General features: G+C 35.4%; 55 protein-coding genes (1 of these 55 running past the window's edge). 24 read left to right on the top strand and 31 right to left on the bottom strand.

The window, feature by feature from the left end; genetic code table 11:
• Window positions 1-468: the 5' portion of a CvfB family protein gene (locus NSS71_RS00275; RefSeq protein WP_047942505.1), read on the bottom strand. Its footprint begins 414 nt before the window's first position; only the first 468 of its 882 coding nucleotides appear in the window; it begins with the start codon at window positions 466-468; its stop codon lies off the left edge, out of view.
• A 199-nt stretch (window positions 469-667) separates the two neighbouring features.
• Between NSS71_RS00275 and NSS71_RS00270 the strand changes: the two genes are divergently transcribed.
• The 6 genes from NSS71_RS00270 to NSS71_RS00245 all read left to right on the top strand — a co-directional run bounded on the left by NSS71_RS00270 (window position 668) and on the right by NSS71_RS00245 (window position 6,119).
• Window positions 668-1,162, top strand: a complete 495-nt coding sequence (locus NSS71_RS00270; RefSeq protein ID WP_047943120.1) for a YajQ family cyclic di-GMP-binding protein — start codon at window positions 668-670, stop codon at window positions 1,160-1,162.
• Window positions 1,163-1,544: 382 nt separating this feature from the next.
• Window positions 1,545-2,420, top strand: a complete 876-nt coding sequence (locus tag NSS71_RS00265) for an SDR family oxidoreductase (protein WP_047943119.1) — start codon at window positions 1,545-1,547, stop codon at window positions 2,418-2,420.
• A gap of 144 nt (window positions 2,421-2,564) precedes the next feature.
• Entirely contained in the window at window positions 2,565-4,343 is a 1,779-nt protein-coding gene (locus NSS71_RS00260; protein ID WP_047943151.1) for an alpha-glycosidase, read from the top strand.
• A 137-nt stretch (window positions 4,344-4,480) separates the two neighbouring features.
• Window positions 4,481-5,386, top strand: a complete 906-nt coding sequence (locus NSS71_RS00255) for a DMT family transporter (RefSeq protein WP_047943118.1) — start codon at window positions 4,481-4,483, stop codon at window positions 5,384-5,386.
• A 255-nt stretch (window positions 5,387-5,641) separates the two neighbouring features.
• Window positions 5,642-5,812, top strand: coding sequence for a GerAB/ArcD/ProY family transporter (locus NSS71_RS00250; protein ID WP_172885224.1), 171 nt, complete (start codon window positions 5,642-5,644; stop codon window positions 5,810-5,812).
• A 121-nt stretch (window positions 5,813-5,933) separates the two neighbouring features.
• Window positions 5,934-6,119, top strand: a complete 186-nt coding sequence (locus NSS71_RS00245) for a GerAB/ArcD/ProY family transporter (protein ID WP_172885262.1) — start codon at window positions 5,934-5,936, stop codon at window positions 6,117-6,119.
• Window positions 6,120-6,305: 186 nt separating this feature from the next.
• Here the strand turns inward: NSS71_RS00245 and asnB are convergent, their stop codons facing one another.
• A complete protein-coding gene (gene asnB / locus NSS71_RS00240) occupies window positions 6,306-8,153 on the bottom strand; it encodes an asparagine synthase (glutamine-hydrolyzing) (RefSeq protein ID WP_095258816.1) in 1,848 nt (615 codons plus the stop codon).
• 64 nt (window positions 8,154-8,217) lie between these two features.
• Here asnB and NSS71_RS00235 point away from each other — a divergent pair, with 64 nt between their 5' ends.
• Together NSS71_RS00235 and NSS71_RS00230 are read left to right on the top strand one after the other, a co-directional pair.
• On the top strand, window positions 8,218-8,355 hold the full coding sequence (locus NSS71_RS00235; RefSeq protein ID WP_156485392.1) for a hypothetical protein: 138 nt from the start codon (window positions 8,218-8,220) through the stop codon (window positions 8,353-8,355).
• 38 nt (window positions 8,356-8,393) lie between these two features.
• On the top strand, window positions 8,394-8,957 hold the full coding sequence (locus NSS71_RS00230; RefSeq protein WP_047943116.1) for a DUF2777 domain-containing protein: 564 nt from the start codon (window positions 8,394-8,396) through the stop codon (window positions 8,955-8,957).
• A 79-nt stretch (window positions 8,958-9,036) separates the two neighbouring features.
• On the opposite strand, the gene NSS71_RS00225 is transcribed toward NSS71_RS00230, so the two are convergent.
• Together NSS71_RS00225 and NSS71_RS00220 are read right to left on the bottom strand one after the other, a co-directional pair.
• A complete protein-coding gene (locus tag NSS71_RS00225) occupies window positions 9,037-9,528 on the bottom strand; it encodes a GNAT family N-acetyltransferase (RefSeq protein ID WP_047943115.1) in 492 nt (163 codons plus the stop codon).
• A gap of 422 nt (window positions 9,529-9,950) precedes the next feature.
• Complete coding sequence (locus tag NSS71_RS00220) at window positions 9,951-11,915, bottom strand: beta-L-arabinofuranosidase domain-containing protein (protein ID WP_144545318.1); 1,965 nt, start codon at window positions 11,913-11,915, stop codon at window positions 9,951-9,953.
• A gap of 139 nt (window positions 11,916-12,054) precedes the next feature.
• Here NSS71_RS00220 and NSS71_RS00215 point away from each other — a divergent pair, with 139 nt between their 5' ends.
• On the top strand, window positions 12,055-12,918 hold the full coding sequence (locus NSS71_RS00215; protein ID WP_047943113.1) for an AraC family transcriptional regulator: 864 nt from the start codon (window positions 12,055-12,057) through the stop codon (window positions 12,916-12,918).
• A gap of 168 nt (window positions 12,919-13,086) precedes the next feature.
• Window positions 13,087-13,989 carry an ArsR/SmtB family transcription factor gene (locus NSS71_RS00210; RefSeq protein ID WP_047943112.1) on the top strand — a complete coding sequence of 301 codons (903 nt, stop codon included), beginning with the start codon at window positions 13,087-13,089 and terminating at the stop codon, window positions 13,987-13,989.
• A 116-nt stretch (window positions 13,990-14,105) separates the two neighbouring features.
• Here the strand turns inward: NSS71_RS00210 and NSS71_RS00205 are convergent, their stop codons facing one another.
• Window positions 14,106-15,104 carry a Gfo/Idh/MocA family protein gene (locus NSS71_RS00205; protein WP_095320247.1) on the bottom strand — a complete coding sequence of 333 codons (999 nt, stop codon included), beginning with the start codon at window positions 15,102-15,104 and terminating at the stop codon, window positions 14,106-14,108.
• 1 nt (window position 15,105) lies between these two features.
• Window positions 15,106-16,122, bottom strand: a complete 1,017-nt coding sequence (locus NSS71_RS00200; RefSeq protein WP_095320246.1) for a Gfo/Idh/MocA family oxidoreductase — start codon at window positions 16,120-16,122, stop codon at window positions 15,106-15,108.
• A gap of 166 nt (window positions 16,123-16,288) precedes the next feature.
• On the opposite strand from NSS71_RS00200, the gene NSS71_RS00195 reads away from it, so the two are divergent.
• Window positions 16,289-17,143, top strand: coding sequence for an SIS domain-containing protein (locus tag NSS71_RS00195; protein WP_144545322.1), 855 nt, complete (start codon window positions 16,289-16,291; stop codon window positions 17,141-17,143).
• 203 nt (window positions 17,144-17,346) lie between these two features.
• Here NSS71_RS00195 and NSS71_RS00190 read toward each other — a convergent pair whose 3' ends face one another.
• The 5 genes from NSS71_RS00190 to NSS71_RS00170 form a co-directional block, all read right to left on the bottom strand.
• Complete coding sequence (locus tag NSS71_RS00190; RefSeq protein ID WP_251688845.1) at window positions 17,347-18,108, bottom strand: class I SAM-dependent methyltransferase; 762 nt, start codon at window positions 18,106-18,108, stop codon at window positions 17,347-17,349.
• Between the two features lie 189 nt (window positions 18,109-18,297).
• On the bottom strand, window positions 18,298-18,426 hold the full coding sequence (locus NSS71_RS00185; RefSeq protein ID WP_268874800.1) for a hypothetical protein: 129 nt from the start codon (window positions 18,424-18,426) through the stop codon (window positions 18,298-18,300).
• A gap of 92 nt (window positions 18,427-18,518) precedes the next feature.
• Window positions 18,519-19,613: an ABC transporter permease gene (locus NSS71_RS00180; protein ID WP_095258811.1), complete on the bottom strand. Its 1,095-nt coding sequence runs from the start codon at window positions 19,611-19,613 to the stop codon at window positions 18,519-18,521.
• Window positions 19,610-20,866, bottom strand: coding sequence for an ABC transporter permease (locus NSS71_RS00175; protein ID WP_047943106.1), 1,257 nt, complete (start codon window positions 20,864-20,866; stop codon window positions 19,610-19,612). Before NSS71_RS00175 ends, NSS71_RS00180 begins: the two co-directional genes overlap by 4 nt.
• A gap of 11 nt (window positions 20,867-20,877) precedes the next feature.
• Window positions 20,878-21,810 carry an ABC transporter ATP-binding protein gene (locus NSS71_RS00170; protein WP_047943105.1) on the bottom strand — a complete coding sequence of 311 codons (933 nt, stop codon included), beginning with the start codon at window positions 21,808-21,810 and terminating at the stop codon, window positions 20,878-20,880.
• A gap of 198 nt (window positions 21,811-22,008) precedes the next feature.
• Here NSS71_RS00170 and NSS71_RS00165 point away from each other — a divergent pair, with 198 nt between their 5' ends.
• Together NSS71_RS00165 and NSS71_RS00160 are read left to right on the top strand one after the other, a co-directional pair.
• Window positions 22,009-23,337 carry a hemolysin family protein gene (locus tag NSS71_RS00165; RefSeq protein ID WP_341151172.1) on the top strand — a complete coding sequence of 443 codons (1,329 nt, stop codon included), beginning with the start codon at window positions 22,009-22,011 and terminating at the stop codon, window positions 23,335-23,337.
• A gap of 395 nt (window positions 23,338-23,732) precedes the next feature.
• Window positions 23,733-24,572, top strand: a complete 840-nt coding sequence (locus tag NSS71_RS00160) for a YitT family protein (protein ID WP_047943103.1) — start codon at window positions 23,733-23,735, stop codon at window positions 24,570-24,572.
• 148 nt (window positions 24,573-24,720) lie between these two features.
• On the opposite strand, the gene NSS71_RS00155 is transcribed toward NSS71_RS00160, so the two are convergent.
• The 4 genes from NSS71_RS00155 to NSS71_RS00140 form a co-directional block, all read right to left on the bottom strand.
• Entirely contained in the window at window positions 24,721-25,365 is a 645-nt protein-coding gene (locus tag NSS71_RS00155) for a response regulator transcription factor (RefSeq protein WP_047943102.1), read from the bottom strand.
• A 2-nt stretch (window positions 25,366-25,367) separates the two neighbouring features.
• Window positions 25,368-26,570, bottom strand: coding sequence for a sensor histidine kinase (locus NSS71_RS00150; RefSeq protein ID WP_082138365.1), 1,203 nt, complete (start codon window positions 26,568-26,570; stop codon window positions 25,368-25,370).
• Window positions 26,554-26,892: a DUF1516 family protein gene (locus tag NSS71_RS00145; protein ID WP_047943101.1), complete on the bottom strand. Its 339-nt coding sequence runs from the start codon at window positions 26,890-26,892 to the stop codon at window positions 26,554-26,556. The genes NSS71_RS00150 and NSS71_RS00145 overlap by 17 nt, the downstream gene beginning before the upstream one ends.
• Window positions 26,893-26,957: 65 nt before the next feature.
• On the bottom strand, window positions 26,958-27,863 hold the full coding sequence (locus tag NSS71_RS00140; RefSeq protein WP_144581041.1) for a fumarylacetoacetate hydrolase family protein: 906 nt from the start codon (window positions 27,861-27,863) through the stop codon (window positions 26,958-26,960).
• A 290-nt stretch (window positions 27,864-28,153) separates the two neighbouring features.
• Between NSS71_RS00140 and NSS71_RS00135 the strand changes: the two genes are divergently transcribed.
• From NSS71_RS00135 to NSS71_RS00105, 7 genes are all read left to right on the top strand, one after another.
• Entirely contained in the window at window positions 28,154-28,375 is a 222-nt protein-coding gene (locus NSS71_RS00135) for a spore germination protein (RefSeq protein ID WP_047943099.1), read from the top strand.
• 24 nt (window positions 28,376-28,399) lie between these two features.
• Complete coding sequence (locus NSS71_RS00130; RefSeq protein WP_047943098.1) at window positions 28,400-28,639, top strand: spore germination protein GerPB; 240 nt, start codon at window positions 28,400-28,402, stop codon at window positions 28,637-28,639.
• Window positions 28,640-28,675: 36 nt separating this feature from the next.
• On the top strand, window positions 28,676-29,311 hold the full coding sequence (gene gerPC, locus NSS71_RS00125; protein ID WP_341151171.1) for a spore germination protein GerPC: 636 nt from the start codon (window positions 28,676-28,678) through the stop codon (window positions 29,309-29,311).
• Window positions 29,308-29,487 carry a hypothetical protein gene (locus NSS71_RS00120; RefSeq protein WP_047943096.1) on the top strand — a complete coding sequence of 60 codons (180 nt, stop codon included), beginning with the start codon at window positions 29,308-29,310 and terminating at the stop codon, window positions 29,485-29,487. The genes gerPC and NSS71_RS00120 overlap by 4 nt, the downstream gene beginning before the upstream one ends.
• Window positions 29,488-29,489: 2 nt before the next feature.
• Window positions 29,490-30,002, top strand: a complete 513-nt coding sequence (locus tag NSS71_RS00115; protein ID WP_082138364.1) for a spore germination protein GerPE — start codon at window positions 29,490-29,492, stop codon at window positions 30,000-30,002.
• 82 nt (window positions 30,003-30,084) lie between these two features.
• Window positions 30,085-30,303, top strand: coding sequence for a spore germination protein (locus tag NSS71_RS00110; RefSeq protein WP_047943094.1), 219 nt, complete (start codon window positions 30,085-30,087; stop codon window positions 30,301-30,303).
• Between the two features lie 53 nt (window positions 30,304-30,356).
• Entirely contained in the window at window positions 30,357-30,575 is a 219-nt protein-coding gene (locus NSS71_RS00105; protein WP_047943093.1) for a spore germination protein, read from the top strand.
• Window positions 30,576-30,663: 88 nt separating this feature from the next.
• Here NSS71_RS00105 and addA read toward each other — a convergent pair whose 3' ends face one another.
• The 6 genes from addA to NSS71_RS00075 all read right to left on the bottom strand — a co-directional run bounded on the left by addA (window position 30,664) and on the right by NSS71_RS00075 (window position 42,818).
• The gene (addA, locus tag NSS71_RS00100) at window positions 30,664-34,404 is read right to left on the bottom strand and encodes a helicase-exonuclease AddAB subunit AddA (RefSeq protein WP_341151170.1); all 3,741 of its coding nucleotides are present in this window, start codon (window positions 34,402-34,404) and stop codon (window positions 30,664-30,666) included.
• Window positions 34,391-37,882, bottom strand: coding sequence for a helicase-exonuclease AddAB subunit AddB (addB, locus tag NSS71_RS00095; protein WP_336045114.1), 3,492 nt, complete (start codon window positions 37,880-37,882; stop codon window positions 34,391-34,393). The genes addA and addB overlap by 14 nt, the downstream gene beginning before the upstream one ends.
• Before the next feature lie 257 nt (window positions 37,883-38,139).
• Complete coding sequence (gene lepB / locus NSS71_RS00090) at window positions 38,140-38,694, bottom strand: signal peptidase I (RefSeq protein WP_061797496.1); 555 nt, start codon at window positions 38,692-38,694, stop codon at window positions 38,140-38,142.
• 37 nt (window positions 38,695-38,731) lie between these two features.
• A complete protein-coding gene (locus NSS71_RS00085; RefSeq protein WP_047943089.1) occupies window positions 38,732-39,352 on the bottom strand; it encodes a TVP38/TMEM64 family protein in 621 nt (206 codons plus the stop codon).
• A 216-nt stretch (window positions 39,353-39,568) separates the two neighbouring features.
• Entirely contained in the window at window positions 39,569-40,510 is a 942-nt protein-coding gene (locus NSS71_RS00080) for an LCP family protein (protein ID WP_047943088.1), read from the bottom strand.
• 322 nt (window positions 40,511-40,832) lie between these two features.
• A complete protein-coding gene (locus tag NSS71_RS00075; protein WP_095321627.1) occupies window positions 40,833-42,818 on the bottom strand; it encodes a S9 family peptidase in 1,986 nt (661 codons plus the stop codon).
• Between the two features lie 242 nt (window positions 42,819-43,060).
• Here NSS71_RS00075 and NSS71_RS00070 point away from each other — a divergent pair, with 242 nt between their 5' ends.
• Complete coding sequence (locus NSS71_RS00070) at window positions 43,061-43,426, top strand: hypothetical protein (RefSeq protein ID WP_095258798.1); 366 nt, start codon at window positions 43,061-43,063, stop codon at window positions 43,424-43,426.
• Window positions 43,427-43,446: 20 nt separating this feature from the next.
• Here NSS71_RS00070 and NSS71_RS00065 read toward each other — a convergent pair whose 3' ends face one another.
• On the bottom strand, window positions 43,447-44,028 hold the full coding sequence (locus tag NSS71_RS00065; protein WP_095258797.1) for a competence protein ComK: 582 nt from the start codon (window positions 44,026-44,028) through the stop codon (window positions 43,447-43,449).
• Window positions 44,029-44,216: 188 nt separating this feature from the next.
• Between NSS71_RS00065 and NSS71_RS00060 the strand changes: the two genes are divergently transcribed.
• Window positions 44,217-44,447: an IDEAL domain-containing protein gene (locus tag NSS71_RS00060; RefSeq protein ID WP_061797508.1), complete on the top strand. Its 231-nt coding sequence runs from the start codon at window positions 44,217-44,219 to the stop codon at window positions 44,445-44,447.
• Between the two features lie 95 nt (window positions 44,448-44,542).
• Here NSS71_RS00060 and NSS71_RS00055 read toward each other — a convergent pair whose 3' ends face one another.
• The 6 genes from NSS71_RS00055 to hemE all read right to left on the bottom strand — a co-directional run bounded on the left by NSS71_RS00055 (window position 44,543) and on the right by hemE (window position 52,558).
• Window positions 44,543-45,820, bottom strand: coding sequence for a M48 family metallopeptidase (locus NSS71_RS00055; protein ID WP_095258796.1), 1,278 nt, complete (start codon window positions 45,818-45,820; stop codon window positions 44,543-44,545).
• Window positions 45,821-46,042: 222 nt separating this feature from the next.
• Window positions 46,043-47,032, bottom strand: a complete 990-nt coding sequence (locus NSS71_RS00050; protein ID WP_047943079.1) for a lipoate--protein ligase — start codon at window positions 47,030-47,032, stop codon at window positions 46,043-46,045.
• Between the two features lie 256 nt (window positions 47,033-47,288).
• Complete coding sequence (locus NSS71_RS00045) at window positions 47,289-49,508, bottom strand: YhgE/Pip domain-containing protein (protein WP_047943078.1); 2,220 nt, start codon at window positions 49,506-49,508, stop codon at window positions 47,289-47,291.
• Between the two features lie 112 nt (window positions 49,509-49,620).
• Window positions 49,621-50,205, bottom strand: coding sequence for a TetR/AcrR family transcriptional regulator (locus tag NSS71_RS00040; protein WP_047943077.1), 585 nt, complete (start codon window positions 50,203-50,205; stop codon window positions 49,621-49,623).
• Window positions 50,206-50,484: 279 nt separating this feature from the next.
• Window positions 50,485-51,429 carry a ferrochelatase gene (gene hemH, locus NSS71_RS00035; protein WP_095321626.1) on the bottom strand — a complete coding sequence of 315 codons (945 nt, stop codon included), beginning with the start codon at window positions 51,427-51,429 and terminating at the stop codon, window positions 50,485-50,487.
• 67 nt (window positions 51,430-51,496) lie between these two features.
• A complete protein-coding gene (gene hemE, locus NSS71_RS00030) occupies window positions 51,497-52,558 on the bottom strand; it encodes a uroporphyrinogen decarboxylase (protein ID WP_095320239.1) in 1,062 nt (353 codons plus the stop codon).
• A gap of 547 nt (window positions 52,559-53,105) precedes the next feature.
• Here hemE and NSS71_RS00025 point away from each other — a divergent pair.
• The gene (locus NSS71_RS00025; protein WP_047943072.1) at window positions 53,106-53,630 is read left to right on the top strand and encodes a hypothetical protein; all 525 of its coding nucleotides are present in this window, start codon (window positions 53,106-53,108) and stop codon (window positions 53,628-53,630) included.
• A gap of 28 nt (window positions 53,631-53,658) precedes the next feature.
• On the opposite strand, the gene NSS71_RS00020 is transcribed toward NSS71_RS00025, so the two are convergent.
• From NSS71_RS00020 to liaF, 3 genes are read right to left on the bottom strand one after another with little or no spacing between them, the layout of a single operon-like run.
• Window positions 53,659-54,294 (bottom strand): response regulator, encoded by a 636-nt coding sequence (locus NSS71_RS00020; protein WP_095320237.1) that lies wholly within the window; start codon window positions 54,292-54,294, stop codon window positions 53,659-53,661.
• Window positions 54,287-55,318 (bottom strand): sensor histidine kinase, encoded by a 1,032-nt coding sequence (locus NSS71_RS00015; RefSeq protein WP_061797529.1) that lies wholly within the window; start codon window positions 55,316-55,318, stop codon window positions 54,287-54,289. The genes NSS71_RS00020 and NSS71_RS00015 overlap by 8 nt, the downstream gene beginning before the upstream one ends.
• Before the next feature lie 9 nt (window positions 55,319-55,327).
• Window positions 55,328-56,062, bottom strand: a complete 735-nt coding sequence (liaF, locus tag NSS71_RS00010; RefSeq protein WP_341151169.1) for a cell wall-active antibiotics response protein LiaF — start codon at window positions 56,060-56,062, stop codon at window positions 55,328-55,330.
• A 340-nt stretch (window positions 56,063-56,402) separates the two neighbouring features.
• Between liaF and NSS71_RS00005 the strand changes: the two genes are divergently transcribed.
• The coding region (locus tag NSS71_RS00005) for a hypothetical protein (protein WP_341151168.1) at window positions 56,403-57,671 on the top strand (1,269 nt) is incomplete at its 3' end.

The raw sequence follows: 57,671 nt of genomic DNA, 5'->3' as shown, positions 1-57,671 counted from the left end.
AAAATCTTCTCTTGTTGCTTTTGCTGCCATCTCTTCAATAACAGGATCTGTTGCTGGTTTTACATATAAATAGTTATTCTTATTTACCTTTAATGTTATATAAAGCATATCGCCCACTTCTGGCCATACCTCTTCATGTACTGGTAAATCATCTTCTCCTAACAGCATGTCCTTTTTCAACCCAATATCAAAGAAACAGCCAATTCCTTCTTTGCGGTCTGTTACTTTCACCCAGTCGTATTTACCAACCGCAATAGATGGAATAAAGGTACTTGAGCAAGCTCTTCCCTGTGAATCACTGTAAATAAAAACGCGGACTTCATCACCTTCTTCAAATTTCTGATCAGTTTCACTAAAGTGTAAAAGCACATCCTCGTCTTCCTCTTCAATTGTCAAAAAATACCCAAAAGATGCAATCCTAGCCACTGTTAATATTTCTACACGCCCCATATAATCTCTTAACGACATTTAGTTTCCTCCTTAAATTCTTGTCTATTTTCAACTTTACTCTATATTCTGCCATCCTAATTATTCCCTTATTAACGAATACTTCATGCCTAAAGTTGTTACAACTGCTTAATTTTACTATAATACAAGCATAAAAGAAATTGGATTTACTACAGATGCTTTTAATTCGTGTTAAATTCCAATTAATCAGGAGGTAAATATGGCAAAAGAAAGTTCATTTGACATTGTATCCAAGGTAGATTTTTCGGAGGTAACGAATGCTGTCCAGCTTGCAATGAAAGAGATTCAAAATCGCTATGATTTTAAAGGGAGCAAAAGTAATGTGACGCTGGACAAAGAAGAACTGGTTCTTGTTTCAGATGATGAATATAAATTAGAACAGCTAAAAGATGTCCTTATTAGCAAAATGTTTAAACGTGGTATTCCTATTAAAAACTTAGATTATGGCAAAATCGAAGGTGCTTCCGGCGGTACAGTTCGTCAAAGAGCGAAATTAGTGCAGGGAATTGATAGAGATAATGCCAAAATTATTAATACATTAATTAAAAACAGTGGCTTAAAAGTGAAAACTCAACAACAGGATGATCAAATTCGGGTTACTGCTAAAAGCCGTGATGATTTACAAAAAATTATTGCTGCTGTGAAAGATGAATCAAAAATTACGATTGATGTACAGTTTGTCAATTATCGTTAATTAGAAATAACAACGAACACCAAGCTGGTCAACGCCACTTTTCTTTCAGCACAAGATATTTATGGTGTTCATCATGTGTATGAACACCACTTTTCTTTCAAAACAAGGTATTTATGGTGTTCATCATGCGGATGAACACCACTTTTCTTTCAAAAAATGTATTTTTAACGTTCATCATGCGGATGAACACCACTTTTCTTTCAAAACAAGATAATTATGGTGTTCATTAAACAAAGGAACGCCACTTTAATCAAAAACTTTCATCATGCTTACCCCTTCTTTTCCACAACTCCATATCACTCAACCCTATTTTTACCATGTTTATTTAAAAGAATTTGGGAAAAATAAGTAAACATGTACAGAATTAGAAGGAGTGATTGAATTGACTAATAGTAATAAGGAACAATTACAACAAACATTTCCACCACAGCATCAAGATCAGCAGCCAGGCATTCAGACAGAGATGAATCCTATACCTAAAGATGTCGATCCCTCTTATAAAGGCTCTGAAAAATTAAAAGGAAAAACTGCTATCATCACTGGAGGCGATAGTGGAATCGGCCGTTCTGTTGCTATCTATTATGCAAAAGAAGGTGCTGATATCACTATCGTATACTTAGATGAGCATGACGATGCCCAAAAGACGAAAGAATTAGTTGAAGCTGAAGGAGTAAAGTGCTTACTGCTTGCTGGAGATATTGGTGATGAAGGCTTCTGTAAAGAGGTTGTAAAAAAGACCGTTTCAGAATTTGGCAAGGTTAATATTCTCGTAAATAATGCTGCAGAGCAACATCCACAATCAAGCATTCTAGATATCACGTCAGAACAATTAGAAAAAACTTTCCGCACCAATATTTTCTCAATGTTTCACTTAACAAAAGCCACTCTGCCCCACTTACAAAAAGGAGATGCGATTATTAATACAACGTCTATTACTGCGTATAAAGGTAATGAGACATTAATTGATTATTCTGCAACAAAAGGAGCTATTACGGCTTTCACTCGCTCCTTATCAGGCTCTCTTGCGGAACAAGGGATTCGAGTCAACGGGGTAGCACCAGGACCAATTTGGACTCCACTTATCCCATCTACTTTTGATAGTGAGCAAGTTGCTTCATTTGGAGGAAATACTCCTTTTAAACGCGCTGGCCAACCTTGTGAACTCGCCCCAGCGTATGTATATTTAGCCAGCAATGATTCTACCTATGTAACTGGACAGGTTATCCATGTCAACGGCGGTACGATTGTTAACGGCTAAATCTTTTCATATAAATTCACTCAGTTTTTGCGAGCGGTTCTTTCTATGCAGACAATTCTCTTCTCTTCTTTTAAAATCTAGCTAATCTGGCAACACTAGTAGCAAAAGAGATAGCAAGATTACAAAGGGAGTGTGAGAAAAGTGATTGATTTAGCCTCTATTTACCATCGCAGTGGAGATAATTACTGTTATTTACAAAATAAAGACGCTCTCCATATCCGGATCCGGACAAAAAAGGCAAATGTCACTGAAATAGAATTAATCTATGGAGATCAATACGAAATAGTCGACTATCAATGGGTATCCCAGCGGTTATCGATGGAAAAAAGCGGTTCTGATTCTCTATTTGATTATTGGCATTGCACGATAACAAATAAAAAAAGAGTTCGCTATGGCTTTATTCTCCGAGATTCGGAACAGCAAGTAACTTATACAGAAAAAGGATTCTTTCCATTTATTCCAGAAGATGCTGGCTTTTACTTTTGCTTGCCATATCTTCACCTGAAAGACGTTTTTACTCCACCATCTTGGGTATCACAAACGATTTGGTATCAAATTTTTCCAGAGCGTTTCCGCAATGGGGATAGCTCTTTAAATCCAGTGGATACTGCACAATGGGGACAAGAGGAACCTGGCTTATATAATTTCTTCGGCGGAGACCTTCAAGGCATTATGGACGCCCTAGACTATCTTACAGACCTTGGAATTACAGGGATTTATCTTACTCCTATTTTTCACGCTGAAAGCAATCATAAATACGATACGATTAACTATTTAGAAGTAGACCCGCAATTTGGCGATAGGGAGATGCTTAAGAACCTTGTGAAAGAATGTCATAATCGTGGAATTCGAGTGATGCTTGATGCCGTTTTTAATCATTGCGGCTATCATTTCCCGCCCTTTCAAGATGTGCTAAAGAATGAAGAGCGTTCACGCTATAAAGATTGGTTCCATATCCATAAATTTCCTTTGAAAGAGAATGACATGCTGCATTATGAAACATTCGGTTTCTATGAAGCTATGCCTAAATTTAATACAGCCAATCCAGAAGTAAAAGAATATCTACTTCATGTAGCGGAATATTGGATTACAGAATGTGATATTGATGGCTGGCGCTTAGATGTTGCCAATGAGATTGACCATGAATTTTGGCGTTCCTTCCGATCTGTTGTAAAATCATTAAAGCCTGACATTTTTATTCTCGGGGAAATTTGGCATGATTCCTTACCATGGTTAAGAGGAGATCAATTTGATTCGGTGATGAATTATCCATTACTAACAAAAGCATTGCAATTTTTTGCATATGATATGATTTCTCCTCAACAATTTATGGAAGAAATGACTACAACCTTACTGGCCTATCCAGATACAGTCAATAATGTATTGTTTAATATTATCGGCAGTCATGACACGCCGCGAATCCTTCATGAATGCAGTTACCGGAAAGAACGTGTGAAGCTTTTATTTACTTTTCTTTTCACCTACCCTGGCACCCCTTGTATATATTATGGAGATGAAATCGGCTTAGGTGGCGGCAGCGATCCTGGATGTCGAAAATGTATGCTTTGGAATACAGAAGTACATGATACGGAGCTAAAAGAATTTGTTAAGCGATTGATTCAAGTACGCAAACAAAGTTCCCTTCTTATCAATAATGGCACTTTTTATTTTTTATCCCAGTCTGATTCCTGTTTAGCCTATTATACAAAAGAAGAAGATGAAATTCTTTTAACCGTTATTAATAAGAGTGACAAGGAAGCACAATTTCTTCTACCTTTTCCATTACGCAGAAAAAAAATCTCTCTTTTATTAACAAAAGAAGAGTATGCTGCTGAATCAGATGATCTTGCCGTAATACTAGGACCATATGAATGTAGTATCCTTCGTTTCAATATGAATTATAAATATATCCATATAAGGTAATCTATCAGGTGAACATCGATTAAGATGATCACCTGATTCTTTTTTCCAAGAAATGAAAAATAATGATTGTTTCCTGCCTTTGAACGTACTATATTTACTATTATATCGAATTGTTACAATTGTCAGGGGGAAACAAAGTGAATCAGCAATCAACACCTAAATCCATTGGGATTCCACTCCTTATATCGATTATCGCTATCTCGTTTTCTGCGATTTTCGTAAAATGGTCGGAAGCACCTGCCACTATTTTAAGTATGTACAGAATGTGGCTTGCCTGTCTTATTATGATTCCTATGGTCTACATCCATCGAAATGATTTCAAAAAACTAACAAAAGGAGATTGGGCATTCTTATTTTTCTCAGGCTCTTTTTTGGCCTTACATTTTGCCCTATGGTTTAGTTCTCTTAAGTTTACTACTGTAGCCAGCTCTACGATTATATTGGCTTTACAGCCTATTGTTTCTCTCCTTGGCGGGTTTATTTTCTTTCGGGAAAGAACTACCTCTACAGCTATTATGACTATGGGGATTGCCATTATTGGGGCGATGATGATTGGCTGGGGAGATATTGGATTAGACAGCAATGCTATTATAGGGGATCTTCTTTCCTTCTTAAGTGTAATTGCTGTAGTCGGCTACTTATTAATCGGCCAAAATATTATCAAAAAAATGACCCACTGGATCTATACCTTTACTGTTTTCTTTTTTGCTGCCTGTTTGTTAACCGTTTATAATCTACTGGCTGGCGAAGCGTTAACTGGCTATTCTGGCAGAGAATGGGGCATCTTTGTTTTGCTTGCAATTGTTCCGACACTTGCACATGTCATTAATAATTGGTTACTTAATTATATTAATGCAACTACTATTTCCATGAGTATTCTCGGTGAGCCAGTCGGAGCTACGCTTTTAGCTGTTTTACTATTAAATGAGCAATTAATCCTCACACAACTTTTAGGTGGATTACTCGTTTTGTTCGGGGTGTTCTTTTTCCTCCTACAAAAGCAACCTAAATCTACCATTACACAAGAAAAACCAATTGGTTAGATGAGCAAGAAAACAGTAAGACTAAAACATAATCAAATATAATTTTTAAAAGGCGAGCTATTCAATATATTTAAGTGTAATAGTTAATAGTGTAAATCTTAGGCTGGAATATTATTCCGGTCTTTTTCATTCCAAACCCTACCAATCAATTCCTTAGAAATTGCAAAAATCTTTTCCTCTTCTGCATATTCCTAGTAAAACAGCAGACACTACTTTAAGCATCTATCAAATTTCCAATTAGAAGATTCCTTTTTCATGTTAAAAGAAAATCTATCTTTAAGTCAGTTATTTGCCACTATTATAGGCTTTAACTTAGGGACAACGCTTGTGGTGGTGCTTGGTATTACAGCAAAAGAGGATGCATGGATTACCATACTTCTATCTACCATAACCGGCTTAATTGTGTCTTCTTTTTTCTACATATAAATGAGCTAGTACCTTCTAAAAATTTGTTTGAAATTATTGAGTTTGGGTTCAATAGATTTATCGCAATCCCTATTACCCTTGTCTATTCCCTTTATTTTTTATCTAGCCGCAAGAACTTTCAATTGGAGAGTTTATTGAGAGAATTGATGCTCTAGCTGTTTTTATTATCATATTAGGAAAAGTTATCAAGGACTCTATCTTTATCTACTCCGGCTTAAAGGGATTAGAATATATTTTTAAACAGTCCTATCGCTTCTATGTTGTACCGATTATTTGTCTTATTTCGATGTTTTCTATTTTTCATTAGTATGGAAAAAAATGACCATGTTCGAGAAGGTGCAGTGGTGATTCCGTATCTCTTATATATGCCTCAACAATTTGCTTTCCCTTGCTTTTTATTATTTGTTCTATTAATCAAGAAGGTTAAATCACAAAAAAATCCCTAGATAGCGAGTCATTTCTGCCAGCTAGGGATTGTTTAATTATTCACTATTTATTCGACAATATTAATCTGATAGTCTTTAAACCAATGATGGATTTGTACTAAATGGGCAAGTAATTGTGGACCTGTCATCAATTGGCCAAACCATGGTTCTTTAAATGCAGAACCTTCTGTTTCAATAATTTTAGTGAGACGTTCCTTATCAAAGAACTCATATAAAACAGAACTTTTATCCGTTAAAGCGCTTTTCAGCATATTCGTTACTGTTTTTGTGTAAATAGGATTATGTGTTTTAGGATATGGACTTTTTTTGCGATAGAGCACTTCATCTGGGAGGATTCCTTCTAACGCTTTCCGTAATAACCCTTTCTCTCTTCCCATGTAATTCTTCATTTCCCATGGTACATTCCACACATATTCAACTAAGCGATGGTCAGCAAATGGGACACGTACCTCTAGGCTTGCTCCCATACTCATTCTATCTTTCCGCTCTAATAAAGTAGTCATAAACCATAATTGGTTGAGATAAAACAATTCTCGACGCTTAGCATCTTCTTTACTTTCTCCCGCTAACTTTGGTGTTTCTGCAATGGTTTGATTATATTTATCCATCATATAATCTTCTAATTGCAATTTATTACTCCATGAATCTTTCAATAAGTTTTGTCGTTCTTGAATCGATCTCATCCATGGGAAGCCTCCTCTTTGCAAATCAGCCTCTCTTCTAAACCATGGATAGCCTCCAAAAATTTCATCTGCACATTCCCCAGATAAACTAACGACAAAATCCTTCTTTATTTCTCGGCAAAACCATAAAAGGGAAGAATCTACATCCGCCATACCAGGCACATCTCTGACTGTTACTGCCTCATGTAAAAATTCAGCCAATGTTTCTTGGGTGATGATACAGTTATGGTGAATGGTTCCAAATGTATCTGTCATTTTTTTTATATAGACACCATCTGAATTTGGCTGAAATTCATTTGCTTTAAAGAACTTATCATTGCCTTCATAATCGATGGAATACGTATGAAGCGGTCCTTTCCCTGTTCTTTCATATTCCATGGAAGCAATTGCTGTAATAGCACTTGAATCGACTCCACCTGAAAGAAACGTGCTTAGTGGTACATCTGATACTAATTGTCTTGTCACAGCATCTTTAAAAAGAAATCGCACTTTTTCGACCGTTTCCTCAAAGCTATCCGTATGTTCTTCACTCTTCACATTCCAATAACGCCATACTTTAAGTCCATCCTGGGTAAACTTTAATGCATGCCCTGGCCGAAGCTCTTTAATCCCTTTGAAAATACCGCTTCCTGGTGTATGAGAGGGTCCAAGTGCAAACACCTCAGCTAACCCTTCTCTATCCAGCTCTGCTTTCACATTTGGATGGGCTAGCAATGCTTTCAATTCAGATCCAAAAATAAAACCAGTGCTAATTTCCATGTAAAATAATGGTTTCACTCCTAAACGATCTCTTCCAATAAATAAGGAGTTTCGTTTCTCATCCCAAACAGCAAAGGCAAATATCCCGTTTAAGTACTGCAGACAATCTTCTCCCCACTCAATATAGGAAGTAAGTAAAACTTCTGTATCAGAATGACCTTGAAATGAATATCCTTTTATTAGTAATTCTTTTCTTATGTCTTCGGTATTATACAACTCACCATTGTAGCAAATAGTGTAGTGAAATCCTTGTTTTTCTTTTGTCATTGGTTGAATACCATTTAGCGGATCTACTACCACTAAGCGTTTATGACCGAATCCTGCATGTAATGCAGTCCAAACATTAGTATCATCAGGGCCTCTTTTTGCCAATGTTTCAGCCATAGCCGATAAAATTTCCGATTCGTTTCTTAAATCTTTTTTGTAATCAACCCAACCTGTTATTCCACACATGATTATCATCCTTTCTTTCGTGGAACTTATGATTAGATACCAATCAATCAGTATGAGGTATTCTATGCACCAAATCAAAAATGGTTATTTGTCCATAACAGGTTTATCATTTGTTCCATTCAAAAAAGAGAAATTAATCGTTTTCAATGTTTTAATGAAGGAAAAAGAAGGATTAGTTATAAAATTTTGTTTATCTGTCTAAAAAGAATTTATGGGCGTGTAATCTTTGGGAGGTTTACAATGAACAATCAGCATAGATCAAAACTTATTGAATTTCAAACACGTGCCTTTACGAAAGGTACAGTCGAATATATAAATAATCAATGGATTTTTTTTGATGAAGAAACAGAAGAAGCAGCGATGCTGGATGAATATTTGCATCAAGAAATTGAGATTCGTACTTTCAATCGCTGGCGAAAAGGTATTCTCCTGGAGGATGGCAAAGTAAATGTTTCTGGTACCATTCATTTTCTAGAGCATGAAGACCCTATCCGCATAAGAAAACACCTTGTGTTTGCTTTAGAAGAATTATTAGACGACTTAAGCGACGATAGTTTTTATCAATTTATCACTACTTTAAATTCGATGAAGTTCTCCATATATGATTGTATATACTGTTATAATCATCTTACTTTTTTAAAGGAGGAAAAGCGAAAGAATGGGGTTAATATGATGATTTTTGATAATGAAGAAGGACTTTGTAGTGTTAATCATCATTTCTTTTATAATGAAAAAAGCACAGATCGCTTTGAATTCACCTTAAATACTGGGAAACGAATGATTGTGGAAAAATTAACTTCTTAAAAAGTGATATGGGTAGACTGTCGGCAGAATAAATGACTGCCGACAGTTTTTACTGTCTGATGAGCAAAAAGAAGTCTCCTTATTTCCACCCAAAAACAACTTCTGTTAATTTTTTGCCGCCAATTTCCGCTTCTTCTGTTCCGATTTTTTTCCCGCCAATGGCTTCATAAAACTTACAAGCTGGATTCTCTGATATAGCCAAAATAACCATCGGGAAAAGCCCGAGTTCTTTTAAATATTCCATTACTTTTTTTACTAACAAGCTTCCTATCCCTTGTCCTTGAAAGGCTTCCAAAAGGTAGATGGCGTATAACTCGCCAACATAACCTGGATATTGTCCACTTCTTTCTTTTCCGCCATTAGCGAAACCTATAATTTCTCCAGTTTCATTTTCAGCAACAAAGACACTTCCAGTCGGGATTGCTTTCTTCCATATCTCTTCTCTTTCCTCATAATTAAGCCTTTCTAAAAATAAATCTGGAACTATTCCTTTATAAGTAGTGCGCCAACTATCTACATGTACCTTTGCAATCCTTTTGGCATCCTCATCCTTCGCTTTTCTAATAATCATCTGTGCTCTCCTTTCTTCCTTCTATATGGAGGGATTTCTTCACTTCCCATTTCTCATGCCAAGTTACTTCAACTCCAATTGAACCTGTTTGTATCCACTCTATTGCCTTTAGTACAAGTGGAGAAGCATAATGAATGGATAAATCGTTTTATTAACACCATACACGCCAAACGGTCGATGAAACTTTCTCTCTTCTTCTTTCAATCCTATCCCCCCTATTCATTTGATTGCACTCTTTCTAAATATAATTAACTTGATTTTATCAGAATTCAAAAGCTTACTCCATTCTCTAAAATCAACTGCTATTGTTATAGTCATCATGTTTCCAAAACGAAGGTAGCCGTCTCCCATGTGTCCATTATTTCTTCAAAAAAGCAAAAAAAGCATAAGGAAGTCTATTCTATCCTTACGCTTTAAGCACTCTACTTATATAGCCATACAACCATCTCACATTCTCCTCTATTTCCCCAGGAATAATAAGGAATGAGTGTAAGTTCTTTTTTTTCTATATTCCCCTTGAAATTAAATTGGTATAATGTTTCCTGCCAACTTTTATCGACTAGTTCATGATCTGCTTCTACCATAAGTTGGGTAATTCCATTTAATATACCTGGCTGATAGCATACCTTTGCCCGCCCAAGATTTTTGGGATTGACATGATAGGTTTGTAATTTCTCTTCATTATCTATCGATTCTGCACAGTAAACAAAAGGACCTCTTTGTATAGCTATACGATTAACATCGGCAACTACGTTAGGATTTGCTGTGACAGCCAATACTGGTGTCTCAAAGACAAGTTCCACTATTTCTCCATTCCACTTCCTTTTTAATTCCACATAACCATCAATCAAATTCATTTCGACTGGAATTCCTTCCACATATAGTAACGGATTTTTTAACCACTGGGGAATACGAATTTTTAAAGTAACGAATTGCCCATCCGTTTTGAGGTGATATTTCACTCTATTTTGCTTCGGAAATTCTGTCATTTGCTCTAAAGAGCCTCCGGGAAAGTCTAGCTTACTAGCAACAAATAGATTGCTGTAAATGATTTGTCCTTCTTCATCCCATGTATAAAAGTAACGCTGTATCGAACCGATTGTTCGAGCAAAGTTTGGAGGACAGCAAGCACAACCAAGCCAATTTGGCCGCTGGGACTTCACATGCCCTTGCCCAGGATTATTCTTACTTATAGACGGATATACTTCTAGTGGATTCACATAGAAAAAATGTTTCCCCTCAATAGATGCCCCAGAGAGAACACCATTATATAATGCTCGTTCCATAATCTCTATGTATTCTGCCTTTGGTTCTATTTTAAACATCTCATACGCAAAATAAATAAGAGCGATGGATGCACATGTCTCACAATACATGGTGTCATTCGGCAAATCATATTCACCTGTAAATGCCTCCCCATGTACAGTGGAACCAACACCTGCAGTTATATACATCTTTTTCGAGATAACGTCCCGCCAAATTTCTTTACAAGCCATAAATAGTTGTTCATCGTTTGAATGTTTTGCAATTCTTGCCATCCCAGTTGCCATATACAACATTCGAACAGCATGCCCTACTGCTTTTGTCTGTTTTTTGGGCTGAGTATATGCTTGTAAATACTTTAAATCAATCTTTGGATAATCATTTGTTATTCCGTCTTTATTGTTTTGCTCTACTTGCTTGTCATAGAATAATGGATCTTTTCCCCTCACATCTATAAAGAAGACTGCTAAATCTAAAAATCTCTTCTCCCCAGTAAACTCATACAACTTTGCTAACGCCAGTTCAATTTCTTGGTGACCATCAGCTCCCTGTATTTTTCCTTCTTCATAACCAAAATGCTTTGCGATATTGTCTACTACTTTTAATGCAATCTGCAATAGTTCTCTTTTCCCTGTAGCTTCTGTATAGCCTATAGCCGCTTCCATTAAGTGTCCAGCGCAATATAATTCATGACTATAGTGCAGCTCACGATATTTTCTATTAGGAAATTTCACTTGAAAAAAAGTTTGTAAATAGCCATCTTTTTCTTGTGCCTTGCCAATTAAATCGATGACACTGTCAGCAAGCTCCTCTAATTCCTTATCTGGAGAAATTTGCAAACTGTAAGAAACTGCTTCTAGCCATTTGTACACATCACTATCTTGAAAGAACCATCCGTAATGTTCTCCATCTTTTAATCCAGCTGCTATACGAAAATTTTCGAGAGCATTGCTTTTTTCTGCTGGTAAACTCTCATCCTCCCTTTCCCGCTCAATATTAATATCCATATCGTTATCCATCACTTTATATTGAAAGGGAATTGTCTTGTTCTTAATATTTTTGACATAATAATTCCAAAATGTATCCTTTATATGCACCTTGTTTATGGCAAATTCTCTTAACAATTTAATTCCTCCATTCTTTTCTGGTATCGCTTACAATAGTTTAACTGGTTTCGTTCATGATGTAAGTAGGATAACAAATAGATGTGGTGGACATAAACTAGATGATCATGCTACCATATCTTCAAAAGGAGGAAAAAAGATGCCAGCAACGTATATATATTCCCATCTAAAAGGAGCGGTACCCTTTCATTCAGCTGGTTTATTTGTATCAGATGTTTCATGGTCTCATGCACCAAGAAGAAATCCAAATGAAGAAATTATCCTATGTATTTCCGGTACTCTTTATTTAGAGGTAGATAATACCGCATATGAATTGAAAGAAAATGAATTTCTTTTCATTCCTGCCAACACATCTTTTAAAGGTAATAAACCCTCAGAAAAAGGCCTGTCCTTTTATTGGTTCCACTTTTATCTCCCTCAAGGAAAAGAGACTGTTTCAGATCCCTTCGTACGAAAAAGCTCTACTCCAGAAATATATTTACCTTTGTATTCATCTGAAATGAATCTTTGTAAAACCATCATTTTGTTAAATCAATTAATCGCAAGCATGAAATCATCTCAAACAAATAATGGATTTCTAGATTATTTAGTAACAGCGATTCTGCTAGAACTTAGTGAGGAAGCCCGTAGTGTCTATGAAGATACCGAAGAGAGGGAACCACATAATCGTTTCTTACACTATGTAAAAGAATGGATTCGGATGAACAGCAATCACCCCTTAACAATTGAAGAGATCGCCAATCATTTTGGATATAATAAAGCTTACTTATCACATACTTTTTCCAAAAATACCGGGACAACGATCAGCCAATTTATTCTTCAAGTTAGAATGGAGAAGGCAAAATCATTATTATTGAATACGAATGATACTGTTACAAAAGTTGCTGCCGATTGTGGTTTTAAAGATGAGAAATATTTTATGAGAGTATTTAAGCAAACAGAAAACATGACACCAACTGCTTTCCGTTCTGCTTTAAGGCATATTAAATTAAATAATACTTAAGATAACAATACTATAAACTTAACAAACTTTATCAATAAAAATATTAACATTAATATTAATCACCCCTTACACTAAAAGAAAACATTTACAGAGGTTAATTTACATGTTATTTTTTGTATAAGAAGGAAACTTTATAGTTAATTAAACATACTGAAAGAAGGGGTCTATATGCAATTGGGGATCGATAAATCCTCTTTAGTCGTGTACGAAGCTTTAGCAAGTGAAGTTCGAATGACAATTATTCAGTTACTGTCTAAAAATAAAATGAATATAAAAGAGCTTGCCAAAGAATTGGGCATCAGCAGTGCTATTGTAACAAAGCATGTAAAAAAATTAGAAGATGCAGGTCTAATAAAGACCGAAAAGGTTCCAGGGAAGTCTGGCTTACAGAAAATTTCCATGTTAAAAGTGGACCACATTGAAATCAACTTTCCGAAGAAAATCTATCATTCTTTTGCTTCTTACGAAACTTCTGTTCCAATTGGTCATTATACTGATTATGATTTAAAGCCAACCTGTGGATTAGCTTCAGAAAAGGATTTTATTGGCAGAGTAGATGAACCGAAGCTCTTTATGGATCCAAAAAGAGTGGAAGCAGAAATTTTGTGGTTTACTCAAGGCTTTATCCAATACACCATCCCAAACTTTTTAAAAAAGGAAGAAAAAATCCAGCAATTTGAAATTAGTTTAGAAGTATGTTCAGAATTTCCATTTTCTAATGATAATTGGCCTTCTGATATTACCTTTTCACTAAATGGGCTAGAACTTGGAACCTGGAGAAGCCCTGGCGACTTTGCAGATACACGAGGTAAACTTACTCCTGAATGGTGGCCGCATAATTTAAATCAATACGGACTTCTTAAAACACTGCGAATTACAAACCATGGTACATATATTGATGGAGATCCGATATCCGCCATTACCATTAATGAATTGGATGACAACTGTGATCGCTGGACATTTCGAATTGAAGTGAAAGAAGATGCTGAATATGTTGGAGGTGCCACTATTTTTGGGAAAAAATTCGGGAATCACCCACAGGACATTATTTTCAAAGTCTATTATTTATAAGAGAAGGATTTACTTTAATAAGTTGGGAAACAGTGACTTGTTTCCCTTACCTTCCTCGTTTCTTCCTTTAACGATAAAAAAGTCCTCTATTATTAATAGAAGACTTTCTTTCAAACCTATTCATTCAGCCATTTATCGGCAGCAAAAACAATTCCTGCCCTTTTTCTCGCTACTGTAAGAATCTCCATCACTTGAAGACTATGTTCTAGTCTTTTTAGCATTTCACTTTTGTTTTTCTCGCGTATTATTTTTTCAAATGCCACGAACTCTTCATACATTCGATGATTATGCTCATTTTTATTTATCTTCTCTTCTACATTACTAGCATTGCTGATAATAAATGAATCTATACTGTTAACAGGTCCATCAACTGTCAAGAAGCCATTATCGCCTTGAATAGTCGCAAATGATGCTCCCCAGCTATCTTTTGAACCTATACATATCGCTTTAAAGCGCTCATACTCTAAAATCAAGACTCCAGAAGTATCAATCCCTCGTGACAAATTGGGATAATACTGCACCTCCATTGGTTTTCCGAATAACCCAACAACGAAATGAATATTATAACTATTAATATCCATCAAGGCGCCACCCGACATCTCTGGATTAAAAGCTGGTAAAATGTTCCCCTCCTTAAAAGCATCATAACGTGAGGAGTACTGAGAATAATTTGCTTCTACCACCTTGATATCTCCTAGCTTAGGCAGCAATTCTTTTATTTTTAAAAAATTCCCTCTGTATTGATTAGTAATTGCTTCTATTAAATAAAGATCATTCTTTTGGGCAATCCTTTCTAATTCCTTCAATTCATTCAAATTAGAGGTAAAAGGCTTCTCACAAATTACATGTTTTCTGGCTTCTAAAGCTAGTTTTGTATAGGAATAATGAAGATGATTAGGCAATGCTATGTAAACGACATCTATATCGGTATCTGCAAGCATCTCTTTATAATCCACATATATTTTGTTTATAGGATATTCCTTTTGTAAGTCTAACAAAAATTCTTTTTTATTGGGTCTTCCAAAAATCGCCACCAAGTCAATTTGTGGTATAGATTTAAGCATAGGTAATAAATCTTGAACAATCTTTCCTGCTCCCACTATTCCAAGTTTCATTTTATTTACATCCCTTCATTCCCTCTTCTAAAATTGCCAATTGTAATAGCGTTTCCTCATCTTTTATTATTTTTTCTTCCCCATAGATGATTGTATTATACATTCCATCATACACTCGCCCATAATCCCCTGCCTCTGACACAACTTTTTCTTCATGGTAATTTCCATTCTCATCTATATAAGTTAGGGTGCCATAATGTTCTGGTTGGTCTACCCCAAAACCCTCTCCATCAGGCATATAGAAAAGTTTTAAATGTTCCTCTTGTCTATCTTTCGAATGTTTAATGAAGCTTCCCTTCTTACCGTAAACAACAAAGCTTGGTCTTTCTTTTAGACGGAAGTAACTTGACTTAATTGAAACCTTTAACTGATCATAATAAAAGTCTAAATCAAAATAGTCATTCATTCGTCCTTGACCTAATAATTGTCGTACATCATAATGAACATGCTGCGGTTTTCCAAAATAAGATATGACCTGGTCGATCGTATGGGTACCATGTCCGTACATAAAGCTGCGATAATTATTATAAACCTGGACTGTTTCTGGCACTTCTGGTCGATAATAGTCATAATTCAATTCTACTTCTAATAAATCTCCTAATTTACCACTCTCTATCACCTTTTTTGTTGTCAGAAAATCTGAATCATAACGGCGGTTTTGATAGCATTGAACAACAAGTCCTTTTTCTTTTGCATACAGGAATATTTCTTCGGCTTCTTCTACCGACATCATAAATGGCTTTTCCACTAGCACATGTTTATTATGATCTAAAGCTAACTTAGCAAATGCATAATGAGAGTCATGAGATGTTGTTACTACGATTAATTGAATCTCTTGATCCTTGAGTATCTCATTTAAATCCGTAGTATAATGAATATGTTTATGTTTCTTCCATGTATCATGGGCTGGATTTCTACGATAAATTGTTTTCACCTTAATATGGTCTCTTTGTAAAGTAAAAGGAAGATGATACCTATTTGTACTTTTGCCATTTCCTATGTATCCAATTGTCAGCATAAAAGACACTCCTTTTTTCCTTAATGGGACCATTATAGGATGGAATAACAGAGAATTCCATGTAAAGCTTTAGCCTGAACGGATTTAGGATAAAATGTTCAAGCTTCCATCTGAAATGAAGCTGATTTAATGAACAAAATGTTCAATTTTAAAGGAGTGAGCCGATTTGTTGCTAAAACAAATTGCAAATAGAACGGATTATACAACAGCAGAAAAAAATATTGCAAAATATATTTTGGAGAATGCTAACTTAATAGAGAGAATGACAATCCAAGAGTTAGCACAAAAAACATTTACTTCCCATACTTCTATCATTCGCTTTACACAAAAGTTAGGAATGAAGGGTTTTAAAGATTTTAAAATTATGCTTGTTAAAACTATTGAGCAAAAAAACCATGTTTTATCTGAAATTAATCCCAATATCCCATTTGAAGATGATGCTTCTCTTATGAAAATCAGCCAGGATATGATGTATTTAACTCAACAGGCCATCAAAGAAAGCTATGAGCTCTTAAAGGAAGAATCCCTTTTTAAAATGACTAAGTATCTATACAATGCAAACCGTATCTTTATGTATGCTGTAGGAGATTCGCAAATTCGGGCCGAAAGTTTCCAAAATAAACTTTTGAAGATAAATAAATATGCCATAATCGCAACGGCCCGTAATGAATTTGCCAATAACACTGTTAACATTGATATAAATGACTGCGCCTTTTTTATTACTTATGAAGCTAAATCAAATGAGGACTTCATTGCTGCTCGTATATTAAAAGAAAGAAAGGTGCCGATTTTATTGCTAACCGCCTTTCCTGAAAGTAAATTAGCCAAAATGGCAGATGTTGTTTTAACCATACCAGCTTTAGAAAAGAAAGAAACATACAAAATCGCTACCTTTGCATCACAAGTATCCATTGATTATGTGCTGAATGTCTTATTTTCCAGCTTGTATCAAATAAATTACTCACAGAACAGAGAGCATCAAAGAAAAAGTACGGAATTAATAGATCGCTTTTCTTTTTAGAATATAAGAAAATCCCTTAGTCTAAATATAGTTAAACTAGAGGATTTAAAACAGCACTAGCTGCTAAGTCTTTCTTGCACAGCTGGCATCCACTGGCAAAACAATCTTCTATTTTTCGATGAATTTTCCTTTTTTTTAAAAAAAACAAAAAAACTCAGCTAAACCTTTAAGGTATTAACTGAGTTTCTTTTGTGCCTTCTACGTTATTGCTTTCTCACCTTTAGATAAAAACGAGATTGGCTGGCATCAAAAAAGCCAGTTTTCTCGATATGCTGATACAAACGATAGAGTTCATTCTGGTACTTTTCTACGCCAAAATCAGGAACTTGCCAAGGAATCGCCTTTAAATAATAAATAAGTGCGCCCAAGTCATAGAAACGCTGGATAGGAAACTCCTCTTGGTACTCTAGAACCTCCCATTCAGTGAGAGAAAACTGGTTAAGAGCAGCTGAAAGTTTCCACTCTTTAAATTCAGGATTGAGCGGAACTCCAAACCAGTCATTTATTTCCTTGCAATCTAAACCTCCAACTTGCTGGGTAAGAAAAATACCCTTTGGCTTTAAGATTCTTTTCACTTCTTTTACAGAGTAAGATTCATGTCTGTTAATGATTAAATCAAAATGATTGTCGGGAAATGGCAATTCATTATCATCAACCACTTCCATCACTCTCACTCCTAATGGCTCAAGCTTCTTTTTGGCAATCGATACGTTCGGCTTGTACCCTTCCGTCGCATAAATGATACTTGGAAAATAGCCTTTCAATAAGGAGAGAAACTCTCCTCCCCCAGTTCCCATATCCAATACAGCTGTGGTTTCCTGCATTGCAGAAATTACTTTGCTCCCGTAAGACCAAGAAATCATGCTGTTTTGGATTCTGCCTGTATCATAAATGCTAGAAAAGTCCCATCCTGAAAATTTCTCGTTTATTTCCTCTAAATACCTATGAAAATTAATATCTGTCACTTTTTATTCCTCCCTATTTTTTATTTTTCAATAAAGAATAGAGGGAGGTCCTCTACAATAATGGTTTTATATTTCATGTTCCAGTGATCTCATACTCTTTCTCCCTTATTAGTTCTTTCAAGCTCTTTGAAACTAAGTACCTGCCACTCCAAGACAGATACTTATCCAACATATTTATGTGTGTATACCCTACATATCTCTAATGGTGTCATTTGTTAACCGAACAAGATTACCACTCGGCTCAAAAATAATAGAAATGAAAAATGTCAAAGGAAGAACAACAACATCTAAATAGCCTTTCACTATTTTTCGGATCAATTGTTCCAGATCCCTCTTCCTAAACTTGGAAATCTATACTCTTAATTATACACTATTTTTTATTTTTTCAAAATATTACACCTTATATTTTCTTATACATGTCTTTTTTCTATAAGCTGAATGCCAATACCTAGCATAATTGTTCCCATCAAACAAAGAATCCCTGCCGGAACCATAATATCATTCCAAGAAGCACTGTCGATAACACCTTTTTTTAATAGTTCCATTCCATAAGTAATAGGAACAACTTTGGATAACAAAATCATTATTTTCGATGTAACAATTTCAATTGGCCAATAGGCTCCGCCAAGCATCGCAAAGCTTACAGATACCAACGGAATAAAGGCATTAAACTGGCTTGGTGTTTTCACAAGACCTGTTAGGAGAATAGTCAATGCCACAATAGCGTATAAATATGGAATGATTAGAACAAACACCAAATGAAAATTCCCATTAAAATCAATATTTAATCCATACCTGAAAAGAAGGAAAATCATTATTATTTGGATATAACCTATCGAAAAACTAAATAATAAATTCCCTAAATATATTTGTGCTTTTGAAGTAGAGGATAAAATAAATCGATCCCATATTCCACCTTGTTTATCTCTTAGAATTTCAATAACCGTAAAGGAAACGGTATAAATACAGAAGAATAAAGTAAACCCAAAGAGCGACTGGAGTGATTGATTATAGCTTGCTTCTTTATCCGTTAATGTTTGTTCTGTTTCTACAGGTATAATTGGTGTCTCTTTATTATGTGCAAGCACCCTTTGAGCTTCTTCTTTATCCGCTGCTCCATTGATCAGCGCTTGTTCCTTAAGCATATTCGCATAATAGGTTTGAAGATAATTTTGAACCATTAATACATTGGACGTATCAGCTACTCGAAAAATAGTATAAGTGTCTGGATTTATCGACACTCCTATATCTGTTTTTCCCTTTGCTAACTGTTCTTTTACTTCTTTTTCTGTATAAATAACAAACGAATAACTTTCACTTTGATTTAAAGCTTCTAGAATATCAGTTGTTTTCTCCGATTGTTCTGTATAAACTGGCACTTCTACTTTTGTGAAAGAAGACATCCCAACTAAATAAGCAAAAACGATACAAATGAAAGAGGTTACAATAAATCCACCTGGCTGTCTAATAAATTTCTTACATTTCCCCCATAGAATTGCATTCATTGGCGAACCCCTCCTCTTGTTTTCAAGGTAATCACACTAATCAACAGCAAAGTAATAGAAAATAGGAGGATTGCTTTAAGATGGCTCCATAAATCTGCCAATGAATAGCCTTGATATGCTTTTAAATAAGCAGTAAGGGCTGCACCTCCAGGAGAATATTCGCCTAATGTTTCCATAAATCCACCAATCGCACTTACATCAAAAAAGCTGCCGCCAATAAACGCAAGAATAGGTACGATTAAGGAAGACATAATACTCTCCACATTTCGTGACTTAGCAGCAAAAGAAATAGAAGTTGCTATAGTAGCAAACGCTGCAGCCATTAGATTTACCGTTAAGATAACAACTAATTGGTTTATCATACTAGAAAAGACGACTCCATAAATCATTGCTATTAAGCTGAATAAAATGGTCTGCTGTAAAAAAGATAGAATAAAGGCTACAGTAAAAACACCTGCAAAAAACACAAACTTTGGAACATTTGCCAGTAAGATACGTTCATACAAAAGCTCTTCTTTTTGCTGATAAGCAAAGCCTGCTACCGTTGTAGATATATAGAATACAAACATCACAGACATGCCGACTCCATAATAAGCAAAAGCGCTGATTTCCTTTTTCTTTTCGATATTTTTGATTTGTCCATTTACCTTTTCACTAACTAATGTCGAATAATCGATTTGAAGATCTTGGGCTGTCTTTAGATACGTCCACTCTTTTTGATAATTCGTCATAATATCCTCGATAATAGTTGCCTGAAGGGACTCTTGGTTTTTTGTCTTTATTATCCACGATGGAAGTTCGGTTTCTTCCTCTAAAAAATTTGTATAAAATTCAGAAGTAAATCCTTCTGGAATATATACTACACCGTCAAAATCCTTTTCCTTTACTATGGTCCGGTCACTATATTCCGTAACGGAAAGGAATTTCTTTAAATCTGGATTTTCCCCGACTGCTTTCATAAATGTAGCTATCGGCTGCAGAGCCTGAATATGCGCTATTTTTGCTTTTTTCTCTTGATCGCTTAGAGGAGACTGGTTTATTTTTTCTATTATTTCTTGTTGGGCTTGCTGTTCTTGATCCTCTACCACCATAGCTAGCTTCGCTTTTACTTCTATTTCGCTATCATTATCCAAAGCCCCTAACGCGCTGCCAAGTATCGTGATAAGCACAAACGGCATTAACAACAAGACAACCAGCTCTCGCGGTCTTCTCCAAATCAGTAATAATTCTTTTTTTATCATTTGCCAAAGCATCTGGAATCCTCCTAATCTCTTAATTGACGGCCAGTTAAATGCAAGAACACATCTTCTAAAGTAGGCGCCTCAATATTTACAGAGAGTACATTTGTCTTCTGTTCTTCGGCAATCCGCAATATATCTTTTAACAAATTCACTCCTCTTGGTACGATAACCGTAATCACCGATTGTTGAATCGAGATATTCTTAATGCTTTCAAGATGACGGAGTGCTTCTGTAAATTCATGTTTGACGATTTCCACCTTAATGTTAATGGCTGTTTCTGCCGATAAAATATTTTTAATATCCTCCTTCGTTCCAGATGCAATGATTTCACCATGGTCCATAATATAAATCCGATTACAAAGAAACTCTACTTCTTCCATATAATGACTTGTATAAAGGACGGTCATTTGCTTTTCTTCATTTAGTCTTTTCACTGTTTCTAAAATATAATTTCTGGATTGTGGATCAATTCCAACAGTTGGTTCATCCATAATAATTATTTCCGGTTCATGTATTAAAGCGACACCAATATTTAATCTCCGTTTCATTCCGCCTGAAAAGGTTTTGACCAAATCCTTTTCCCGTTCTTTTAAACCAATAATTTCAAGAACTTCATCTACTCTCTTCTGTAAAATTTTTTTAGGAATCCGATGCATTTTACCAAAAAAGAGTAAGTTTTCTCGAGCAGATAAATCCATATAAACAGCGAGTTCTTGTGGTACTACTCCAAGAACTTTCCGTAAAGCCTGCGGTGTTTTTAAAATACTTTCATTATTTAAACGTACGTCTCCCTCTTGAGGAGAAACCAAAGAAGATATCATAGATATTGTTGTAGATTTACCTGCACCATTCGGTCCTAGTAAGCCTACAATTTCTCCACGTTCTAAATATAAATTGACAGAATTCACAACTTGCTTCCCTTTAAATGATTTAGATAAATTTATTATTTCTAACAAGGTCATCATCCTTTCTATATACAGCATAATGAAAAGACTCTTCCATTCCTATACCTAAAGGTCATTTTTTTCCAAAAATAAAATGACTATAGTCATATCTTTTTATGCTAATTCAATAGCTGCTGCTTATTTAAGCATACTTTCATTTAAAAAGGGTAAAACAAATAAAAGATAATCATCGGAAAGGAGCTGTACTAATTGGGCATTCTAGTCTTGGTCATCCTTATTGCTTTAAACGCTTTCTTTGCAGCTGCAGAAATTGCGCTCATTTCCTTAAATGACAATAAAATTAAACATATGGCTGACACTGGCCACAAGAAGGCTAAAATAGTGCATAAATTGCTGTCAGAGCCGAGTAAATTTCTGGCGACAATCCAAATTGGGATTACTCTAGCAGGATTTCTAGCCAGCGCTTTTGCTGCGGACAGCTTTTCTGGTCACTTAACAGAGTTATTTTTAAGTATGGGTATTCCTCTCTCCAAAGGATTGCTTGACTCTATCTCCGTCATTATTATTACGCTGCTGTTATCTTATTTCACACTTGTATTTGGTGAATTAGTTCCTAAACGAGTTGCTTTGAAAAAAGCAGAAGGAATTGCGATGTTCGCCGCAAGTCCGCTAACAATGCTTTCTAAAATAACAGCGCCATTTGTCGCTTTCTTAACCTTCTCCACTAACCTGGTTGCACGGCTTTTCGGCGTTCGTCCAGATGATGAAGATGAGGAAGTAACAGAAGAAGATATAAAAATGATGATTGATGTAGGAAATGAAAGAGGAAGTATTGATGAAGATGAGCGAATGATGATACATAATATTTTCGAATTTGATAATAAAGATGTCACAGATATTATGACCCATCGCTCTAATATGGTAGCTATTCCTTCCCATTATACGCTAAATGAGATAGCTGCTCTTGTGAATCGTGAAATGTATACTCGCTATCCTGTATATGAGGGAAATATGGATAATATTATCGGTATCCTACATTCTAAAGATCTATTAGCCTATATGGGTAAAGAAGATACCTCTTTTCAACTAAGTAGGATTATTCGTGAACCATACTTTGTACTAGAATCAAAAAGAATTGATGATTTATTTATCCAGATGCAAAAAAATAATGTCCTTTTCGCAATTGTCGTTGATGAATACGGCGGAACAGACGGTATTGTGACAATGGAGGATTTGGTGGAAGAAATCGTCGGCAATATTTTTGATGAATACGATGAACCAAAACCTCCTGAGATTAAGATTATCGGGGAACATACCTATTTATTGCAAGGGACTATCAGTCTAGATGATGTGCAAGAGTTATTGAAAATTACCTTGCCGATAGAAATTTATGATACATTGAGTGGTTTTCTCATCAGCAGGATTGGCTATATTCCTAATGAGAATGAAAAACCAACCATCCTCTTTAAAAACTTCGAATTTCAAGTCGAAGAAATTATGGACCGCAGAATCAGTCAAGTGAAGGTTACAAAAAAAATCGAAGAGCAGTCCCCTTCAAATACTTCTTTAGAAACATGAGTGTTTTCCAAGGAACAGACTTAAACTTATGTTTTGGCTGGGACATAAGTTTCCCAGCCAAAAATATAAATGGATGTGATTATCCCCACACACTAAAATACACTACTCTTTCCATTAGACTGGATGAAAGCCCCTGTCTTTCGCCTGCTCGATTTCATTTTATTATCCATTTCATGGTGTCCCATTTTTGTTCTTAAATCTATCATTTATACCGATTACAGTGTCATTTACATTCCCCTCTTCATATGTTCCGCAGCTATCCTGCTGAACCAACATTTATCCGAGTGAGTAACCAAATCATATTACTTTAAAACTTTTCCTATGAATTTGCGTTTTCCTTTATTATACTGGTAATAGTTTGCATTAAGTTTCTGTTATTATTGGAGGTTTTTTTCATGAAAAAATACGGAAAGGATATCCTAGTGATTATTTTTGGAGCCTTCCTTTTTGCATTGGCTGTCAATTTATTTGTTATTCCTAATGATTTGGGAGAAGGAGGAGTAACCGGTTTAGCCATTATAGCTTATTACTTATTTCAATGGTCTCCAGGTATAGTCAACTTTGCTTTAAACACCATTTTGCTTATAATCGGTTATAAATTTTTAAATAAACAAATGATTATTTATACCATTATTGCTGTTTTTTTCAACTCGTTATTTTTACATCTAACAGAGACATGGTCAATCCATTCTGACGAATTATTTGTTAATGTTATTTTCGGCGGCGTATTTGCCGGAGTTGGAATTGGATTAATTATAAGAGTAGGTGGTACAACAGCTGGCTCGACTATTCTAGCAAGACTAACCAATAAATATCTCGGCTGGAGTATAAGTTACGGCTTATTATTTTTTGATCTTCTTGTTGTTTTTGCCTCCTTCTTCCTAATAAAGGCAGAAGGTGTGATGCTGACAATTATTATGCTCTATGTTGGAACAAAGGTGATGGAATTTGTCATAGAAGGCGTTAATCCGAAGAAGGCAGTGACGATTATTTCCAATTACCCTGCAGAAATTGCGGATCAAGTAAACGAACAATTAAATCGTGGCGTAACAGTTCTATCAGGTCATGGCTACTACACAAAAGAGAACAAGGAAATACTCTATATTATTATTAATAAACAAGAAGTTGTGAAACTAAAGAAAATTGTGAAACAAACAGATGAGGATGCTTTTATTACCATTCATGATGTGAGAGACGTCTTCGGCGAGGGCTTTATTCACCTTTCTAAAGCGTAGTGAGGCATTTTCACCCGAACCATTATACAGAGCTGCTAATAAAGCTCTTATATAATCGTTCGGGTTTTATTTCAAAAAAAAGAAGGTTAGTGGAAAGCAGCCGCAGATGACTCTACTTCGTTTTCCTATTACTTAGCTGGCAATGAAATCAAATATAATCATTCCGCACCGCATAAATAGCTAATTGTGTTCGATCTCTTAATTCTAATTTTGCTAGAATTTGAGTGATATGATTTTTAATCGTTCCAACAGATAATAATAACTCACGGGAAATTTCTTTATTTGTTTTCCCTTGGCCTATTTTTTTGAGAATTTCTATTTCTCGTGTTGTTAACACAACTGTCTGATTCAGTTCTTTCTCAGGCAGGTTCTCTTTTTTTAACAGCTTTGGCATTAATTTTGCGGCAACTTGATCATGTATCGACATGCCGCCCGCCAAACAACTTTTGATACTATTTACTAAAGTAGTATTATCTGTTGTTTTTAGCAGAAAACCATTCGCCCCTTCTTGAAATACCTTTATTGCATAATCTTCATCATTAAAAGTAGTGAGGATAAGTATTTTTATATGTGGAAATTGCTGACGAATTTTTTTCGTCGCTTCCATCCCATCCATAATTGGCATACGAATATCCATTAAAACAATGTCTACAATTGTTTTTTCTAATAAAAACAACACTTCTTTTCCATTTTCCGCTTCAGCAACGACCTTGATGTCTTCTTCTTGTTCAATAATCATCTTTAAACCATTTCTAACAATTGCTTGATCCTCCGCAATTAACACGCGAATCATCTTCATTCCTCCCCAACAGGAATATTTCCTTGCAGGATAAATTCTCCATTCGATTGAAGAATCTCTAATTTTCCATGTCTTTCTTCTATTCTTTTTTTCATATTCTCTAAACCAAAACCAAAATGAAAAGGATGCTTATGTATATAGGGATTTCTGATTTCAAATGTCAAATGCCCAATTGGGGAAACACCTAGTGTAATATGCACAGCTTTCGAACTTCCATACTTCATTGCATTGGTGATACCTTCCTGTACAGATCGATAGAGGACAGCACTTTGTTTATTACTAAGGTTTGCTTGTAGTACCCCTTGCTTGGTTGTAAAATGGACGTGAATATTGTTTTCACTTTCCAATTTTTTTATCAGCGTAATAATAGAAGCAATTCCTCTTGGCTCGTCTACTTGTAAAAGACGTACCGCTTTTCTTGTTTCTTCTAAGCTGTCAGCTGCCATATTTTTCAAAGTTAAATATTGATCCTTTTTCTCCTTAATCCAAAATTGTTCGATTTGCATCATTAATGCAGTCAATTTATGACCAACGGAATCATGCATCTGTCTAGCAATTAGATTTCTCTCCTCCACTCTTGCTGCATGCTCATTATAGTAAGATTGTCTTTTCTGTATCCGATAATCATTTAGTAAAGATTCATATGTATTTCTTATTTGGCGATAATCCCCCTCCAGCTCATTTACATGAATAAGTAAATAGGAAATTAACAGAAGAAAACTTATCCAAACCAAAGCTAAATAGGGAAACATTATAATAACTATTGCAGCATTGATTAAAAGAAACAAGCTAATGACAATACGAAACAAATTAGTTGATATATAAGTACTCATTACTATCATAAAATACAAAAGCATTAGTAATAGATAGCTATATAACTCTCTTCCTACTGTAAAGAGGACTATTTCAAGCATAACAATGATAGTAAGAAACGGTATGCTTTTTCTTTTAAATACAGGCACGAGAAAATAGAATCCTATAATAATAGAAAACAGAAATAAGTGCATAGCAAAATGCCAAGCATCAATGTTATATGCTTGATATAAAGTGCCCAAACATAAAAAAACCAGAACCACTATTTTTATCGAAAAGTCCTTCATTGTTTCTCCCTTTTCTCCTTGATCTTCTTTATAAAAAAGCTTGTAAAAGATACCTCTTCTACAAGCCTCTTGATCGTTTCTATTAAATGCTGTATCCAATCGCTAACACAAGCGCAAAAGAAACTACCAATAAAATCCACAGCGTTTTTGTATTTTCGGATTTTTTCGTGCGAATAAGTACCATTTCAAGCATACCGATAACCCAAATGCCTACAAGCATCTTAATTGTATGCATGAAATCCATCCCTGTTTTGGCAATTAAGCCAATTCCAGAACCAATAATCAGAATATACACTACCCGTAACACCATATGTACGATTTTACTTCCCTTTTCTTTTCCTGCTTTATGTAAACCGAATGACAAGGCAAATAGAATTAGCCCAATAATCCATGTCAGTACATGAGCATCTGTTGAACTCATATAGATCCCCTCCTTTTCTCCATTATTTTACCATAGATTACTTTAATCCCTCTATTTTCGACTTATTATTCCTCAGCTGCTACTTGATTTATTAAGGTACCAATTCCTTCCACCGATATTTCAATGCTATCCCCTGCCTTTAAGAAGCGTGGTGGGTTAAAACCTTTCCCAACTCCTGCAGGTGTTCCTGTGGCAATAATATCTCCAGGCTCTAACGTCATCCCTTTAGACAATACACTTATTACTTCTTCGATTGGAAAAATAAAATGCTTTGTATTGGATTGTTGTCTTATTTCTCCATTTACTTTAGTAGTAATATTTAATTCATTCGGGTTGGGAATACTATCCTTTGTTACAATCCATGGTCCAATTGGCGCCGTCGTGTCTAAACTTTTTCCTATAAAAAATTGTTTGTGTTTCTTCTGCAGATCTCTAGCGGTGATATCATTTAAGATGGTATAGCCAAATATGTAATCCAATGCCTTCTCTTTCTTAATTCCTTTTCCTTTTTTTCCAATAATAACAGCTAGTTCGCCTTCATAGTCAAGCTGCTCTGTTACTTGTTTATGTTCCATAATATTCTCCATATGGCCAATAACCGTGGTGGGAGCTTTCGTAAAAATCATCACATGCTCAGGAATGTCCGCTTTACTTCCCATTTCTATTGCGTGTTCTTCGTAATTTTTGCCAACACAAAAGATATTTTTTCTCGGTCTAGGAATCGGTGCTAGAAACTTCACTTTTTCCATTGGTATATAAAGATTTGTGCTATCATAATGCTCTTCTGCCCAATGCATTAAACTTTCTACCTTGTTCATGAATCCTTCTTGTTCTATACATTTAATAAGATCTTCTGGATACGGTCTTCTTCCCGTATGCTTTTCCTCTGCATCATTTAAAGGTAAAACTCTCTTTTCCTCTACTACTCCAATAAAAACTTTATTCTTCCACGCAACCGTTGCAAGCTTCATAGATTAATCCCCCTATAATATCATTATATATATTAGAACATTTAAGAAAATTATAAACTTTCTCAAAAATTTTTCCAAATAAAATTCCCCCCCTCCATTCTGAGCGTTTCTAAGACAAAAAATCGCTATTTATAGCAGTGAATTAACTCCTATTCCTTTTTCTTGTCATAGTACAATCATTCAAAAGAATATGTTAGTTAAGAATAGTATGAAGCTATCTAGGTGAATGTATCACCTAATCCGTTATTTTCCATAGTATGTATAAGAATATTGTATAAAGGATGTTGTATATGCCAGCAATTGTTGGAGTAGCTCAAGTTATATCCGTTGGGGGTAGCTCTATTTTTAATATTGGCGATGTATACAAAATGATGCCTATCTCTAATGCGAAAACCTTTTCTGGATCAGGCTCTTTTAATACAGGGGATGGATTAAAGATTACCAACTACCGCAGTTCTACCAATACGTATGATAACGATGGATTGGATCAGCCAATTGCTGCGAATGCGTAATTAGACTAAAAGGTGATGTGTCTAATGAATTATTTTATCCAACAATCTATAACCATAAATTCAATTAAAATCGGGGGGATTTCTAACTCTTCTGTATTACAGATAGGCAGTGCTGGAATTATTAAACCTGCCTCATACTTATATAATACGGGAGGATTTACAGAATCAGCTCCTGAACTTCAACCAGAAGAACCTGGAATGGATGTAGCAGATGAAGATACCGTTTTCTCACCTGCTGTTCCCTTGCAATCTCCTCGAAAATAGGAATGATTTGCAATAAGGAAAAAAGGGGGGATAGAAATGTCTTATGATTTTTATCAATACAGTGAAAATATGCGTCATTATTTACAATTGCTTGAAAAAAGAATTAAAGATTTAGAAGCACAGGTTGCCAATCTTAAGAATGAGGTTACGGCAATCAGCGAAAAGCCAACTGTCCATATTGATCGTATCGATTACAGCTTTGACCAATTAAAAGTGGAAACGTTAGAAGGAACCTTGAATATTGGACTTAATCCTGAAGACTTAAGCAACATTGAAGAACTTGCCATTAATCCAAATTCACCAACCCAACAGCCTCAGGCCCCTTTCTATCCACCCATTGATCCTAAGCAGATGATGAATCGATCCATGGATATAGAAGAGGTCATGCATCAATTTATTCAATTAGAATTGCCAGAAATCATTCGGCAAAAGCAATTAGAACTTAATATGCCCGAAGAGGAATCCTATGTCACCTTTATTCAAGAGGATATTACAAAGCAATTACCAACAAGGATTCAATATTATTTACAACAAAATACTAACCGTAAGCAAAGCGGCAGCACTTTATCTAATGAAGCAATTATCAACGCTTTAAAGGAAGAAATGGAAAATGGAGTTCATTTATTTTTAAGTCATATACCAGATAACATGAAAGGAAGTGGAAAAGAGTGAATTTTCAAGTATATAATCGAGAGCTTCAAGTAGGTAGAATTGATATTATAGGGGTTGCCAGCTCCTCTATTTGCTTAATAGGAGATACACAAACGATTCAATTAGCCTCCACCTTCGATACACCAGCCGAATCTTTAATTATTGGCCCTTTTGTTCCACTGCATCCAAAAATTTAACTATGTTACAGCGTACATCTGTTGTTGATTTAATCACTATTAATACCGTATCCTTTTCCTCCATTGTAGAAATCGGAGATGCAACTTACCATCAATCTGCCTCTAGGGCATTAGCAGTCCAAAGACAAAAAGAGTTCTTTTATGGTTCGGAAACAGAATATGAAGACTATTCTGTGTTTACAGAACCCATTCCCTTACTTCCTATTATCGAAAATGTAACATGTCATTTTGAAAATAGGAAACCGATCATTAAAGTAAATCATATAAATATTATTGGAATATCTTCTGCCTCCTTATTACAAGTAGGCAATTGCCGTCATCTATATGCAGAAGCAAGAATTAAACATATCCGGCAAATAGAGCAACCACTTGCAGCGGAAACAGAAAATAATTTGATCCAATTAAATGAGCCTAGTCAATTTAATACTACAACCCCTGAAAGCCCTATTTCCATTACTGGCACAAATCTTATAGGAACTCCTTTTTCTAATAACACAGAAACAAGTCTAGAATAATAGAAAGCGGAAGATAAAAATTTTTTCGAGAAGAATATTTTAGTATCAGATTAGAATAGATACCACAAAAGGAGGTTAAAAAATGCCTGCAATTGTAGGACCAGTACAAATTGTTAACGTAGGAGAAGGAATTGTGCAATTTGGGGATTCATTATTTATTTCTCCCAAAGGAAATTCAAAGGCAACCTTAGGCTCTGGTACCTCCAATACGGGAGCATTTATTATAACAAATAATGGATTAAATGCTAGTAACTATATAGATACTAGTTTACTTGATCAACCAGTTGTTGCAAATAACTAGCTGCTAAGCCCTTTCATTCGAGTGTTCATATATTTTTCAAGGAGGAAAGAATTATGCCTGCTATAATAGGTCCGATTCAAATTGTTAACACAGGAGAGGGAATTGTGCAATTTGGAGATTCCCTCTTTATTTCTCCAAAGGACAATGCAAAATCAACAATAGGCTCAGGTACTGGAAATAATGGTGCATTTGTAATTACTAATAATGCAGTCAATTCCAGTAATTATACAGATAGCAGCGGGATTGATCAGCCTATATCCGGTAATAATTAATAAATATTCTCCTCTGTTTTCTACATTAATTTGGCCTCCCACAATTTTTGCGGGGGGCCATTTTTATACGACTATGACACGAGAATTTTTACAACTTTAACACATGTGCACCATCAAAGAAGAATAAGTATTTCTTTTCTATTTTTCGCTTTAAGATTTTTTCCAATGCTTCTGTATAAAGCTCTATTTGCACTTTATAGCGTGATTCTAATATTGGTTTTGCTTCTTCATATCCACTCTTATAACGACCAGATATTGTGTCTGTTTTATAATCAAGCAATACAGTACCTAAGTCATCTTCAAAGAATACATCAATAATTCCTTGAATGAGAACAGGCTCTTCTTCTCCCTGCCAATCTGCATATACTCGGCTTGCTGGATAGGCAATATTAAAAGGAATTTCTCGTACAAGCTTTGGTGCCTGCTGCATTCTTTTTCCTAAAGATGATTGGAAAAAGGATAAAATAGAAGAAATATCAATAACTTCGGCCTGCTCAGTCGTTAATAGTTCTTTTTTGACCATCTCTTCTAATAATTGCTTTAGACCAGCTGCCGTAACTTCTGCCTTTACATCTACATGCTGCATAACCATATGCATAGCTGTTCCGATTTCTGCTGGGCTTAATTTTTTTTCCTGCATGAATTTCGGTCGATTCCAGACCGTTTGCTTCCATTTTTCAGCAAGGTCTGTCCCACTTTGAGCATCCCGCAGTTCTCCTTGGCGCTTCAATTCGGATACAGACTGCTTAGAGCGATGAGAGGTGCTTTCCTTAGAAGAATAGGACCATGCGAAAGTTCTCTTAATGTCTTCTTTATAAGCAGAGAAACGATCCATTCGCTTTCCTTCCGATACTATTTCAAGCCATTCATTTTCTTTATTTTCTTCCTCCACCGATCGGTTTAGAAGCTCCTCTTTTTGAAGAATTTTCACTTCCCAATTAGATGGATGAAAAGAAATTTCCTCTTTTTCCCTCCAACTTTCTAAATGAATCCATTTGTTGTCACGATGTCTCACTAATGCTGGACCGATCCAATCTAAGTATGACTTCGCTTGGGCACGATCAAACTCATTTAAAAGCCAATTGGAATGTTCTGCGATTTGGGACCATTTCTGTTTTGCCTTTTCTATATCCTTCACCGCACCTATTAAAATCAGCTTTTCCTTTGCTCTAGTTAATGCAACATATAAGACGCGCATCTCCTCTGCCAGCAACTCCATCTTTTTCTTTTTAGCAAATGCAATTTGCGGGAGGGACGGATAAGATATTCGCTTTTTTGCATCAATATATTTCGTAGCAAAACCTAAATCCTTATCCAATAAAAAGTTCTTTCTTAAATCCATTGTATTGAAATTACGGCCCAATCCTGCCATAAATACAAATGGGAACTCTAAACCTTTACTGCTGTGAATTGTCATAATTCGAATAACATCTTCTTGTTCGGTTAAAGCTCTTGCAGCACCTAAATCATTGCCGCGGTCCCTCATTCTCTCTACAAAACGAAGGAAGCGGAATAACCCGCGAAACGATGTTTCTTCATATTGCCGAGCCCTGTCATAAAGTGCACGCAAATTCGCCTGACGCTGATTTCCTGCTGGTAATCCCCCCACAAAATCATAGAAATATGTTTCCCGATAAAGCTTCCAAATTAGTTCAGATAACGCCCCTCTTCTTGCCTCAGCGCGCCAATCTGCAAATTTATCAAAGAATGGTCTTATTTTTGCATACAAAGCTTCTTCTTTCTGATTATTGGATTGAATAAAAGCTTGAATAGCTTCATAAAAAGCTCCTTGTTTCTTGGCAATCCGCAGCTTACTTAATTCTTCTTCCGTTAATCCCACAATGGGAGAACGAAGAACTGAAGCAAGCGGAATATCTTGATATGGATTATCGATAATCTTTAGTAAAGACATCATGATATCCACTTCTGTGGATTCAAAATAGCCTGTTGTTAAATTCGCATAGGTCGGGATATTATACTGCTTTAATTCTTCCATTATTTGCGGAGCCCATGTCATAGACCGCAATAAGATGACCATATCCTTAAAACGAATTGGTCGATATGCTTTTTGTTTTGCGTCATATACCTCTTGGTTTGTTTCAAATAATTCTTTTACCTTTTCGGCAATTACTCTTGCCTCCAATTGTGATTGCTCCAGTTCCGCTGCATCAAGTCCCGTTGACTCTCCGTCCATCTCCATGTCTTCACTTGAATCACGCTGATTTACTAATGCAACTTCAATCGGATAAGGAGTTTCTTCTGGATAACTTGCACCTAGCTTTAATTCTGCGCTTTCATCGTATTCGATTTCGCCTACTTTTACACCCATAATTTGCTTAAAGAGAAAGTTGGTTCCTTCTAAAACTTCTTTTCTACTGCGAAAATTTTTCGCTAAATCGATTTTATAACCAGCATCTTCCCGTTCTTGAAACCGAAGATATTTCGCTAAGAATAGATTAGGCTCTGCTAATCGGAAGCGATAAATACTTTGTTTTACATCGCCAACCATAAACAGATTTCCTTCCGATTCACTATCCTTTGTTACTAGCTTTAAAATAGATTCCTGCACTAAATTTACATCCTGATACTCATCGATAAGCACTTCTTTAAACTGATTTCGATAAAACCATGCTGCTTCTGATGGAATAAGCTCCGTATTGGTTTCCTCGGGTTGACTTAAGATAGCTAAACAAAAGTGCTCTAAATCAGCAAAGTCCACTAACCCTTTATCCATTTTTATTTGTTGGAATCTTTGCCCAAAGGCCTCCACTAGATAAACAAGTGTCTCCACATGTGGCTTCATCGCCGCCATATCCTTTAAGAAGCTCTGTGGTTTTCTTGTAAAAAGATCGCTTTGCATTTCTTGCAATATTTTTTTGGCACGATCTCTGATTCTTTGTCCCTCTTCCACTAGCGCTGGATCATATTCGTCTCCTTTGCATGGTTTTGCCCGTGAAAATTTCAATGACTGCATGGCCTCATATAAAGTTTCCCAGGAATGTGCCTTTGCCTTTTCTAAAATAGACACTAATTCTAAATCGTCCAAGAAGTTGCTCGCTCTCGGGGCGGGCCCTCCTGGAAGCTTTGTCAATTCGTAGCCATACTCAAGCAGCTTCCTCACACCGTCTAGCTGCAGCTCCACATCATCGATTAAATGCTTCATAAATGGTAATTCAGTAATATCTGCATCTTCCTTCTTATCATACATGTCGATTAAAGACTGTAAATAAGCAGACGGAAATGGATTAGAGCGGGAAAAATCATATATTTCTTGAATCATTCGCTGCAATGCATCATCACTGCGATCATTTGTAAAAGCATCTACTAAATCAAAAAAAGCGAGATTATTTTCCTTTCCGTATTCCTCTTCAAAAAGATCTTCTAAGCATTCATCTCTTAATAATTGTCCTTCTGTTTCATCCGCAATTCTAAAACCTGGATCCAAATCAATGACATAATAATATTTTCGGATAACTTCTAAACAGAAAGAATGAATGGTAGAAATATGGGCTTTATTTAAAAGGGCCAGCTGTCTTTTTAAATGCTGGGAGGCTGGATTTGCATTGATTTCCTTTTCCAGCACTTCGCCGATCCGGTGCTTCATTTCTGCTGCTGATGCGTTCGTAAAGGTAACAACGAGCAATTCATCCACATTAATTGGCTGATCGGATACGATTTTTCGAATCATTCTTTCTACTAATACGGCTGTTTTACCTGAGCCAGCTGCCGCTGCGACTAAAATATCCTGGCCACTAGACATAATTGCTTTCCACTGATCATCTGTCCAGGTAACATCTGCTGGCTTGTCTGGTATATTAATCTCTTTCACTTGTATTAGCCTCCTCTCTAATTAATTGCAGTACCTCGTCTTTTGAGTAGGCTGGCAATTGTCTATATTGATTTGTTTCTAATGCTTCATCAAATTGACAGACAGACTTAAACGAGCAGAAAGTACAAGGCTTCTTGTCATTTAATCGATAAGGTTCTATGCCTACTTCCCCACTAATAATCTTATTTCCTGAATCTCTATATTTGTGACGTACAAATTTTTGCATTTTGCTAAAGTCGTCTCTAGTAGCTACCTTCGATGCCTTCGTAAGAGTGCCATCGGTTTTAAAGCCTGCCGGTACAATCGGCGAATTCCCTTTTTCCAATGTTTCATCCATTAACTGAATGACTCGTTCTTCTCCAAGCATTAACCCATTCATTTTAAATTTCTTTAATAGCTCTTCTTCGATTTCATCTAATGTGAGGATTTTTTTACTGGAAATCATCGGATTATGAACATGAAAATATAATACTCCAGCCGGGCTCGCTTCCTTATCCACCAAAATCGTGCTGTTTGTAATAATTAAGTCCAAATAAGTCAGCATCTGTAAGGACAAGCCATAGTAAACTTCATTCATATTTAATTCTTGCCCGCTTGATTTATAGTCAATTACACGTAAATATACTTCATCCCCTACTTCTGCTTTATCAACACGGTCGATTCTGCCAATCAGATTCATATTCGTACCGTTTTTCAGCGGAAAAGAAATCGATGGCAGCTTCCCTTTTGGTCCAAATTCAAGCTCTAAATCAATTGGCGAGAAACCGCTATGTTTGGCATGTTCGCTTAAAATAAGAGAAGCTCTGCTAATGATTTGTTCTAGCTTTCTTTTTATATAATGATGTCTATTAGTACTAAGCAATATCTCATTCTGCAATTTAGGTGCGAGCATTTCTACCGCATCTCTTGCTAAACTTTCACATTGCTCTCTTGTTAAACTAGACCACATTAACTCTTGATGCATAACTGTTTCCGCAATATATTTTAAAGCTGCATGAAATAAGTCACCAATAGCAGGCGCTTCTAAACGATATACCTGCCGTTCACGAAGCTTTAATCCATGGGTAGCAAAATGCGAAAATGGACAAGCATGAAATAACTCCATTCTCGAAACACTTGCTGATATGGTATCTCCATACAATTCACTGCTTGTTTGTTCCGATAATTTCTCGGTTTTATTTTGATAAGTTAAACTAGAAAAAACCTTTTTGGCTGGTTCTCTCCAATTTGGGTGTTCGATATACTCATTGTAAACATCCCACCAGAAATCATAGATAGGATACTCTCTTTTCTTCAAATAAAGCTGGCCAGTAAGGTAAGACAAAGTTGTTTGTAAATGAACCACATAATCAAGCTGGCCTTCTTCTGACAATTCTTTCGGATCAGACATATAATAGACAGTTTCAGCTTTTGGAAATAGATCCTGCATTCTTTTGATATAAGTAGATGGCAAGATAGACTTTCCTTCATCGTTTGCCAGTGGATAGGTTAAATAAAGATAATCCGTTGGCGTTGTAAATGCTTTGTATGCAAGAAACTCCTCGTCTAATAACCTTGTTTTGCTTGTAGGAGCAAGCTTCATCCCTTTTTGTTGTAATGATTCTCTATCTGTGTCTGCAAGTATGCCCTCATCCTGAAATCTCGATGGAAAAACACCCTCATTTAGACCGATAACAAACGCAACCTTTATATCATTTAAACGAGACTGTTCTAAGTCAGCAATCAATACTTGATCCAGTGCTGGAGGAACAAGAGAAAACTTTAATGTATCTAGCCCTGCACTAATCACCGTTGCAAATTGCTTGGTTGAAAATTCCTCTTCCCCTAGTATCTCCACAAATTGATCTAATAGATCTACTATACTGTTCCATGCTTGATCATGCTCTCCAGCTTTTACTAGCTCCCCTTTGCTTTCTAACTCATTCTTCCAATACTCCATCTTCACCGGCACTTCTAGCTCTTCTAAAAATAAATATAGTGCTTCACATTTCGCTCTGCCGTTTTTCCCTCTTTTCAAGCGGTTTTGAAGGCGGATTAGAGGCGCAGTTAAAGAGAGACGCAGCTCATTTAATTCTTGTTCGAATTCCTTTTCTGCGTCCGTCTGCACACCTTGTTCAAATTCCAGCCCCTTAATTCTTCGATACTTCCAGCGTTCTTTTGAAGTCCACTTACTTCCCTTTATTCCATATGCAAGACAATAGTTTTCAAGCCTGTCTACTTTTTCTCTAATATTATTTTTGCGTTCATGAAGTGGAAATAGTAACTCTGTTTTTATCGAACGAAACACAGGCTCATAGCGCCAATTTGTATCGAAAATTTCTAAAGAGGAACGGATCAGCTCCACCAAAGGATGATCATGCATTCGACTTTTCTGATCAATAAATATTGGTATATGATAATCTCTAAAAACAGTTTCTATAATATTTTGATAAGCTGACAAATTACGAGAGAGTAAACTAATCTCTCGATAGCGATAATTTTTATGTCTAACGAGTTTTATGATTTCCCGTGCAACCCCTTCTATTTCTGCACGCGGATTTACGCTTTCAGCAAATTTAATAGTTGTATCTTTAGTAAAAGCTACAGCTGGTCTACTATCAAAATGACTCTCTATATGAACTAACGATGGATGGCTATTTTTTTTGAATTCCGTAAGCTTGATAACCTCGACTTTCACTCCTAACTGCTTAGCCATTGCTTGGATTGTTTGGAAGGATTCTGTTGTCATTCGGAATAAACTTAAGTCATCATTTTGGAAAGTAAAAGGATCTAATGTATTCGTAATCGTCACCTTTTCACATGTATGCATTAACTGCTGAATGATTAAATACTCTTGAGGCGTAAAACTATAAAAACCATCAATGTAAATTTCAGCATTTTGCAAATAAGAGGACTCGCTAATCTTTTCCGCAAGCAAACGGAAATAATCCTCACCATCAATGTAATTTCCAATTATTCTTTCTTCAAATTTTTCATAGATTAATTCAAGGTCACTGATTTTATCCTGTAAAGCTTTGGTTGCTTCTTTTGTTCCTTCTAATTGTGCTTTCGTTGCTAACAGTTCCTCTGGAGTAACAGTATATCTTCTAAATTCCGTGACTAATTGTTCTACCTGATCAATAAATCCGTTCTTATCGGCAACCTTTTTAAATAGAGTTAGGTCATTTTTATTCTCTTCTATAATTTTTCGAATCAACATGCTTACACCCATACTATTGATGTGATAGCGGCTGATTCCGCCTGTTTCTTGCAACACTCTCCATGCAAGGCGGGTAAAACTATATACTTGTGAACGAAACATTCCCTGAACATTCGAGCCAGACAACAAACGTTGATCTGACATAAAGGTCATCTGATCTGGAACGATATAAATAATCGGATTCCCTTCTGGATTTTCAGCAAGTTTCGCTTGGATTTCTTCTATACAGAACGTTGTTTTCCCAGTACCAGATCGACCTGTTAATAAGCGGACAGTCATCCAAAATCCCCCCCTTTTTTTCTATCTCCATTATTTTTTCTCTGTAATTATCATCATAACATAGAAACACATGTTTCTATAGAAAAGTGCTGCTGGATAATTTTTCTCTTTTTCTAAGCGTTAATTTTAACAAAAAAATGCTGGGACATAAGTATCCCAGCTTAAGGTAGACCCAAACAATTATACAAAGATACAGATTCATATAATTGTTTGGCTATTTTATTAATTAAAAAAAGATGCTTACGTCCTACTCTTCCCTAAAAGGAAAATTGTATTTCATTAAATGGCCAATAGCGCAAGCTGACTTTCCCAACTACTTGGTCAATAGAAATAAATCCGAAATGTCGGCTATCCCAGCTCCCTAATCGATTATCCCCTAATACAAATAATTTCCCCTTCGGAACTGTAACTTCTCCAGTAATCTCTTTTAATGTAAAATTCCCTGTCAGCCTTCCTGAAGATACTTGTTTGCGGTAGTCATCTAAGAAAGGCTCCTCATACTTTTTCCCATTTATAAATAGGTGGTCATCTCTATATTCTACTTTATCTCCAGGGATGCCAATTACTCGTTTCACATAATCATCATTTTTATTTGCATGAAAAACAATAATATCAAAGTGATTAAAATCAGTCATTTTATAACCAACTTTATTAACAACTAATTTATTTCCGTCCTGCAGGGTAGGCATCATCGACTCGCCTTCCACTACATAATTGGAGAAGAAAAAAGCACGAATTATAATAAAGATGATAATTCCGATAGCAAATGCCTTTAACCATTCTATGCTTTCTTTCTTTATTGCTTCTTTCAACCTCTATCTCCTCCAAACAATATTTACAAACCATTTTTTAATGGCTTCTCTCTTTCTCATCAATCCCTACATTATTCATTTTCATTTCGATTCTTTTTCCAATAAACCAAAGAATAAAGATAGCAATCACAACAGGTATCGTACGTAATGGCTGAGCAATCATGGATCGTAAATCATAACCAATAAAGCTAATCGTACTAATCATAACAAGCTTACCAGCGATTACTGCCAGAATATATTGGCTTGTACTAATTCTCGATAAACCAGCTACTATATTTACAAGTGCAGATGGTGTAAATGGAAAACATAAAAGCAAGAACAAAGGACCAAATCCATGTCTTTCAATCCAGATCATTGGCTTCTGCACTTTTTTATGATTACTTAAAAATCTCAGCATTCTTTTTTTTCCATATTTCCTAATAATCGAGAATACAAGCAATGCTCCTAAAATTGTTCCAACCCATGAATAGAGAAATCCCAGCCAAAATCCAAATGCGTTCACATTAGCCATAATAAAAACAAACAGCGGCAAAAAAGGTAAAAACGCTTCTATCAGCGGCAGCAGGACCCCTGGCAACGGTCCAAATGAACGATAACTATCAATTAAATCCATTATTCTATCAAGTGTAAACCATTCTTTCATTAAGTTTATATCCATGAGCACAAAACCCCTTGTATAACTTACGCATCTTTTCGTATGTGTATTCTTTCAATAGTGTTGATTTTTTAATTAATCCAATAAAATACAAGGATCATTCCGCTCCTTATATAGCCATTCTCATTTTAACATCGGCAGACCCAAAATTCCCCTGCCTTTTCCATTTTATTCATACATTGCTAATAAACATAAAGAGTATGTTAAAAAACACTCCATTTATTGCGCTAGAAATTCTTTTATCGCTGCTTTATTCGCTTCTAAATCGACAGATAATACAGCTGCCCCATTCACTCTCATATCTTGAAAAGTTCCGTCTACTGGAACTCTTAACGATTCTACCTCATGACTTTTTGAAGTCAGTAAATCTTTCCCGATAAATAGCATGTCGCCAGTATCCATGCTCGTATTAATATATGGCATAATAACTCCTGCCAATTTGGGTAATTTTGCAAATGTTTGAACCGCAGAAACTTGATCAGCGATTGCTTGTAATGTTTTTTGTTGTCTTGATACTCTGCCAAAGTCTGATTCTGCATCGTGTCGGAAGCGTACATATCCCAGTAACTGTTTTCCATTTAAATGTTGTAGTCCCGGCTCTAATGTCACACCAATATTTTTAGACATTTGCTTTTCTACATCGATCTCTACACCATTTGGGAATGCTTCATCAATTACTGCTTCAAATCCTTCAAAATTTACAATTGCATAATATTGTAAATCTATATCAAAATTTTGTTTAATGGTTTGTCTTAGTAATTCAGGACCATCAATCGTATATGCTGTATTGATTCTACCTTGTCCATATCCTGGTATATCTACATACATGTCTCTCATTAACGATATGATTTTATATGTTCCTTTATCTGGATGATATTGGGCAATCATAATTGTATCTGTTCTAGATTGCTTTTCGCCTTTACGCTGGTCGCTTCCCAGTAAAAGAATATTCGTGCCCCCATTACTATCTTTTTCCCCATTAAATTCATATTTAACCTCGTCTATTCCTATCTTCCCTAACGATTGCTTTTCGCCTTGCTTAAATTGAAAAATACTATATATAGTTACAGCTAGTATAAATAGAATAAGGAATAGAAAGAAGACTCTTCCTTTTCGTAATCTCCTTCTTTTCTTTCCTTTTCTATACTCCGCTCTCCCCATTTCTTTTAATCCTTTCTATATCAATCTCATTTTTTAATTATTTCATTATTAATTGTAACCTTCGCAAAAAATTTATAGACCTTCTTTTCCATGTAAATTCCTACTGTTATCTAGCCCCTTAATTGCTTTGTCATTATCTTTCTTTTTACTATCATATCAAAAAATGCTCCATTCTACATTTTTTTCTGCTTAAAATTACATTGCAAGGTAACATTGTCCTTTTTCTCTCTTTTTCCATATACGCTCCTCTTAAAATTTCTCTTCCAAAAGAATATTCTTATATCAACAAAAAGAGGGCACCCAACGGCGCCCTCTTAATTTCTTATATATACTCTAAAAACCAATTGTTAATATAGTTTAATCTTTCTATTCGAAGTGCGGGTTTGCCACTCCTGGAAAGTTCATGATTTGATTCTGGAAAACGGACAAATTTTGTTTCTTTCTTTTGTACCTTTAAGGCAATAAACAACTGTTCTGCCTGTTCAATTGGACAACGATAATCTTTTTCACCATGTAATATTAGTAAAGGTGTTTGTATATTATTTACATAGGCTAACGGAGAATGCTTCCACAGTGTTTCTATATCATTTAAATCTGCTTTTATTTGCCAATCAGTGAAGTAATACCCTATATCACTAACCCCATAGAAACTAATCCAATTAGAGATCGAGCGCTGTGTAACAGCTGCCTTGAAACGGTCTGTATGTCCAACAATCCAGTTTGTCATAAAGCCGCCATAGCTTCCCCCTGTAACCCCTAGGCGAGAAGCATCAATAAAATCAAATGTTTCTATTGTATAATCAACGGCATCCATAATATCTTCATAATCCTTTCCACCATAATCTCCACGTACAGCATCTACAAATTGCTGTCCATATCCATGGCTTCCTCTCGGATTAATAAATAATACAGCAAAACCATTGGAGGCTAATGTTTGAAATTCATGAAAATAAGAATTAGCATACATTGCATGCGGTCCTCCATGAATCTCTACTACCATCGGATATTTTTCGCCCTCTTTAAAACCTTGTGGCTTCATTAACCACCCATGAAGCTCCCAACCATCCCGAGACACAAATTGAAGCGGCTCTGCTTCAGAGAAAGCATGAGTTTCCGCAAACTCCTTATTTATATTTGTTATTTGCTGAGTTTCGCCAGTCTCTAAATTTAATGTATATAAATCTCCGGGATGTGTAGGTGTGCTAATAGCCACTACCGCTTTTTTTAAACTGCCTCCTGTAGATAAACCATAAACATGCTGGTTATCAATAAGAGATGGATAGATAGCTCCAGAAGTATTTCCAAAATAAACAACTGTATTTCCGTGATCTGTTGCTAAAAAGGTAAAACTTTCATTGTCCTCTCCCCACAGCATACCAGGCGTTACAGTTCCCTGTTGAAAATCACCGATTGCATAATCCCCAACATTCACATCCCATTCTGGAGTTAAGCATTGTAGAGAATCCGTTTCTATCTCATACACCCATAGCTGAGATAGGGTAGCATTTTCATACTCTCTGCCGCTCCCTATTAATCCTAATCTTCTACTATCAGGAGTCCATGTTGCTTTTCCGTAATTTCCATTGCTTTCCGTAATCTTCTTCCAACTGTCTTCTTTTCTATTATAGAGATAAATATCAGAGATAAAACTGAAATCCTTTTCTTTGCTTTCATCTGCACTAATTGCTATGTATTGCCCATCAGGTGACCAGCTTTGCAAATAATAATTATTTTCTCCAGAAGTAAGTTGTGTGATTGTTTTATTCTTAATATTTAAGACAGCAATATGATCATAACTGCCATCCCAAAAGCCCTTTCCGTCTGATTTATATTTCATATTTGTCACTTCTAGAGCAGAGAGCTTTTCCTCCTTCTCGTCTGTTTTCATCTCTTTATTTTCTACTGTTTCTCCTTTTTTTAAATAGCATTGAAAAGCTATTTCTGTCCCATCAGGTGACCATACTGGATTACTCACTCCGTTCGCTAAAGCAGTAAGCTGCTCCGCTTCTCCACCTTTTTTATTTAATAAAAATAATTGATTTGTTCCAGAACGATTAGAAATAAAGACAACTTCTTCTCCAGTCGGTGACCATCTTGGAGAATGATTTCGATGTTTCCCAAACGTCCATTGCATTGTTTCAAGTGTGTTTAGATCTTTATGATAAATATTGGAATAATATTTATCAGTCTCTTTGCAAATGGAAGTGACTACATACAAACATTCTTCCCCTTTTACTTGAGGATCCACCACAGATTTTAATTCATATAAATCTTCTGCATTTATTCTTTTACTTTCTTTCACTTCCATCTTCCTTCCTTATTAAAATAATTATATATTTCGACAACTGAAATACCTTTCCCTTCTTCAGCTGCCTTTTTTCTTTTCTATATTTTATCAAAGATAGCAATTGAGCCTCGTACATTACAGAGGCAAATCTTTAACCCACCCGAAAATTGTCATTATTCACTTGAAAATAGGAAATAAAAAAGGTATGATCATAAAAAGAGAACAAATGTTCTGTTTTATATTGAAGGAAAGGGGTAACGAGTATGACAAGAATTCCCGAAATAGAAAGAGATGTTATGGAAAAAGCTATTTATCTTCCTATGCTTTTAACAATACTTAATCGAGATCTGCAGGTCATCAAAATAAGTAATTTAAAATTAAAACAACCTTATATAGATTTACTCGAAAATGCAATGAAAGTAGTACAATCGGAGTTAAGAAAAACGAAGAATTATATGTATAAGCATACAATGAAGATTCAAGAAGTAAATCGTGATGAAGCATTTACCATGTTTTTATTTATTTATAACGGCTATGAAGAATATCATAACTACTTTAACCCCCGCCTTCGGAATAAAGTTCAGGAATTATTGGAGCATTATTTATACAAAAGGTTTACTATTAGCTAACAAAAACAAATAAAAAAAGTTCAATTACTATCCTGCTTTTTTTTATACATCATTTGAGCTTCTGCTAATTTTTTTTGTTTATCCACCAGTAAACTTTTATATGTTAACTTGGGATTAATACTTGCTTCATGATTATAACGCTGTAATGTTTTAAGAGAATTTGTCCGCATTATCTGATTTCTTAGGGTATAGAGCGAAACCCCTATTTCTACACTTTGCAAATTTTGAAACGTTATTCTTACCTTAGAAGCTTCTATTTTTTTGGTATCAAGAATATGATGAAGAGAAATCCATGCACAGTTGTTATTCCTAGGAGAATGAGTGGGAAAAAAATAAACGGAATTAAAATCATCAATTACAATTGGAAGTTTATGATAATAGGTCATTAGTTGGCGAGTCCCCTCCCTTCTCCCTTCATAAGAACTTCCCAGATAACCACATGTTGCTTTCACAATCATTAACGGACTAAGTTTGCATAAGAAAACATTATTATGTTCATATACCTTTGAATAGATATCGCCATTAGCTACAATGGAAGGCAAGACTGCAAGCGTATGATAATTAATATAATACTTATCGACTATTAAATAATTTTCTTCCAACGATAAATCCTCCTTTTTTTAGTAATCTTCCCCTATAATAGCACTTTTTACCTAATGAAACTTAAGACAAAATAATTTTTCAGAATATAGACATACTTTATAATCAAATTTCATAATTTTAAAAAAACAAATTGATAATTATCCATTTCTCCCATATAATATTAAAAAGGCATCAGGAGGGAAAGACAATGAATGATAAGTCCTATACTGAGTTTACAAAGTTAAGTGGCCAGAAAAAAAACACAAATACTTATGTAAAAGACCTCTATATTGAAATGTTGCTTTCTGAAATTCAATTAAATAATGAAAAAGCAAATTTGATGTCCTTGATTGATAAAGCCATTGATGAACATGACAGAGAAACATTCAACGAACTGAGCAGCGAATTTAATTTATTATGTAAGCGCTTCGGAACTTGATAATAGTGGATTATTTTAAAGCCAAAGGATGTTCTTAAAGAGTCTAATCACCTACTATGATTAAATTCTTTAAGACATCCTTTATTTTTGGATTATTATTTTTTCTGATTTTGTAATCGAATGCTTTCTTCTTCCAGCTTACTAATTCTCTCCAGCATCGTCGGATGGCTATAGCGGAATATTTTTACCAATAAAGGTGGATTCACTTCACTCAGTCCGGTCTTTGCTAGCTTCTGAAATGTAACAATACCCGCCTCTGGATTTTCTGTTAATTCGACTGCATAATGATCAGCTCTTTTTTCCTCATATCTTGAAATGACATTAGTTAATGGGTTTACAGCAAATAGCAGCATCGAAATTAATAAAAGAATTAAAGGGAAGGACTGTATATCCTCTACTTTTACAATTTTAAGTTCTGTCCCCCATCGATTTACAATCCAGTGCAGCAATTTATAAATAAAATACAAACCAAATAAAGAGGAAAATAAGGAGATACCTATTCCTATATAAATATGTTTTTCTACATAATGAGCCATTTCATGTGCCATTACAAATAAAATTTCGTCATTATCTAATTCCTTTAAACTAGTATCCCACAGCACAATTCTTGCATTGCTCCCTATCCCTGTAACATAAGCATTTAACGCCCTCGTTTTATCTGACATATTTACTTCAAAAACATGCTCTGCTGGAATATTAGAAGCACTCGCAAGCTTCAATATCTCTGCCTCTAATTCTTTATCCTTTAAAGGGGTGAAATCATTGTATAGCGGGTCAATGACGACAGGCTGAATAAACGTGAGAAATAAAGTAAAAGGAATGGATAGTACCCAGGCATAAAGCCACCACCTCTTTTGACTCTTGCTCATTAGCCAGTATAAGACGGAAACAATAAGAAACATAATGACATAATTCACCCAAAAATCAATGAATTGATCCTTCATCCAAGAAGGAAAGCTCTGGGTAGAAATATGATAGGTTTTCGATACAGAATAACTAATATAACTAAGTGGAAAGGTAATAATAAAGGCAGTTATATTCAGCCAAAATAAGTAAATAGCCGTTTGTATCGACTTATATTTCGCAGAAGCCTCTCCCCATTTTTTAAATACTTTGGAAAAACCAAATAACAAAACAAATAAGTAAAAAAGCCATTCAAATGGTGTAGAAATAAAAAACAAGAAGTTCCTTACCCGTGAATATTCCCCACTTAATACTAATTCTCTGCTATTTAAAAAGGTACTTGGATCTGCTTGGGATCCTTGATATTCAAAGGGCAAAGCTGGACTAGTATATTGAAATAAATACCAATAAAAAAACAAACCGTATAACACATAGGCAACTACTGCATAAAAGCCAATTTTTCTAGTCATAATCTCCCTCCTGCCTGCCTAGTACAACCTATTATTAATAAGTAGTCCAAAAAGAATTTTTTTAGAACTAAAAGGAGATATTTTCACTATTTATTTTGATGTAAAAAAAGCGTATCCAGCTCTCCGTTGCACTCTTACTTTCAAAAAGGGTATAAAAAAAGCATCCAAAATAAGAAGAAACCTTCTATCATTTAAGATGCTAAAAATTATTCTTCTATATAATCAATAAATCAATTGCAGAAAATCTTCTTTTGTCACATTTCCAAAATAATGCTTTATGGAAATATCGCCTAATGCCTTTTCTAATTCGGAGCGGTCATAGCGGACCCCGATCAGTCGTTTTTCAATATCTTCTACATCGCCAACTCCAAAGAAATCACCATAAATTTTGCAGTTTTTCACAATTCCTTTTACTACATCAAATCTTACATCGATTTGACCAACTGGGAAACGATGTGAATGCTGTAAATTGAATTTAGGAGATTTGCCATAATTCCAATCCCAATTTTGATATCTTTCTTTAGATAATTGATGAATTTTTTCCCAATCTTCTGCTGTTAAGACATATTCTTGAATATTCTCTTCCCCTTCAAAAAGATAGCTTAATAACAGGCTGCGAAATTCTTGAATGGATATTTTTTCTGGAAGAAATTCAGTAATGTTTGCTACTCTGCTTCTTACTGATTTAATCCCTTTGGATTCGATTTTGTCTTTTTTCACTTTTAGCGCTGACACAATATGATCCATTTCTGAATCAAATAATAATGTTCCGTGCGTAAACATTCTTCCTCTTGTAGAAAATTGTGCATTGCCAGAAATTTTTCTACCTTCAGCAAGAAGATCATTACGACCACTTAATTCAGCATTTACTCCCATGCTTTTAAGTGCTTGAACAACAGGCTCGGTGAATTTTCTAAAGTTATGAAAGCTATTCCCGTCATCTTTCGTGATAAAGCTATAGCTTAAATTACCTAAGTCATGATAGACGGCACCGCCGCCAGATAATCTTCTAACAACATGTATGCCATTTGACTCTACATAATCAGTATTAATTTCTTCTATCGTATTCTGGTTTTTCCCAATAATGATAGAAGGTTCATTTATATAAAATAAAAGATACGTTTCATTTATGTCTAAGTTTTTCAAAGCATACTCTTCAATTGCTAGATTAATGCGTGGATCTGTTATCCCTTTATTATCTATAAACAGCATAAAAAGACACCCCTTATAATTTTGTAGAATTATATCCAATTTTCCCGAATTTAATTACCCTTTTATACTATAACGAAAAAACGGGAAATAATCACTTCATTTGTACTTTTTTCATCGAATTGGCAAAGTTTAAGAAATGGAGTGATCTTTTAGACACCATATAAAAAGCTGCAACTATGTATCTTCCCCACACTCTATCAAGGTTTCGCACAATAGAGGTAACTTAAGAAGATATAAAGTTAGCAGCTTTTTCAAATTATTCTACTGTTACTTCTACTTCCTTATTTGTATAATACCGTTTGTATTTAAAAATAAAATAAACAGCTGTACCTGCAAAGAATACAAGTGGGTAAATACCAAGAATCTCTGCATTATGCCACATAAAGTCCATATCACCAGTAGAGATAACTGCTTTTAATCCAGCTACTGAATAAGACATTGGCAATAGATTGTGAATATGTTGTAAAACATTTGGTATTAACTCTAATGGGAAAGTACCCGCACTTGTTGTTAATTGGAAAATCATGATGATGACGATAATAAATCGTCCTGGGTTTCCAAATAAAGTAACCAAAAATTGAATAATCGAGAAAAACACTAAACTAGTTAGAATGGTAAATAGGATAAACAATGGTACACTTTCCACTTCCATTCCTAAGATGACTAGCAACACAAAGGAGGCAACTAAAGCCTGTAAGATTCCTACCCCAATCAAAATAATCGTTTTGCTTAAGAACCAACGAATTCCACTTTTTGGCTGTTCTTCTGGTTCTGCAAAAGAGAACACAATTGAGAGCATTAATGCACCAACAAATAGTCCTAGCGAAATGAAATATGGAGCTAAGCCAGTTCCATAGTTTGGCACATCCGATACTTTGTCTTGGTCAACTAAGATTGGTTCAGCTATCATGTCATATGTTTTTTCATCAGAATGGATGGAACTTGCTTCCTCAGCTCCGTCTGATAATTTAGACGAAAGCTCCTTGCTTCCATCTAATAAGGATGATGTTCCATTTACCAATTCTTTTGATCCATCTTTGAGCAAATTGGTTCCATCTGATAAAGCAGTCGATCCTGTTGCAAGTGTATTCATCCCTGATACTAAAGTATTTGCACCAGAAGACAATTTAGTAGAACCATCAACAGCTTTTGCGAATTCAGAAGCATACTTATTCATACCAGCCACAAATTGTTCCTGACCAGCTACCTGCTGTTTTACCCCATTTTCTAGCTGGCTGCTTCCATCACTTAACTGATTAATGCCTGTTTGCAATTGTTTTTGCCCTTTATTTAAGTCTGTTATGCCATTAGACAAGCTTGTTCCGCCGGCTGCAAGCTGGTCTGCTGCTTGACTTAACGCTTTTGTATTGGTGGCAATCGAAGAACTGCCGTCCACCAACCCTTTAAGTGCTGCTACAAGCTGCTGCTTATTTTCTTCTGGCAAACCTTGCAGCATGGGCATTATCGCATTAATTGTTTCCTGTAAGGTTGTTGCACCTTCATGCAACTGATTAGCTCCAGCAGCTAATTGTTCTGATTTATCGCTCCAGTCTGTTAAGCCTTGTGTTAAAGTATTGGAGCCTGTTTGCAGCTTATTTGTCCCTTCTATTAACGAAGGAATATTTGCTTTAACTGTGTTGATTCCATCTTTGGCTTGCGAAACACCATCAAGAATTGCCTGGTCTCCCCCTTGCAGTTTCTGTGCAGCATTATTTAATTCCCCTTGGGCTGATTGCAATTGCGTTAATCCTTGCTTTAAATCATCTGCTCCATTGGCAAGCTCTTTCACTCCATTATTAGCACTATTAACACCATCGGAAAATTGTATAGACTTTTCAGCAAGTGTTTCTAGATTTTTATACACTTCTTCTGTACCCGATTTTACTTTATCTGTTCCATCTTTTAAATCTTTTGCACCATTACTTGCTGTTTTTAAGCCGTCTGACATTTCCGTAATATTTTCAAAAATAGATTCCGCATAGGTTTCTGTCACTTCTTTACTAACACCTTGCTTTATTTTTTCAATTGCGGAATTCCCTATTTGAGAAGAAATAAAGTTATATCCTGGATTAGAAACATATTTTAGATCCAATTTTTGTGGATTATCTTCAAGTAATGTTGTCGCATTATCGGAAAAATCCTTAGGGATTTCTATCAGCATATAATACTTCTGATTTTTTAAATTTTTATAAGCAGTTTCTTTATCGACAAATTTAAAATTAAAGTCTTCGCTGTCCTTTAAATTTTCCACTAAATCTTTTCCAATATCTAATGTTTTTCCATTCATCTCTGTCCCAGTATCTTCATTCACAACGGCAACAGGCAATTTATCTAAGTTTCCATAAGGATCCCAGAAGGCCCATAAATAAATACCAGCATATAATATCGGAACAAACACAATAGCGATAACAGAGATCAGCATCATTTTATTTTTAAAAATAGAGGACAGCTCTGCCTTTAGTAAACTTTGTTTCATATAATTCCCTCCATTTTTAATCAATCATTTATCCTTTAAAAAACAATTCTAATAGCTTAGTTAAAAGAAAAACATCCTGGTTATTAACTTTAATAACTAACAGACTATTTTCTCATTTATTAAGCGGGTTTGCTAATCCATGAAATAAATGTAATTCAAAACTAGAAGCTATTTCCTCTGTAGTAAGAGGTGGATGTTGTTTCTCCCACTCAAAAATAAGCGCTAAGTATACTTTAATAATAATAAAGGATGTCAACTCTGGATTCTGGGTTTCAATCTCTCCTTTATCTATCGCTTCTTGTACACGTGTTTTCATATAATTTAAGATCGCATTTTCTAAATGGCTAATTACTTCCTTTACTTCCAGTGTACCAATTTCTCGCTGTTCTTGAAAAAGCTTAACCGTCAGATGATGCTCTTTACGGTATTCAAGCATATTCATCAGTGCACGATGGGCATTTTCCATAAACGTAGAAGAAGGATCAAATGACTCATCTGCTCTTTCCTTCATTTCTTTAATTAAATCATTAACAATTTCAAAAAAGAGCTCCTCTTTATTTTTAAAAAAAGTATAAATCGTTCCTTTTCCTACATTTGCAATTTTAGCGACATGATCCATAGTTGTTGCTTTATAACCAAACATAGAAAATGATTTAGTCGCCGCTTCTAAAATAAGCTTCCTACGATCAACAGCCAAATATTCCACCTCTTTCTTTCCATGCGAATAAAAACAGTTTCTCCAGTTATGTAGAAGAGATTTTCTCTCCAACCATTTATTCGCACTTATTCGCCATTTATGCATTCATTATTGATTCACCACAAAACTGACTAAAATAACATTTCGGTCAGTTAGTACAAAAAAGAATATATCACAGAGTTAAACCCGTTGCAACAAAAGAAACCAAGTGATTTTCGAAAAAATCACTTGGTTCCGTTTACAATATAATAACATCAACAAAAAATAATTTACGGCACTTTACCCTTTAATAGGTACTGCAATTTCTTTTAAAACCACTGTTGCTAGTGCGTCAATAAATTCCGGCTGAGCATTTGGCATTTTTGGTCGATAATAGCTTGCTCCAACTTCTTCCGTCACAACAAGGCACTCGTAATCATTGTCATATAAGACTTCTAGATGTTCCGCTACAAATCCTACTGGCACATATACAAATGCTTTATATCCATATTTCGCATGTAAATCTCTTGTTAAATCCTGGACATCTGGACCAAGCCAAGGATCTGGTGTATTTCCCGCACTTTGCCAGCCTAGATAATAAGTAGATATACCTGCTCCCTTTGCAATTAACTCTGCTGTATCCTTTAATTGGTCTGGATAAGGATCTCCATATTGAAGGATTTTTTCTGGCAAACTATGCGCAGAGACAATTAACGCTGCATTTTCTCGTTCTTCTTGTGACATTTTAGCGTATGTCTCTTTTAATTGATTAATCCAATAACGAATAAATTTGGGCTCCTTATACCAGCTTTCGATACTATGAATGGTTAAGCCCCCTAATTTTTCTGCTTCTTCTTTAGCACGATTATTATATGCCTTAATACTAAAGGTAGAGTAATGAGGGGCTAACACAATACTCACTGCTTCTTCGATTCCATCTTCATGCATCATCTTTACTGCATCTTCTACAAATGGTTCAATATGCTTCAATCCTAAATACATTTTAAATTCAATATCATCTTGTATCTCATTAAGATGTGCTTCTAAACCCTTTGCTTGTTCCATCGTAATTTTTGCTAATGGAGAAATGCCGCCAATTGCTTCGTAGCGACTTTTTAAATCTGCCAGCATTTCATCTGTCGGCTTTCTACCATGTCTAATATCTGTATAATATCTTTCAATATCTTCTTCCTTATATGGTGTACCATATGCCATAACGAGAAGCCCCATTTTTTTTCGACTCATTTTTCATTACCTCGCTTCTTTCTATTATTTTGTATCTTTTTGATTTTAGCTATCCTTAAAATCCCTTTTATTTGCCTGAGCGCTTACTACTTAGTAAGTCACCGGAATATTCATGAATAAAACCAGTCAATTTTTTCAAAACAGCTGGATCTACATCTGGGAACACACCATGTCCTAAATTAAAGATAAAGCCTTGCTGCTCTATTCCCTGTTCAATGATTTGCTTTGCTTTTTCCTCAATAACACTCCATGGTGCAAGAAGTACTGCGGGATCTAAATTTCCTTGTACAGCTTTGGTTACTCCCATTTTTCTTGCTTCTGATATAGGTAAGCGCCAATCTAGCCCAACTACATCTAAGGAAAGATCATTCCATTCAAGCGCCAAATGACTCGCCCCGACTCCATGCATAATGAAAGGAACATTTTCATTCTCCAGCTCAGAAAAAATCCTATTCATGACCGGCTTTATAAATAATCGATAGTCCTCCACATTTAAAGCACCTACCCACGAATCGAATATTTGAATCGCACTAGCACCTGCATTAATTTGCGCCTTTACGTAGGTAACCACCATATTACCAAGCTTTTCCATTAAAGCATACCAAGCTTCTGGTTTAGCATACATAAACGCTTTTGTCTTATGATAGTTTTTGGATGGTCCACCTTCAATCATGTAACTAGCAAGAGTAAAAGGAGCGCCGGAAAAGCCTATTAACGGAACATTTAATTGTTCGGTTGTAAGCAGTTTAATCGTGTCAAGGACATATTTAATATCTTGCTCAGGATGTAACATACCAAGTCTTGTAATATCCTCCATTGACTGAATAGGATTCTCTATCACAGGTCCGATTCCTGATTTTATTTCCACATCAACCCCAATGGCCGGAAGCGGCGTCATAATATCTTTATATAATACTGCAGCATCGACATCATACTGATCAACCGGCAATTTCGTAACATAAGCACATAGCTCTGGCTGATGCGTTATTTCAAATAAAGAATATTTCTCTTTAATTGCTCGGTATTCAGGCTGCGAGCGGCCTGCCTGTCGCATATACCATACCGGAACATATTCAGTGGGCTGTCCTTTTGCCGCTTTAATAAATGTATCTTTCATCTGTTTATTCATCCTTTTGATGTCCACCTTTCAAAGGTATGTATTTCGTTCTATATAGTGATTAACGTTTTTTATTTATAATAATTATTAAGTTATAATATTTATAAATAATATGCAAGTAAAAAGTTTTTTAAACAAATTTTTTTATGAACAACATTTGTTTCCAAGTTATTACCATCCCAATAAAAAGGAATGCCTGTCCTAGACATCCCATTCTTTTTTTTACTATATGTAAAAATCTTCTTTCCCAATCATGCATATATTTCAATAATATATCTTTTTTACTATCTTTGCATAGATAACTTATCACTTTGTCACAATTTAGACATTTTTTACCCAAAATTAAAGGAGATTACACCTCTTTTGCTAATTATAGGCAGCGCATACAAAAAGTTAAATCATGAGAACATAAGGGAAAAGCTTTAAATGGAACTAGGCATCTCGAATAACACGGTAGTTAATGTTAATATACAAATGAGAATAGTTTAAGAGGGTTTTATCGTAACTTTCCGCTTTCTATTGTATGCTTAAAATATCCTTATGACTTGGAGGGAGATTAGTGAATATCTATCTTACTAGCGGAACCTATGATTATTTAGGGAAAAAATACGAAAGTAAGTTTTCGAATGAAACATTGTTATTAATGCAGGAAGAAGCCAGCGATCGGGCGATACTACTACACGAAAGTCAAGCTCCTTCTTTCTTCCAAGAACCAAGAAGCTATGACATTTTATTCAGTTATGGAATGTTAGAAAATAAAGGGTTTATTACCATGAATCATATTCCAGTAAGTGAAGAAAATAAACCTGTTTTCGAGCATAAGATGATGAAGTACTTTACATCTATCCCAAACAAAACAATGACAGCTATACGCTTCCTTCGTCCTGCTAAGGGAGACACCTATATCCTCTTTTGTCTATGGGAAGAAAAAGCGAATTATATAAAATGGAAACAGCACGAAGCAAATGTAGAAGCTCCCATAGGTAAGAGTAATGAAAAAAGCTGGAATAGTTCCCAGCATTCTATCTTTAATGGAAAACCGTATTTTGTACAATTAACGATTCCAAATGAAGAAAAAGCGTAATTAATCTAGTAGCCAGCTGAACTTATGACTATCTTGTTTTAATAATGCCATTCCTATTGGCATACACAGCAGCTTGGGTTCGGTCGGCTACTGCTAATTTCGATAAGATGTTGCTTACATGTGTCTTTACTGTTTTGATTCCAATATATAGTTCTTCACTAATAGCCTGATTAGTCATTCCTTCTCCAATACACATTAATACATCTAATTCTCTTTCTGTTAAATCATCATGTGGCTTTCTTTCTGTTGCTCGCAATTTTTTCACCATCACGTTAGCAACCTTTGGCTCAATCACTGCTTCGCCAGTATAGGCTTTCTTAATTGCTTGCACGACCTCTGTAGCACTTGCTGTTTTTAATAAATAACTAAATGCGCCTGCTTCTATTGCCGGAATGACTTGTGCTTCATCATAGAAGCTTGTAATTATGATTACTTTGCAGCTAGGATACTCTTTTAAAATAGCCTTTGTTGCTTCAATACCATTCCCGTTTTCCATTAATAAATCCATTAACACAATATCCGGCTTCTCCTTTAGTACAAGCTGAACTGCAGTCTGACCACTATTTGCCTCTCCCATAATGTGAATATTGGGTTCTGTCATTAGGTAAGAAATAATTCCTTTTCTCACCATTTCATGATCATCTACTACTACCACTCTAATCATTTTCCCACCCCTTTGTTGGCACTCGAATATCAATATAAGTTCCTTCTCCCATTTTCGAACGAAGTTCCATCACTCCACCAATTTCTTCACAGCGCTCTCTCATTGTCTTTAACCCATATGATGCAATTCTTTCTATCGTCGGATCAAAGCCTTTGCCATTATCACTTATATGTAGAGAAGCATATTCTTCTCGTTCTTCCAAAATGATTCTTACTTTATCTGCATGAGAATGACGAAGCACATTGGATAGGGCCTCTTGAACAATTCGAAAAAGATGTTCCTGTCCAGCCGTAGATAGACCATCTATTTCATCAATGCTTGCAGAAAAATGAAGCATTGTTTTTTCTTTCAGCTCTTGAATAAGCTTGATTATGCCATCACACAACGTATCATTGCTTAATTCAATCGGTCTTAGATGAAGCAGCAATGCTCGCATTTCCCCTTGCGCTTTTCCCGCAATCGAAACAATTTCCTGTAACTGCTGCTTGGCTAAAGCAGGATCCCGGTCAAAAATTTTATATGCAGCAGAAGACATCATATTTAATGCAAATAATTGCTGACTAACAACATCATGCAAATCCCTCGCCAGTCGTTGTCTTTCTTCTATTACTGCGGCATTGTGGGCTGTTTGCCCGAGCGTTGTTTTTTCATTTGCTAATCTCTGCAAAGAATGAATTTGCTCTTGTTGATAATCAGCGAGCTGATTAAGTTCTTCTTTTACATCATAAACATACTCACTTGTTGCAAGCGGCATTTTTGGCGGTATTTTTCCTCTCCTTAAAGATGATATAAACCAAAATATTTCATCTAATTGTTTCTTTATTTTACCGCTCCATTTAAAAGCAAAATAAAAACCCACCACTGTTATCAGAAAAAAAAAGATGGCAGCTAAGGCAAAACTCCCTATCCAAGACGTTGCAAAATTTGGAAGTAAATAGATACTTATAAATAGCAGCAAAGAAATAATCAAACTTGTTAAAATGATATTTCGATAATATCCATAACGACTAATTGTCTGTCTCATGTTTCCCCCTTATACCTTTTGCACTGTAATATCGCCAATATCAAGCAAAATATTTAGCTTTATTTTTTTTATTGCCTCTTCATAATAGGCAGATTTATGCTCCAGACTATTTCCAATTCCCTCCTTAACCGACTGCAGAATTCGTACTTCTCCAATCTTTACTTCGGCTTGAACATAAATGGCTAGATCATCTGGAACAATAATTTTCACATCCCCAATCCTCGCATGGATAAACAGCTCGGTTTCTCCTTCAGGAATAAAAGCTTTGCTAAAATCAATATAGACATCTCCTAACCCATGAGAAATTTCCATCGGTTCGACAGCCCAATTATCTGTATTATACTTAACATCTCCCATGCGAAAGGATTTCTTTGTATAACGTTTTCCGCCACTGTCATATTCAAAAGTGAACTTAGGTTTGATGAGTCCTAGTGCCATTAAAATAATAATTAATGGCCATAATTTCCAAAAATCGATAAATCTAAATTCTAATACTTGAAAACGATCCAAAAGGAGAAGAATAGAGAAAATAAGAATAAATAAGGTAAAAAATAAATTGCTTTTTCGTTTTAATGTTATTTGATAGAGCGAATACAGACCATAAACAAGCAGCAAAAACGGATATATTATGACAAATAATTTTTTTATTTCCAAGGAAATGACACCAATATTAACAAGTAATAAGATTACTCCTACAATAAGTAAACTAATAGAAAACATTATTTTGGAGATTGATCTTCTCAAAAACTCCCCTTCTTTCCTAGACATCTATAGATAGAATTTTTGTGAAATTCTAAAAAGCAGTCTTTTTCAACTATAAATCTATTGTACTACCTTTATGTAATTTTTTGCTCCTTCTTTCGATGTTTTTTTCTCCACCTTGAGAAGGAGTCTTTGGCACATTTTTCTTCCGGATTTTTAGAATAAATCCTTCCTCCCATTCCAAAGCAATGAAGTGAAACACACTATATTTTAAGGAGGTACCAATCACCTTTTACATACAGCTACATAATCTGTATTAACCGAATGGTGATAGATGCCTATAGCATCCTCCACTTCAAATCGGGAAAGGAGCTGGATTTATTTGGGTATCGAATTAACAGCACTTCATTGGATATATGTACTATTTATTGTCTTTATCATCGGCTTTATGGTAATGAGAAGAGATACTACCTTTATTTGTATCGTTGGAATCTTTCTATTAGCGATAACAGCGACCGGATCTTTAAGTACCTCGATTAGCAGTATTTTCAATAGTTTCATCTTTGCTATTACAGAATTGTTACCTACTATTGTTGTTATCTCTATTATTGTTGCAATGAGTAAAATTTTGACGAAAACAGGTATTAACGATGTAATGATTTCTCCCTTTTCCAAACTTATTCGTTCACCTGGACTCGCTTATTGGACGATCGGAATAGTAATGATGCTCATTTCTTTCTTTTTCTGGCCATCCCCCGCAGTAGCATTGATCGGAGCTGTTCTCTTACCAGTAGCTTTACGGGTTGGTCTGCCAGGAATTGCTGTTGCCATGGCAATGAATTTATTCGGCCATGGGATTGCATTATCAGGAGATTTTATCATCCAAGCTGCACCGAAACTTACAGCAGATGCTGCTGGCATACCTGTCGAAGACGTCATGCATGCAAGTATCCCCCTTGTCATTGTTATGGGGGTTGTAACAACTATTACTGCATTTTATTTTATTAAGCGCGATATGAAAAGAGGAACACTGACTTTTGCAACTGGTGTCACCTCTATTAATAAATCAGATATTCTTCCCCAAGTAAATAAATTACTACTAAGTAGTACACAAAAGAAACTGTTCGCCATTCTGATTCCCATTCTCTATATTCTTGATGTTGTTGCAATGTTTTTATTAGATTTACAAGGGGGAGATGCTACCGCACTGGTTGGTGGAACATCCATTTTTATTCTTCTTTTAATAACATTAGTAAGCTACAAAAATAAAGGCTTGGAGAAAACAACGACTTATTTGATCGAAGGATTCCAATTTGGTTTTAAAGTATTTGGACCGGTTATTCCAATCGCTGCTTTCTTTTATTTAGGTGACTCTGGTTTTAATACGATTATCGGGGACTTTCTCCCAAAGGAGTCCCACGGAATCGTCAATGATCTCGGTATTGCTCTTGCTTCCACTGTTCCATTAACGAAAGAAATTGGCGCCGTTACACTAACAGCTGTAGGAGTTATTACCGGCTTAGATGGTTCTGGCTTCTCCGGCATTTCATTAGCAGGTTCTATTGCAGGGTTGTTTGCCCATGCAATTGGCAGTGGAATAAGCACATTAACTGCTTTAGGGCAAATTGCTGCCATCTGGGTTGGCGGTGGA

The sequence above is a fragment of the Niallia sp. FSL W8-0951 genome, from assembly GCF_038006525.1.
Classification (GTDB): domain Bacteria; phylum Bacillota; class Bacilli; order Bacillales; family Cytobacillaceae; genus Niallia; species Niallia circulans.
This window is presented reverse-complemented; position numbering and strand designations above follow the sequence as displayed.

Excerpts from the sequence above, each read along its gene's own strand:
- NSS71_RS00250 (WP_172885224.1), top strand. The coding sequence starts at position 5,642 with ATGTTAAAAGAAAATCTATCTTTAAGTCAGTTATTTGCCACTATTATA.
- NSS71_RS00115 (WP_082138364.1), top strand. The coding sequence starts at position 29,490 with ATGTTACAGCGTACATCTGTTGTTGATTTAATCACTATTAATACCGTA.
- NSS71_RS00045 (WP_047943078.1), bottom strand. The coding sequence starts at position 49,508 with ATGAAACAAAGTTTACTAAAGGCAGAGCTGTCCTCTATTTTTAAAAAT.
- NSS71_RS00060 (WP_061797508.1), top strand. The coding sequence starts at position 44,217 with ATGAATGATAAGTCCTATACTGAGTTTACAAAGTTAAGTGGCCAGAAA.
- NSS71_RS00230 (WP_047943116.1), top strand. The coding sequence starts at position 8,394 with ATGAACAATCAGCATAGATCAAAACTTATTGAATTTCAAACACGTGCC.
- NSS71_RS00020 (WP_095320237.1), bottom strand. The coding sequence starts at position 54,294 with ATGATTAGAGTGGTAGTAGTAGATGATCATGAAATGGTGAGAAAAGGA.
- NSS71_RS00200 (WP_095320246.1), bottom strand. The coding sequence starts at position 16,122 with ATGCTGACAATTGGATACATAGGAAATGGCAAAAGTACAAATAGGTAT.
- hemH (WP_095321626.1), bottom strand. The coding sequence starts at position 51,429 with ATGAGTCGAAAAAAAATGGGGCTTCTCGTTATGGCATATGGTACACCA.
- NSS71_RS00225 (WP_047943115.1), bottom strand. The coding sequence starts at position 9,528 with ATGATTATTAGAAAAGCGAAGGATGAGGATGCCAAAAGGATTGCAAAG.
- NSS71_RS00080 (WP_047943088.1), bottom strand. The coding sequence starts at position 40,510 with ATGGGGAGAGCGGAGTATAGAAAAGGAAAGAAAAGAAGGAGATTACGA.
- NSS71_RS00235 (WP_156485392.1), top strand. The coding sequence starts at position 8,218 with ATGCACCAAATCAAAAATGGTTATTTGTCCATAACAGGTTTATCATTT.
- NSS71_RS00085 (WP_047943089.1), bottom strand. The coding sequence starts at position 39,352 with ATGGATATAAACTTAATGAAAGAATGGTTTACACTTGATAGAATAATG.
- NSS71_RS00105 (WP_047943093.1), top strand. The coding sequence starts at position 30,357 with ATGCCTGCTATAATAGGTCCGATTCAAATTGTTAACACAGGAGAGGGA.
- NSS71_RS00145 (WP_047943101.1), bottom strand. The coding sequence starts at position 26,892 with ATGAGTTCAACAGATGCTCATGTACTGACATGGATTATTGGGCTAATT.
- NSS71_RS00075 (WP_095321627.1), bottom strand. The coding sequence starts at position 42,818 with ATGGAAGTGAAAGAAAGTAAAAGAATAAATGCAGAAGATTTATATGAA.
- NSS71_RS00180 (WP_095258811.1), bottom strand. The coding sequence starts at position 19,613 with ATGAATGCAATTCTATGGGGGAAATGTAAGAAATTTATTAGACAGCCA.
- hemE (WP_095320239.1), bottom strand. The coding sequence starts at position 52,558 with ATGAATAAACAGATGAAAGATACATTTATTAAAGCGGCAAAAGGACAG.
- gerPC (WP_341151171.1), top strand. The coding sequence starts at position 28,676 with ATGTCTTATGATTTTTATCAATACAGTGAAAATATGCGTCATTATTTA.
- NSS71_RS00270 (WP_047943120.1), top strand. The coding sequence starts at position 668 with ATGGCAAAAGAAAGTTCATTTGACATTGTATCCAAGGTAGATTTTTCG.
- NSS71_RS00175 (WP_047943106.1), bottom strand. The coding sequence starts at position 20,866 with ATGCTTTGGCAAATGATAAAAAAAGAATTATTACTGATTTGGAGAAGA.
- NSS71_RS00055 (WP_095258796.1), bottom strand. The coding sequence starts at position 45,820 with ATGACTAGAAAAATTGGCTTTTATGCAGTAGTTGCCTATGTGTTATAC.
- NSS71_RS00070 (WP_095258798.1), top strand. The coding sequence starts at position 43,061 with ATGACAAGAATTCCCGAAATAGAAAGAGATGTTATGGAAAAAGCTATT.
- NSS71_RS00135 (WP_047943099.1), top strand. The coding sequence starts at position 28,154 with ATGCCAGCAATTGTTGGAGTAGCTCAAGTTATATCCGTTGGGGGTAGC.
- NSS71_RS00205 (WP_095320247.1), bottom strand. The coding sequence starts at position 15,104 with ATGAAACTTGGAATAGTGGGAGCAGGAAAGATTGTTCAAGATTTATTA.
- NSS71_RS00140 (WP_144581041.1), bottom strand. The coding sequence starts at position 27,863 with ATGAAGCTTGCAACGGTTGCGTGGAAGAATAAAGTTTTTATTGGAGTA.
- NSS71_RS00210 (WP_047943112.1), top strand. The coding sequence starts at position 13,087 with ATGCAATTGGGGATCGATAAATCCTCTTTAGTCGTGTACGAAGCTTTA.
- NSS71_RS00130 (WP_047943098.1), top strand. The coding sequence starts at position 28,400 with ATGAATTATTTTATCCAACAATCTATAACCATAAATTCAATTAAAATC.
- NSS71_RS00215 (WP_047943113.1), top strand. The coding sequence starts at position 12,055 with ATGCCAGCAACGTATATATATTCCCATCTAAAAGGAGCGGTACCCTTT.
- NSS71_RS00015 (WP_061797529.1), bottom strand. The coding sequence starts at position 55,318 with ATGAGACAGACAATTAGTCGTTATGGATATTATCGAAATATCATTTTA.
- NSS71_RS00110 (WP_047943094.1), top strand. The coding sequence starts at position 30,085 with ATGCCTGCAATTGTAGGACCAGTACAAATTGTTAACGTAGGAGAAGGA.
- NSS71_RS00160 (WP_047943103.1), top strand. The coding sequence starts at position 23,733 with ATGAAAAAATACGGAAAGGATATCCTAGTGATTATTTTTGGAGCCTTC.
- NSS71_RS00155 (WP_047943102.1), bottom strand. The coding sequence starts at position 25,365 with ATGATTCGCGTGTTAATTGCGGAGGATCAAGCAATTGTTAGAAATGGT.
- asnB (WP_095258816.1), bottom strand. The coding sequence starts at position 8,153 with ATGTGTGGAATAACAGGTTGGGTTGATTACAAAAAAGATTTAAGAAAC.
- addB (WP_336045114.1), bottom strand. The coding sequence starts at position 37,882 with ATGACTGTCCGCTTATTAACAGGTCGATCTGGTACTGGGAAAACAACG.
- NSS71_RS00050 (WP_047943079.1), bottom strand. The coding sequence starts at position 47,032 with ATGCTGTTTATAGATAATAAAGGGATAACAGATCCACGCATTAATCTA.